Origin of the sequence: Exiguobacterium sp. H66, from assembly GCF_018618705.1 — a bacterium.
GTDB lineage: Bacteria > Bacillota > Bacilli > Exiguobacteriales > Exiguobacteriaceae > Exiguobacterium_A > Exiguobacterium_A oxidotolerans.
In genome coordinates this window covers 1-44,818 of the sequence record NZ_JACSMQ010000012.1, presented here as the reverse complement: position 1 = coordinate 44,818, position 44,818 = coordinate 1, and the positions used below count along the sequence as shown (strand labels likewise).

Below are 44,818 nucleotides of genomic sequence, written 5' to 3'. Positions count from 1 at the left end.
CATTCGATTTTATAATGAGCTGCGGTATCAAAAACGATTAAACGGCTTAAGTCCGCTGGAATTCAGGGCTCAAGCCGTTTAAAAAATTTATATTATTTGACCTGTCTACTTGACGGGGAGCAGTTCACATCAATCACACGCATGACTTCTTCTTCTTCCGCACCGTCCGCTTCAATCCATGGTCGTTTTTTGACATCAAAGACGCTAGGCAGGCTCTTGACGCAGTGACCGGAATGAATGCACACTTCTGAATCAAAGTAGACAGTCACGTCTTTTCCCTCATAGGCTTTCTTCATATGGAACGCCTCCTTAGTATATTTTTCTATTCCCTAAATAAGTGCATGCACCTTTCGAAAATCAAAAAATTAATAAAATCACAAAAATGTAAGCATCCATCAATTTGAATTCTCACAAAAAACGCCCGAAATAAATTCAGACGTTCTCAGGCTGTAGATAAACTCTAATGAAAGGTTTATACCGATATGCTTGCGTGTTGCACTTTCCTGTCTCGTCTCATCTTCAAAACGGCTGCACGACGGTCTAAAAAGCATCTCTCTTCCGTTGACTCCTACGGGAAAAAGTGCGTTTTTAACGCACTGTCAGAGGCAGGCAACGGAAAAGGGAGATGCTTTTATCACTTTATGTTGCTTTGTCCACACGCTAAAAAACGCCCGAAATAAATTCGGACGTTTCCAGTAGACTTAGAACAAGACCATGTACTGATCGCGTTCCCATTCCGTGACTTGTGTCCGGAACATATCCCACTCGATTTCTTTGAGCTCAACGAAGTGTTCCGCGATGTGATCACCGAGTGCGTGCATGACGACGTCATCTGCTTTGAGTACTTCGAGTGCATGGCTGAGTGTTGATGGTAAATCATCGATGCCGTTCGCAACACGTTCTGGTTTGTCCATGACGTAGATGTTACGGTCGATTGGTGCAGGTGCTTGCAAGTTGTTTTTGATTCCGTCAAGACCTGACGCAAGCAATGTCGCAAGTGCAAGGTACGGGTTAGCCGCCGGGTCAACTGAACGAACTTCGATTCGAGTTGAAAGACCACGTGCAGCAGGAACTCGGACGAGCGGTGAACGGTTACGGGCTGACCATGCGACGTAGCAAGGTGCTTCATAACCAGGAACAAGACGTTTGTACGAGTTGACTGTCGGGTTACAGACAGCTGTGAAGGCACGAGCGTGTTTGAGGATACCCGCCGTGAAAGCACGTGCATCGTCAGAGAGTTGCATGTTGCTGTTCTCTTCGTCGAAGAAGACGTTTTCGTTTCCTTTGAAGAGGGACATGTTCGCATGCATCCCTGAACCGTTGACACCGAAGAGCGGTTTCGGCATGAATGTCGCGTGCAAGTTATGTTTCGCAGCAATCGTCTTAACGACGAGTTTAAACGTTTGGATGTTATCGGCAGTCGTAATCGCATCCGCATATTTAAAGTCGATTTCGTGTTGACCCGGTGCGACTTCGTGGTGTGATGCTTCGATTTCAAAGCCCATGTTTTCGAGCTCGATGACGATTTCTTTACGGCAGTTCTCACCGAGATCGACAGGTGCGAGGTCGAAGTATCCACCTTGGTCGTTTAATTCAAGTGTCGGGCGACCGTTTTCATCCTTTTTGAAGAGGAAGAATTCCGGTTCTGGTCCGACGTTGAATGAAGAGAAACCAAGCTCTTCCATTTCTTTAAGTACGCGTTTCAATTGACCACGTGGATCACCTGAGAACGATGTGCCATCTGGATTGTGAATGTCACAAATGAGACGTGCGACTTTACCTGTTCCATCTTCAGTCCATGGGAAGACAACCCATGTGTTTAAGTCTGGGAAGAGATACATATCTGATTCTTCGATCCGGACGAATCCTTCAATCGACGAACCATCGAACATCATCTTATTATCAAGTGCCTTCTCCAATTGACTTACTGGAATTTCAACGTTCTTGATTGTACCGAGGATATCTGTGAATTGTAGACGAATAAACCGTACGTCCTCAGCTTTAGCGATTTTCATAATGTCTTCTCGTGTAATGTTGCGGCGTGTCATGTAACAGTTCCCCTCTCCGATTCTGTTTTTCATATATGGTAACAGGTACTTACTTGAAGAAACGCCCGAGCTCACCTTGGATGAGCGACGTTTTTCCAGGTTGACCTGCTTCCTTCAGTTGATTTTTCAGGAGTTTATACAACTCTCCATCGGATAGTTCCGGACGTGTCTTGACGACCGTCTCCGCAACGCGTTCCCGTTTGACGAGATCATTGTCAAAAATCATTTTAATCCCTGCGATATTCAGTCCCTGATCCAAATATTCCTTGATCGACAGTAAACGATCCACATCGTTGAACGAGTAGAGGCGGCGTTTCGTCTCCGTCCGTTCCGGTTTGATCAGTCCCTGTTCTTCATAGTAACGGATCTGCCGGGCAGATAACGCGGTCAACTCTTGAACGACTCCGATCGGAAACAGTGGCTTGGACTGTCGTGTTACGTCTGCCATGTCGTTCCTCCTTTTTCCTTACTCCATGAGAATAAACCTCTGTGAGGCAAGTTGTCAAGCTATGTCAGGAAAGTTAACACAACTTTCTTACAAGTCAGACAACCTGTCATCAAAGGTCTTTTCACAGTTTGTAATTATTTTAAACCCGCGTTTGCGGAAGCAATTGTTTTTCCATCAAATGGTCGACGGCAGAAACGATGGCGATTTTGACGTGACTAAATGTCAACCCGCCTTGGACGTAAGCCGTATAGGGCGCACGAATCGGTCCGTCTGCCGACAATTCGATTGACGACCCTTGGATGAACGTCCCTGCTGCCATGATGACATCATCCGCATATCCCGGCATATAATCGGGAATCGGTAAGGCATGAGCATTGACCGGTGACGCCGCTTGAATCGCCTGACAAAAAGCAATCATCGGTTCCGGGGCATGGAACGAGACCGATTGAATCAAATCCGTCCGCTCTGCTGCGTAATGCGGTGCCGTGTCGAAACCGAACTGCTCCATCATGCTCGATGTGAACATCGCCCCCATCAATGCCTGACTGACCGTGTGCGGCGCCATGTAGAAGCCTTGATACATGTCTTGGAGCGAGTAGAGCGACGGGCCCGCTTCCGCGCCGATGCCCGGAGTCGTCATCCGGAACGATGCCCGTTCGATCAAGTCTGTCCGTCCGACGAGGTAGCCGCCTGTTTTCGCGAGACCCCCACCCGGATTTTTAATCAGTGAGCCTGCCATCAAGTCAGCCCCGACATGGGTCGGTTCCATCGTCTCGACGAACTCGCCGTAACAGTTGTCAACAAAGACGATGACGTCCGGATGCGCGGCTTTAATCGTCGCAATCGCGTGACCGATTTCTTCGACCGGAAGACTGCGCCGTGTCGCGTAGCCTTTTGACCGCTGAATCCCGATGACTTTCGTCTTGCTTGTGATCCGGGCGAGGACGGCATCGATATCAATCGTCTCCGCCTGTTTCATCTCGACGACATCATAGGTGACACCGAGTTCTTTTAACGAGCCCCGCCCGTCACCCCGGATACCGACGATTTCCTCTAACGTGTCGTACGGTTTACCCGTGATATAAAGCAATTCGTCGCCCGGCAAGAGTAACCCGAACAACGCGATTCCAATCGCATGGGTCCCACTGATGATTTGCGCGCGACAAAGTCCGGCTTCTGCACCGAAGACGTCGGCATAAATCCGTTCGAGCGTATCGCGCCCTTCATCGTTATAGCCGTAACCTGTCGACGGCATGAAGTGAAAATCGCTGACTTTGTGTTTCCGGAACGCGTTCAAGACGCGAAACTGATTGTATTCCGCAATCTCTTGCGTTCGTTTGATCCCGGGAGCGATTCGCGTTTCCGCCGTCTCGACGAAGGGGCGAATCGCTTCATAATGCGTTAACTCTGTAAACATGCTTACACCTCGTATTGTTTCAATGTCGAGTAGAGACGCGTGTCTTTACGCAAGTACCCTTTGAGCGTGACCGATCCATCCTCTTCATATTGTTCTTTTAAATTCATCATGACTTCTTTTGCCGGGTTGTAGTGGGCAAACGCCTCGACCGGAATCCGGATTTCGAGATATTCCAAAATCTCACTGATCGACTTTTCGATTTCGAGCGTTAACCGTTCGATATCAGTCGGATCGAGTGCTGAAATCAGCAATTTTCCGCCGGTGAACAAGTCTGTCAACTGGTCTTTTTTATTGAAGACTTCGAGTTGCGGAATATCACCCGCTCCGAGCTCATCGAGGACATCGTTCGTCGTCTGCATCTGATTGAGATAGTGTTCACTCGAAGCATCGATGACATGGATGATTAAATCGGCTTCAAGCACTTCTTCAAGCGTCGAACGGAAGGCAGCAATCAGTTTCGTCGGAAGGTCCTGGATGAAACCAACCGTATCCGTCAACAGGATTTGACCACCTTCCGGTAAATCGAACTGACGTGTCAATGGATCGAGCGTCGCGAACAATTCATTTTTTTCATACGTGTCAGCATGCGTCAAGCGATTGAAAATCGTCGACTTCCCGGCATTCGTATACCCAACGAGCGCGATTTGAAACGTCTGATTTTCTTTGCGGCGTTCCCGGTAACGGGCCCGGTGTGCGACCGACGTCTCAAGCTGTTTCTTGATTTCATCAACACGGCGACGGATATGGCGACGGTCGGTCTCAAGTTTCGATTCACCCGGACCACGTGTCCCGATCCCACCACCAAGACGTGACAGTTGCGTTCCTTGTCCACTGAGACGCGGTAACAAATAACTCATTTGCGCGAGCTCGACTTGAAGTTTCCCTTCCCGTGACTGGGCACGTCCGGCGAAGATATCGAGAATCAACTGTGTCCGGTCAATCAATTTGATTGATTCCGGGTCTTCAAGTGCAATCCGGATGTTCTTCATCTGACCGGGAGTGACTTCTGCATTAAAAATAATTAAATCCGGTTCGAGTTCTTCCGCTAGCGCGACCAGTTCCTCGACCTTCCCTTTTCCGATAAACGTACGCCGATCGACTGCTTGCCGTTTTTGATCAAGTCGTCCAACGACGACCCCGTGCGCAGTCGTGACGAGTGCTTCAAGCTCCGCGACCGATTCTGCATAAATATGGTCTGCCACATCGGGGAGCTGACAACCGACGACAATAACGCGTTCTGACATAAAATCATTCCTTTCAAGATAAAGACATTCTGCGTCCCTAATCATACCACACGCCGCTACACGTCTGAACTTTTTTGGACAGGAAACATTCGTTCGGTTTATGATAATAAAAACGAGGTTGAAGGAGGCGGAACATGGCACGCGAACGACTGGATTATACGTTACCCGAGTTCATCGAACGGTATCTACTGTATTTAACGGTCAGCGGTCGACAAGACTCGACCGTCCGGCGCTACCGTTATGACTTAATCGAGGTTCACCGGTACATGACGGAAGTCGACCAACCGCTCGAGACGATTGATGATTTCAAAGCAATTTCGCTTGATGCCTGGAAGACATTCATCAACGAATACTTGATCGAAGAAAAACTCTATAAACAAGCGACGGTCGCCCGGATCGTCACCGTCATCAATCAACTGAACTATCAAATCCGACAATCAAAAGCAAAACTGATTGAGTATGCCCAACCGACCCATGAGCTCGGTCCACACCATGTCGCATCGCAGGAAGAATATGACCAGTTGATCCGGACGAATCAGTCCGACCGCGGTTTGACCGATCACCAGCTCGTCGCCCGCCCGTACTTGATTGACCGCAATGAATTGATTTTACGGTTGTTCTACCGCTACGGACTACGCGTCCACCACATCATCGGGCTGAAGATGCAAGACCTCAATTTTGCCCAACAAGAGATGCTCGTCCACGACCGGCTCGGGAACACGTACAAACTGCATATCGAGCGCGAGGATCAGGACGTCATGCTCCGTTACTTGAAGACCGTTCCGGAACCCGTCCGTCCACGTTATCATACAACGGACCCGTTTTTCGTCGCCTTCGACTTCGCCCGGATGACGTTCCGCTGGCTCTATAGTAAAAATGCGCCGAAGCAGCTCTCGATCGTCATGATCACGAAAATGATGCGGCAACTCAATGAACGGTCGGATAACAAACGATTGATCACCCCGTCGATGCTCCGTAACAGCTTCATCTTGAAAACGTATTTCGACGAGATGACGACAGAAGACCGCCTGACGAAGACCTGTCTCTATAAAGACGTCTCGTTAAGACGATACGCCGAAGCATTTGACGAATTAAAAGAGTTATTATGACGCGTCGCGACAAAAAGCCAGCCTCTTTTCATCTACCATTCGTCATTCTCCATAAAAAAAGATGAAACGTCACTTCGCAGTGACGTTTCATCTAAATGGATTGCATTTCTTGCAAGACGGCCCCCGCGGCCGTCTTGTTTAACGCGATACTTCTTCCGTTTCCTCTTGTTCGTACAACGTCACGTTACGTGCCGGCGCGAACGTCGAGATGGCATGCTTATAAATCAGTTGTTGTTTTCCTTCTGATTCTAAGATGACCGTGAAGTTATCAAATGATTTGATTAATCCCCGTAATTGATACCCACTGATTAAGAAGACGGTTGTTGGAACCGCATCTTTTCGTAATTGATTTAAAAAATAGTCTTGAATGTTGTATGTCGCTTTCATAAGACCCCGTGCCCCCTCTATTTTATCTGTTTCTGTCTTCAGGCCAGTCCGAGTTAACCGCTTTCAGAAACCCTACTGTTCTATCATAGATAATTTTGAAGTTTTGTTCAAATGAAATCGTTCCCATTTCTACCCAAACGCCATCAAATTGATGACGGAACCAGGTTAACTGCCGTTTTGCGAAGCGTCGCGTGTTACGTTTGAGCTGTTCGACCGCCGGTTCAAGTGGCGCGCCACTCAAAACAGGGACGATTTCCTTGTAGCCGATCGCTTGCATCGCTTTCGTATCGGCGAAGCCGGCGTCAACAAGCTGCCGGACTTCCTCGACGAGTCCCTGCCCCACCATCAAATCGACCCGCTCATTGATTCGGTCATATAAGCGATCCCGGTCGTCCATATGTAAGACGAACAGCAAGCTCTCATATAAGCTCGGTTCACTACCGGACGTTTGTGTCTGTCCACTCTCGGCGACTTCAATCGCCCGGACGACCCGTTGCACATTGTTCGGATGAATTTCCTCTGCCCGATTCGGATCGAGTTGACGCAAACGTTCATGGAGTGCGACTGCGCCTTGCTCCGCTGCAAACTGTTCCAATTCTTGCCGCAATTCTTTATTTTCCGCTTGTGCTGTAAATTGATAGTCATACAAAATCGCCCGGATGTATAAGCCGGTCCCGCCGACGATGATTGGCAATTTCCCTCGCTCTGCAATATCCGCAATCGCCTGACGTGCCAGCGTCTGAAAACGAGCAACGCTCATCTCATCATCCGGATTGACAAGGTCGAGCATATGATGCGCTACACCGTCCATTTCTTCTTCTGTCACTTTCGCTGAACCGATGTCCATTCCTTGATAGACTTGAACGGAGTCACCGGAGATGATTTCACCATTCAAGCGCTTCGCTAATTCTATACCTGTCTTCGTTTTTCCGACCGCAGTCGGACCGACGATGACGATGACTGGTTGTTTCACTATGCATCACCATTCCTACACTGATCATTTTTGATGTCAGTGTACCATAATTCACAATTCTGCCGTAGCCGTTTTAAGACAAAAAAAAGAGCACCTATCCTGAAGAAAAAGGACATGTACCCTACTTGTTACGAAAAAAATATTAGACACGACGAATGAAGTCGTCATAAATTGCGCTGAATACACACCATCCGCAAATCACTAACCCTGTCAACATAATACCCCAATCTGCCATCATAGCCCCTCCTCTTTTATCTGTTATCTACCTTTTTACAATTTGCGACAACTGTAAACCCATTCGAGCATGTTTGACACCAATTAATGGAATCGCTATGATTAAGATACGATTGGTACGTAGCGCGAAAGTTGACCTGCATCGGCTTTCCATTAGAGGCTCTGCCTCTCGATTCCAAGTGACGGGCTTGCCCGTTGCGAAAACCCCCTGTTCCGAATTCGGGACAGGGGTTTTTTTATTAATACATATCTTTTTGCGTAAAGTTCCAAAAGGCGATTCCAAGTGTCGCGACTGTCCAACAGCCAAGGACGGCAAGCGAGAATGGCAACGTCATGCCTTCAATCGGTGGTGCTTGACCATCCAGATAATTGATTAGTCCAAAGTTGACGTTAACGAGGTATTTCGAACTTGTCCAGCTCGAACCGAGTGTCGTCAACAATGTTCCGGAAATCAAGACTGCCATCATGATGCCAATCCCGGTCGCCGTATTCTTGACGAGGACAGAGACCATCAACGCAATCGTTCCGACGACAGCTGTGACAATCCAGGCGAGACCGATTGCCATCAGGAGGTATTCCCACATCGGAATCGTATGCACGAATTCGGTCGAGAACGTCCCGCTCGGCGATGCTTGGAACCCGGTCAAAATCGGGGCGGTCCAGCCATCATACCCGAGGACGATGCCGGAAATCGCGTAACAGACGAACGCGGTCAATGCCATCAGCATGGAGGTATAGAGTAAAACCGTGATCCATTTCGCCATCAAAATTTTCCAGCGCCGGACCGGCCGCGACAGAAGCGTCTTGATCGTTCCGTCGTTTTGCTCCCCGCTGACGATGTCCGCCATGATGACGATGATGAAGAGCGGTAAGATTAACGTTAATCCTTGTGAGAAGAAAATGCGGATGAACGTCGGCGCACCCGGATAGTTCGGATTGATATCATTATCGAGGTAGTATTGATTCTGTTTTAAATCAAATTCTAAAAACTGGCGGAACTCATCTTGAATACTGCTCGAAGCCAGTCGATTCTGTGTATCGACGATATCTTGTTGCAGTTCGACACGCCAATCGAGCGTACCTTGTTTCTTAATTTGTTCTTGAATGTCACGATACTGTGCATACGTAAACATCGACACAAGAACGACTAAAATGATTGCGACGACGGCGAAGCGCTTTTTCGAAGCAATTTTCGTCACTTCGTTGCGGACGAGACCAAGCATGTTCGGATTACGCAATATGATCTCCCCCCGTCAATGTGATGAAGAGATCTTCGAGCGTCTGGACTTTTCGTTCAATCGTCCAGACTTCGACGCCGGCTTCAAACAGCTGTTTGTTGAGTGCCGGTGTCTTACTTGAATCCATCAATGTATGGACGGTATTCGCGTCAACGACTTCAGAGACCTGGACGTCTTCAGACGCGGATAAAATTTCATTCGCTTTGAAGGCATCATCGACCCGCCAGTCGACACCTGGAGCAAGCGACTCGACGAGCTCCTTGACCGTCCCGACTTGAACGATTTTGCCGTAACTCATGATGGCGACCCGGTCAGCGAGCATCTCAATCTCAGCCAGGATGTGGCTCGAGACTAAAACTGATAATCCTGTCTCATCAACGAGCTTCCGAATGAATTGCCGTAAATCACGAATCCCCATCGGATCGAGTCCGTTTGTTGGTTCATCGAGTATCAAAACACTTGGACGACCGAGCAAGGCTTGGGCGATTCCAAGGCGTTGACGCATCCCGAGGGAATACGTCCGGACTTGATCGTCGACCCGCGCCGTCAAGTCGACCAAGTCAATCACTTCTTGAATCCGAGCTTCATCGACATTCGGTAACATCCGGGCGAAGACACGCAAGTTTTCGCGCCCACTCAAGTATTTGTAAAGCTCTGGGTTTTCGACGATCGAGCCGATCCGCTCCATCGCTTGAACAAATTGTTTGCGGACATCAAAATCACAGACCGTGATTTTACCCGACGTCGGTTTAATCAATCCGACGAGCATCCGGATCGTCGTTGTTTTCCCTGCCCCGTTCGGACCGAGAAATCCAAAGACTTCACCTGGGAAGATTTCGAACGAAATGTTATCGATAATCGTTTTCTTTCCAATCACCTTCGTGACCGATTCTAATTTTACAGTTGGATTCACGTTTCTCACCTCTTATGGTCTATTCTAGCGGAATAATGAATGATTTGACTCGTCTAAGCACTTCAAAACCGCACATTTTCTAAAGTTTTGCTACAATCATCGTAACAGTAAAAGGAGGAACGATTCATGAAACGATATGCTTGGCCTTTATTTTTAAGCGTTTCGCTCATCTTGACCGCACTTTTCGGGTACGGATTTGCAAGCGCCTATAACGACGTCGTTAATCCACCAAAACGGGCGGTCTTGACACCAACGAAAGAAGAACCCGTTGCAAAAGGCGGGACTTACGTCGCTTTAGGTGACTCGTTGACACGCGGCGTCGGTGCTTCGAACGGAAACAGTTATGCAGCAATCGTCGGTCAAGAACTTACAAAAGACAACACCGTCGAACGTTTCCAAAATCTCGCCGTCAGCGGAGCCCGGACGGAAGATCTACTGAAGCAACTTGAACAAAAAGAAGTCCTTCGCTCCCTTAGCCAGGCAAAAGTCATTTCGGTGACGATTGGCGGGAATGATTTGTTCAACCGTGGTGAAGGTGTCGCAAACTTTGATGCAAAAAAGACTGCTGATACGATTAAATCAGCTCAAACCAACTTGGAGAAGACCTTTAAAATCCTCCGAGATGAAAATCCGGATGCCGTCATCTTCTACGTCGGACTGTATAATCCTTTCCGTGCCAGTGAAAATGGGGAGGCATTTGACGCAATCGTCCAAAATTGGAATGCCGAGTCGCGTCAACTCGGACTCGAATATGATATTGAAGTCATCGATACGTTTAACCTCGTCCGTGACGTCAAACGCGATCTCTCAAGTGATCAGTTCCACCCGAATGATTCAACGTACGAACAAATTGCGAAAACTTCCCTGCTCGCTGTAAATAAACGTTTTTAATCCAAAGAAAGCCGCCGAATCACATCGACTCGGCGGCTTCATTTCATTTCAGACGTTTGGCTAAGGCGATTAAGACCCATTGCAGCGGCAAACGTGTCCATAACGCCCAGGCCGGCAATTTTTTACCGTTGATGGGTTGTGGATTGACGGCCATGTTGACGTTCGCCGGTAAGACGGCATATAAAAAGCCAGGTAGTGTCTTGCGAACGATATCGACACCTTTACCTGTCAACAACATGAAGCCGTACAAAACTTCGATGATACCCGTCACTTGAACGAAAAACCGCTTAAACGGAATAAAGGACGGCATGATGCTGACAAATCCTTTTTCGTTTCGAAAATGACCGACCCCAGCAAATAATAATCCTCCACCGTACAACAAACGTAAAACATACTTCATGACTTCCATCTCCCCGTTGATATAAGTAAGAACCAAACTCAGTGTAACGGACGAACCCTTTTCGCTCAACTATAAGAAACTGTCGATCAATTGTGGGGAATGATGAGTCATTTTGGAAAAACGTCCGCAATTTCATTTTCAGTTTGGTTATCTGATACAGTAAAAATAGAAATTGATACGGAAGGAATGGTCGATATGGCAGGAAAAACAAAACAACTTTTACCCGGACTGACAGGAGGCATCATCGGTGCCGTTTTGACGGCAACGATCGCCTTTCCACTTTTGATGGATCAAGAACAACAAGTTGCCGATACACCTCTTTCAAACGGGATGCCGAAACAAGTTTCAACGACGTCAAATGACCCTGTGACGAACGCCGTCGCATCCGCCCAAAAATCGGTCGTGACCGTCACGAACTACCAAACCGGTAACAGCATGACGCAAGAAGAAGCGGCGAGCGGATCTGGTTCCGGTGTCATCTATAAAAAAGCAGACGGAAAGGCCTACATCATTACGAACCACCACGTCGTCGACGGTGCCTCGAAACTCGAAGTGACATTAAACGACGGTAACACTTTGAGTGCGAAGTTACTCGGTAGCGACGCAACATACGATCTTGCCGTCCTCGAGGTCGACGCAAAAGACGTTCCCGCTGTCATCACGGTCGGAAAATCGGCTGACTTAAAAGCCGGTCAAACCGTGCTCGCCATCGGAAACCCGCTCGGTGAATTCCAAAACTCCGTCACACGTGGAATCGTCAGTTCAAATGATCGGACGGTCCCTGTCGATACGAACAGCGATGGGCAAGATGACTTCAATACGACCGTCATTCAGACCGATGCAGCCATCAACCCCGGTAACTCTGGTGGTGCCTTAATCAACGAACAAGGTCAGCTCGTTGGAATCAACTCGATGAAGATTGCTGAAACGGGTGTCGAAGGCGTTGGTTTCAGTATCCCAATCGACGATGCACTGCCCATCTTAAAACAGCTTGAAACGACCGGTGAAGTCAAACATCCGACGCTTGGTGTCGCCTTGCAGGACGTTTCCGCCTTCCCGGCCGGTTATTTGCTTGATCAAGTCAAGTTGCCTGAATCCCAAAAAACCGGTGTCGTCATCATGTCAGTTGAACCGAACAGTCCGGCTGCCTCCGCGAAGCTGAAAACAGGTGACGTCATCACGAAAATTAACGGATCGGCGATTGAAAGTTTTGTCGACATCAAAACGGCACTGATTAAATCGGACGGTGACATCACGTTGACGATCATCCGCGATGGTAAAACATCAACCGTTAAAACAACGACGACGACAACCGATCAGTTATAATCTTCCACATCAAGACGTTTCAATTGCCTCCCATATCGGGTATTGTTTTAGAACAATATCTTTGGGGGGCTCTCTTTATGTATGATTTGATCGGCATCGGGATTGGACCGATGAATTTAGGGTTGAGCGCACTCGCTCATCCGACACCATTACGGACACTTTTTTTTGATGAAAGCGAACAATTTTCGTGGCATCCCGGGATGATGATTAAAGACTCGATGATGCAAACGAGTTTCATCTCTGACTTAGTCACACTTGCTGATCCGACGTCTTCTTTTACTTATTTAAACTACTTGCGTTCCATCAATCGTTTGCATACATTTTATTTTTATGAAAAATTATTGATTTCGCGCCAAGAATACAATTCGTATTTGAAATGGGTCGCGACCCAACTCGATGACTTATGCTTTTCGACCCGCGTCATTGATGTTCAGGACACAGGTGATAGCTATGAGGTGCTTGTCGAAGACGTCAAGACGGGTGAACGGAAGACATATGAAACACGTAACGTCGTCATCGGAACAGGGGCTAAACCTTCAATTCCCGATACGTTTGATTCAAGCGTCATTCACAACACACAATATGTCATGGAAAAAGAACAGCTCCTGTCGAAAAATAAAATTTCCATCGTCGGATCGGGTCAAAGTGCAGCAGAAATTTTCCTTGATCTATTGACGAGCGACCGCTCGCCGGATCTCGAACTCGAGTGGATTTCACGTTCGACGATTTTTGAAACGCTTGAGACCGGAAAACTCGGCGAAGAAATCTTTTCACCGAGTTATGTCACGTATTTTAATCAATTACCACTTGAAACACGACAAGAGGCCGTTTCGAAATTCACGCGGTCGCAAAACGGGATCAGTCCGGAAACCTTACAGGCCATTTACGAACACCTCTATGATTTGACGACCGATCAAAAAGACCGCGTCCAGATTCGCGCAAATCTTGAGGTCGAACAAATTACGCACGATACGTCATTTGCAATTAAAATGCATCATACGGAACTCAACCAAGTCCGGACATCGAACACGGATGCCGTTGTCGCAGCAACCGGTTTTGTCCCGGCATTACCGAGCTTCATTGACCGATTGAACATCGAGTTCGAAGGTGATCAGGCTTGGAAAGTCGATGCGAATTACCGTATCGTTCGTTCCATCGCAACAAATCATCAGTTGTACGCGACGACGAACTTAGAGCTTTCGCACGGTCCTGCCGCCGACAATCTAGGGATGTCGGTCTCACGAAATCAATTGATTTTAAATGATGTCGCCGGGAAAGAGTTGTATCCTGTCGAACAGCATGCAACGTTTACGACGTTCGACTGACAAAAAAGTAGCTCGCCATGTATTTGGCGAGCTACTTTTTAGCGTTTTTTCGTCAATTCAAGCGTTTCGAGTACAAGTAAGGTTGATTGCAACCGACTATGCCCCGCCTTAGCCAGTAATAGGTGAAACGCAAGCAACCAGTTGACTTCTTCGGAAAACCGATTCCGCGACCGTTCCCGGTCGACGACCCGTGTCACGTATATCAAGTCGACACGATCAGTCGAACGCACAAGGGCGAGTAGCGGGAAGAGACGTTCAAACATGCGAACTTCCCGTTTTTCAAGCATGTCCACCCAATTTTCAATCCGTTGTTTTTGTTCTGCTTGATTGTTTGACGCAGCAAGGATTTGAGCGGCAATCAATCGTTCGCTTGACGGTCCCATCCATTTACTGAGCCATTCTTCACTCGTCTTCACATCCTCGACGAAGGATGCGAGCAATTGTTTTTGGTCCATCAATGCTGCCGTAACGACGTATTGTTTCGTCACATTCAACCCCGGGCGTTCTGCTCGAAAGTGTTCGACGACCGGCAAAGCGTCCGTACCGCGCTGTCGATTCAAGAGCTCTCCAAGGGCAAAAAACGGGCGGACGGCTTTGTCTTTGATGAAGCGTCGCTTAATGTGCTTTTCAGCTTCAATCACTTGCTCGACTAACTGTTCCGGTCGGTCGCTATAAAGTTGAAGTTGCGAAATCAGCAGTGGCGTATAGCGACTTTGCAGTGCTGAAAAGCGTGTTGTCTTTCGTTTAATGGCATGCGCTAAGCGATCGTAGGCCGCCCGGTCGAACACGACGTCTTGAATCGTATACGATAAGGCAAAAAAGCGGCGGAAGTCGTGGGACGTTTCCTCGCGGAGAATGGCATAGGTCTTATTATAGTTTTCACAAAATAATCCATACATCAAAGCGCCCTCCCTTCGGTTCTGTTTTCCCCTTTTCCTGACAAATCATTCCCGAATCTGACTATACGCGTCGAAGTTCCTCAAAAGAAAAAACCGGGTTCACCTCGTCTTTCAAATGAAAAGACAGCCGGCACCCGGTTTTTAAAGGCATGTCAGACCCGTTGTTTTTCAAGTAACCGGGAGAAATAACCACCATTTTTAATCAATTCGTCATGTGTACCGTCTTCAATGATGCCCTCTTTCGTGACGACGAGAATCCGGTCCGCATTTCGAATCGTCCCGAGACGATGGGCAATGATTAAAGTCGTCCGGTTTTTCGAGAGTTCCGCGAGCGATTCTTGAATAATCGCTTCCGTCTCCGTATCAAGAGCAGATGTCGCTTCATCTAGAATCAATAGCGGCGGATTCTTCAAGAACATCCGGGCAATCGCCAGCCGTTGCTTTTGTCCCCCGGATAATTTCAAGCCCCGCTCCCCAATCTGTGTATCATACCCCTCCGGTAAATCAGCGATCATCTGTCCGAGATGGGCGCGCTCGGCAGCTGCGATGACATCCGTCCGATTCGCCGTTAAATCTCCGTAAGCAATGTTCTCAGCGATCGTCCCTGAAAAGAGAAAGACATCTTGTTGAACGATACCGATTTGTTGGCGGAGCGAAGCTTTTGTCATCTGCCGGACATCGATGCCATCAATCGTAATCGCCCCTTCTAAAACATCGTAAAAGCGAGGGATTAAGGAACAAATCGTCGTTTTCCCGGCACCCGACGTTCCGACGAAGGCAATTGTCTGACCGGGTTCAACGGACAGGTTGATATTTTTTAAAATCAATCGATCGGCTTCGTAGCCGAAACTAACATCTTCGAACTCGATTGCACCATGCAGACGATCGACCGTGATTGCGTCTGGCGCATCCTTCAGCTCATCATCCTGATCAATCATTTCAGCGAATCGCTTAAAACCTGCCATCCCTTTCGGATAAAGTTCGAGAAGTGCCGTGATTTTATCAATCGGTTTCAGCAAAATGTTCATGTAGAGAATGAACCCGACAAGTTCGCCGTAACTAAGGCGGCCGTTGTAACTTAAATAGGCACCGTAGACAAGAACGGCGAGCGTCATCAGCCGCGTCGTCAAGTAAATACCGGACAGACTCGTACTCATGACTTTATAGGCATTGATCTTCGATTGACGGAACGTTGCATTGTCTTGCTCGAACCGTGCAACTTCATGGGCTTCGTTCGTAAACGACTGGACGACACGAATGCCTGAGACGCTATCTTCGACACGGGAGTTGACTTCGGCGATATTGCCGTACATCTTGTCCCACGAACGATTCATCCGGACGTTGGCATAACTAATCAACCAAATCAGGAACGGAACAGCAATGACGGTAACGAGCGCAAGCGGCGCATTAATCGTCAGCATGATTGAGAAGGCACCAAGTAACGTCATCACGGCAATGAAGGCATCTTCCGGTCCGTGGTGAGCCAGTTCCCCGATATCGAACAAGTCATTTGTGATTCGGCTCATGATGTGCCCTGTTTTCGTGTTATCAAAAAAGCGGAACGACTGTTTTTGAACGTGTCCGAATAATTGGCGCCGCATGTCGGTCTCGATGTTGATACCGAGCTTATGTCCGAAGTAATTGACGACGAACTGCATCATCGTACTGATGACATAAAGCAACAGTAGACCGACACTGACTAAGATGATCCAGTTCAGCTCGCCTTCTGGCAACAAAGAATCGATGAACCACTGGACGGCAAGCGGAAACGCGAGCTCGAGTATACCGACGAATAAGGCTGACGAAAAATCGAGCCAAAACAAGCGTTTATGCGGTATGTAGTATTGATAAAATCGTTTTAACATTTGTAAATTCCCCTCCTAGCTAATTCTAGTGTACAAGAAGACTCTAGATTAATCGCGCCTCAAAACACAGATCATTATTTTTGAAAATCAAAGTAAGTTTTTTCATAAAAAATATATTTTAAAAACAGGGGAATTAACATCTCATATGACAAAATGGTAACAACGATTCTATTCGAACCATTTTGGAAGGGAGTTACGCAACTTGAAAAAGACACTTCTCGCTTTGACGACGCTCGCGTTGGTCAGTTCAGCGAGCGCGGTCGAAGCCGCCTCCACAAAGTTAACGTTAACCGAAAATGTCAACATCCGAACTGCTGCCACTACTTCCGCACCCATCATCACGACCTTAAAAAAGGGTACAACGGTAACCGCTGTTAAAAAGTCAGGTTCTTGGTACGAAATTCGTTATCAATCGAAAAAAGCATTCATCACTTCGAGTTATGTGAAAGCAGCTACTGCTGCAAAAACGACGACAGCTAAAACGACGACAACAACGACTTACATAACGAATACAGCTGGTGTCAATGTTCGTGAGAAAGCGAGTACGGCTTCTAAAAAAGTCGGACAACTTACTAAAAATGCAGTCGTGTCCGTCAAAAAGAAAACCGGTTCTTGGTACCAAATCGTCTACAAGAAAAAGACGGCATACGTCCATGCCAGTCTCATCACTGCGAAAAAATCAACCGTCAAAACGACATCGAAACCACCAGTGACGACACCTGTCGCAACAGCCGTTAAAGCCGTCGATACGACCAAACAATATACAGTCAACGCAAGTGGCGGACTGAATGCCCGCTTAGCAGCATCGGCGTCGGCACAAATCTACAAAACGATTCCAAATAAAACGCTCTTGACGGTCACGGGTACGATTGACGCCTGGTATCAAATTAAGCTCGACGGAAAAGTCCTCTACGTCGCCGCGAGTTATGTTGCTGCATCAGCAAAAGAAACACCGCCTGCAACGAATGGCGTCTCGATCAATCCGGTCGACCAAGCCAAAACGTATACCGTCAATGCGCCGTCAGGTTTGAATGTCCGGACGGCACCAACAACCTCCTCACAAGTCTTCACCCAAGTTGCCCACGGTTCGACCGTCCAGGTGATGGGTGAAACGACGGGTTCCGCTGCCGGATGGTACCAAATCAAAATCGGGACAGGTTACTATTATGTCGCGAAAAGCTACATCACGACCGGGACTGTCGCGACGACTCCACCCGTAACACCGCCTCCTGCCTCGACTGTCCCTGCTTCCGGTGTCATGGAACGGGCGATTTCAATCGGTCAACAGTATCTCGGGACACCGTACGTCTGGGGGTCGAGTAGTCCGATCAACGGCGGATTCGATTGCTCGGGTTTTATCAACTACACGTTGAATACGGCCGGTTATAAAGTCGGGCGGACGAACGTCAATGGCTACTGGAACAACGACCTGTACCTCGGTCAGAAGCTGTCGAAATTACGTCAGCCGGTCCGCGGAGATATCATCTTCTTCGAGAATACGTATGCCGCAGGTCCGACCCACATCGGAATCATGTTGAACAATGACCAATTCATCCATGCCAATACACCGTCACTCGGCATCAGTCGCCTGTCGGAAAAGTACTGGACTCAAAAATTACTGGGCTTTAAAGCCCTCTAATGCAACAGGATTGACTAAAAAAGTACTTTCTACCCCTTTTTTCCAGGGGAGACACAATACCCGATTTCCTGCCCTTAGTGAACAGGAGGTCGGGTCTTTTTTGTCTCTGACAGCGTAAGTTTTGCGTTTTTTTCTGCAGGCGTCGCGTGAAGCAAACGCCTCCTTTTTTTCTTTTCGATAGGTATCTTAGATGTGCCGAGTGTTCATCCTCGACTCCTATGGGAAAAGGGAGCGCAATCCTCTCTTCCTGCCGGGTCTTCCCGCCCATGGAAAGCGCGGACGCAAAAATCGTCTGGAGCGACTTTTGCGTCAGCCCTGTTTTTTACGATAATTCCGCTAAGATTTGCTCGATTTCTTGTTTGAATCGTCCCGGTGACAGTTGTTTCGTCATTTCTTCCACTTCTGCCCGACGGTCCACCCCTACCCCGGCGCGCATCGCTAATGCGAGCGCATATAACATCATCGCGTGATCGTATTCACCGCCAACTTGCCATAAATGTGCACCGCGCCAAATGTTAGCGACACCGCTTTCGAGGTCAAACGGGAGTGTCTCTTTTGAGTCCTTCCACAAACACAGATTGACTTCGAAGTATCCGATGTAATGAATGCACGCTTCAATATTGACTTCAACAAGTCGTTCCCGCGCATACCGGACGCCTTCATAATCCTCTCGGTGAACCGCAATCGACCCTTTCGTCAACTCGACAAGAATCCGCTCGAATGCTGTTGCTTCCGTGAACAAAAAGAAATGTTCCAGTAATTCCAGTTCGTGGTCGGCTGCCTCAAAGTCTCCGTCTAGACTTAAGAATAACGCCAGCAACCGGTGATAGTTACTGACGTCACTGTAGACGCCTTTTTCCCGCATATAACGGATGCCTTCCCGTAAAAAGTCAATCGACTGGCTCCAGTTGTCTTCGTTCACACTGACGCGGAGAGCCTGTAACATTTGGTAGTCAAGAAACGTTTCAGGTGCAAGTGGGACGTCCTGATGAATCATCATCGCATCCACCTTTCGGTACGCCTCTTCATAACGGCGCAGGAAAAATAAGAAATAGACTTTCGAGATTTGTACATTCATCTGTTCATCCCGTAATTCAAGCCGCTTGTAAATTTCCTCCGCTAAATCGAAATAATGTAAGCCCTGTTCCGTGTTCGAAAAACGTAATGCGTTTCCATACATCTCATAGATTCGACCTTGCCAGTAAGAATCCATCGCGGGTTCTAAATAGGGTGCAAGCATATCGGCGATCTGTTCTTCCGCATAATAGTCGTTTGTTCGTGCATTGATTTTTTCAATCAGCTGCTTCATTTCGATCGCCCGGGGATCAATCAACAACTCATCGATCGAGACATGCAGACGATATGCGATTGCTTGTAACGCCGGTAAAGACGGCGTCGCCTTACCGTTCTCAATCATACTGAGCATCGATTTCGTCATGATGCCGTCTGCGACATCCGACTGCGTCATTTTTTTCGCTTTCCGTAAACTTTTAATTCGTTGTCCAAGCATGGCCGGCACCTCATTCTACTGATTAAGTTAAATTAAATTTAACTTTTATATTTACAAATATCTCCTGTTCCTCTAGTATAAAGGAAAGTTCAATTTAATTGAACAAAAAAGGAGGAATCATGATGTCGAAAAATTTACAACGGCTCCTGTTCGGTAAGTTTTGTTCGTTGTTCGCAGCGAGTCTCTTTACGTTCGTCGCGGGTTTGACCGTATTACGGGAAACGTCATCCGGGCTGCAATTCGCACTCGTCTTACTCGCCGGGACACTGCCACGGATTCTGTTATCGCCCGTTGCCGGTGTGCTGTCCGACCGCTGGAACCGGAAAAAAATCATCGTCACGACCGAGGCGACGAGCGCCTTCATACTCGCCGGTTTTGCCGGGTACGCCACCCTGTTCCCGGTCCATACGATTCATTACATGATCGTCAGTGCCCTTTTAACGGCTCTTTCGACATTCCTCTCCGTTACCTTGATGAGTTCCTTGCCCCGCTTGCTTGACGATACGGAATTACAGAGTGGTAATTCCCTGATTTCAAGTATCAGTTCCCTTTCGTCGATCGTTGCTCCGATGCTGGCCGGTTTCCTGTTAGCCTTTGCACCGATCCATCTTTTCACCCTCTTACCGCTCAGCTTGTTTTCTCTCGCTGCGCTGTGGAACATGCGCCTGACATTCCGCGTCATCCCCGCCGTAAATGAAGAAAGCCCGCCTTCGTTTTGGGCAGACTTTCAGTCCGGCTACCGTTATTTATTCAAACAACGGGTCCTGACGACACTCATCTTGATGGCACTTGTCTTGAATTTCTTCTTCATCGCCTTAGAAGTCATCTATCCCATCATTTTGCTCGATCGTCTCAACGTTACATCATTTCAGTTCGGAACGATTGAAGCCGCTTTAGGTGTGGGTCTTTTGCTTAGTTCGCTGTTGCTTGCGCTCCCCCGCTTTACGATCAAGCGTCCATTGATGACGTTGTTCCAGTCGGTTGCTTTAGTCGGGTTTCTATTCCTTTCCCCTTTATTACCGTTACTCGGTATCGTTCCGCCGAACTGGACATTTGTTTATTTTCTCATCTTCTCCTTCACGGTAGGGTTCATCATTCTCCGGTCAAATATTCCGATTCAACTGCTCGTCCAACGGCAAACCGATCCGGCTTACTTAGGGCGTGTCATCGGTGTCCTCGAATCACTCGCAATGGGCATTACGCCAATCGGGATGCTGTTATTCGGCCTGTTAAGTGATTACGTCTCGCTCAACCTGATCCTCGCAATCAGTTCATCCGGCTTACTCGTGACGGTCGGGATCGGCTTTTTCCACTTACGCCGTGACGTCCGGGCAGAACGTCTTGCAAAAGATCAGATTCCCGAAACTGAAAAAACGTCCACCTCAGCAAGCTGAGATGAACGTCCTGATTGATTTAAACCGTTGCTTTGACCGCGTCCATAATGAGACGGAGTGATTGTTGTTTCGCTTCTTTGTCGGCAATCATCGAAGCAATCATGACTTCGTCCGTTCCATATGAATCAGCGAGGTCTTGTAATTGACGGGCGACGTCTTCCGGATTTCCGACGATCATCCGTTTCCGGTTTTCGGCAATCCGGAATTGATCCTGGAACGAATACTGGTATGCCGCTGCTTCTTCCGGTGTCGGTGTTCCGGTTGATGAAACCCCTTTTTCGAGTAAGAGCAATGACAGATCAAGACTGGACGCCAACCGTTCTGCTTCTTCCGTCGTTTCGGCACACGTCACGAAAATCGAGACGAGTGTCTGCGGTGTCTCGTTGAATGATGTCGCCATAAAGTTATGACGGTAATAATCTATCACATCTTGTCCGCCCTGTCCGTTGATGAAGTGGGCGAAGGCGAAACCGAATCCGCGTTGTGCTGCATTTAACGCACTGCCACCGCTTGATCCGAGCAACCAGGCTTCCGGTGTCGTGTCGACTTCCGGTGTTGCGACGAGTCCTGCGAAACGGTGATCGGCCGGTGCTCCGTCTGTTAGATAATCAACGAGATCGTCAAGCTGTGCGCCATAGTCCGCGCCGCCGAAGCGAGGCGACGAACCTTCCTGTAAGGCACGTGTCGCTAGCGGCATGCCGCCCGGTGCCCGGCCAAGCCCAAGGTCGATCCGGTTCGGGGCAAGCCCTTCGAGGACACGGAAGTTTTCCGCAACTTTGTAAGGACTATAATGAGGTAACATGACGCCGCCTGAACCAAGACGGATTTGTTTCGTCACCGCTGCCATGTAGGCAATCAAGACTTCCGGGCTCGACCCAGCCAGTGTCTTCGCGAAGTGGTGTTCCGAAACCCACAGGCGTGTGTAGCCAAGTTCATCTGCTGTTTTCGCAAGATCGACTGTTTCTTGTAATGCCTCGGATGGGGTTTGCCCTTTTGAGACAGGAGATTGATCCAATATACTTAATTTCATCGTGTAAAACGCTCCTTTGAAGTGAAATTCATACTTAGACTGTACGCCTCGGAAACGACGGAATGCAATAAAACTGCTTCTTGATTCATTGATGACGTTTTCAATTTTAAATTCAGGGAACATTCTTAAAGTGATCAAAAAAAATGAACAGATGGGGTGTTGTACATGTCAACGAATCAAGAAGCAGTCGAAACGGTCAAAAAATTAGTCGATAAAATCGAAACGGCGATGCTGACGACAGTGTCAGATGAAGGTCTTGTCTCGCGTCCGATGCAAACACAGGATATCGAGTTCGATGGCGATCTCTGGTTCCTCACTTCAAAAGAAACCGGGAAATACAATGAAATCTTAAAAAATCCGAGTGTCAACGTCGCCTATGTCGACAAATCATACGTCTCGATTCGCGGGAAAGCAGAAATCGTCGAAGATGTCGCCCGTAAAAAAGAACTATGGAGTCCCCGTTACGAAGCGTATCTCGGGACAAGCTACGAAGATCCGAAAGTCGTCTTAATCAAGATTGATACAGAAGCTGCCGAGTACTGGGAAACGGGAAACACGACTAAGTCTGTCAAACAAGTCCTGAAGAAAGTCACAGGAAATGATGACTCGAATGAGATTAACAAAACAGTTGATTTGACGTAATAGCTCGATATCCAGCCGTTCCGCCTCGTGCGGAGCGGTTTTTTGTAGTCTCTCCTATCAATTTAGTGTAGACTACTACTATTACTATAGTTTGTTAACAAAAGGAGCACACTCATGGGAGAATTCATTACGTTATTACGACGAGGAAATCGTTCGGCATTAACAGCCGGAATCGTCAACTCCATCATTGCCATCATCAAGACCATTGCCTACACCTTAACCGGAAACGTTGCGATGTTCGCCGAAATGATGCACTCACTTGGCGACGCCGCGAACCAGTTCTTCGTCTTCATCGGTTCAGCGCTCAGTAAAAAAGCACCGACAAAACGCTTTCCGAATGGCTTCGGTCGACTCGTCAACCTCGTTCTGCTCGGCGCAATTTTATTCGTCGGCATCATGGCTTACGAAACGATTCATGAAGGGATTGGACACATTATCGACCCATCGGAGTCAACGGGCTTCTGGATCACCCTATCTGTCTTATTTGCCGGTGTCGTCCTTGAAAGTGCTGTCTTCTTTAAGGCGATGAAAGAAATTGCCCACGATGCCAAACTGACAGCAAGAGGACCACGTCTCATTCTCGAAAGTTTTCGTTCATTAAAACAAGCGAAGCCTGCGACACGACTCGTCTTCTTAGAAGATTTAGTCGCGACGGCTGGTGGCATCGTCGCGATGATCGCCGTCGTCATCTCACATGTGACGCCTTATCATCAAGCGGAAGGCATCGCCTCTGTCCTCATCGGTCTGATGATGTTTTATGTCGTCGGTAACGTTTTCTTGCAAAACGCCGCCGGAGCACTCGGTGAAGCCGATGAAACGATGGCGGCACGGCTCGGTGGTTTAATCATGCAAGATCCTGACGTCCGTGATATCAGTAAACTTGAAGTCATCAAAGAAGGCGATCACTTCCACGTCGAAGTCGAGATTGAAATCGATCCAGCGATGACCGTAGCGCAAGCGGATGATATTAAAGACCGACTCGAACTGCAGCTTCGGATCCAACAAGACATCACGGATGTCACGATCGGTTTCGATGAGGACGATCAAGTCCAGCAATACATCGTCTCGACAAACGAAGAACGATGACCCCCTTCACGCAGGACGTCGTGGCGCTCATCCGTGCGATTCCCGCAGGACGTGTCGCAACATACGGTCAGATTGCACGTCTTGCCGGAAATCCCCGGGCCGCTCGCCAAGTCGTCCGGATTCTGCATAGTATGAGTCAGGCGGAACGTTTACCATGGCATCGCGTCGTCAACGCCAAAGGTGAGATTTCGCAAGGGATTGAACAGCAATTGGCCCTCGAAGCGGAAGGAATCGTCTTTCAATCGGACGGCAAGCTCGTGCTGCCGGATTATCAAATGTAAGCTGATTGTAGAGAACGGATATTTACTCACTTTCAAAAAAATAACCACTTCCCTGACTAAGCGGAAGTGGTTATTTTAGACTCTAGACAAAGTGCTATCGGGAGATAGAGCGTCTTTTTTCGTTGCTTTCCTCGGGTGAGGCGCAAGCCGTTGCTCCTTGATCCTCACGGACAACGAGCAGGGTCTTGCCTGCCTCTGAAAGTGCGTTAAAAACGCACTTTTCCCGTAGGAGTCAACGAAACGTGACGCTTTTTAGGTAATACCGTGACCAAAAAGCCACGCATGGAGACGGTTTAGAGCGCAATCCGTCTCGAATCGCTTAGAACCGCGAAAAGCAGTCGGTCGCGACCCTGCAGCTTTGCTTTAGCGGCGCGGAAGATTGTCGCTTTGAAGACGAGGCGAGACAGGGACGCGTGAACGGATTGCATCTCGATAGCGCATGCTTACGCTTCCTAATAGTTTGTCTATATGCTGAAAGAACCACTTCCCTGACTAAGCGGAAGTGGTTCTTTTTGTTCGATCGAAGTCCATCCTTATGCTTTTTCATCCATCTGCCGTAACACTTCGGCCTCGAGTTGCGGTTCCGGTGGCAACCAACCGTCCGGTTTCATGACTTTTTGATCGGATTCTCGGAAGATCGGTTGACCGTCTGGCCCGAGTTTCGCCATGTTCGCGCGTTGAACGATTTCAAAGAGAGGTCCCGGTTCGAGCCCTGCTTCGACAAAGCTACCCATGATGAAGTAAAGTGCGTCCGTCAATGCATCACCTTGACCTACGAGGCGTTCGACGGAAGTCGTCGGATAAGTTTCTTTTAATGATTTTTCAACAGCCCGGTCAATCCCTGCTTTGAGGGAATCGATTGCTGCTAAAAATTCCGCTTCATCCCGAGACGATTGATGCAGAAACTCGACTGCTGCTTCTTCTGTCGTCCAAGTTGCCCGTTTGATGCCACGCTCGAGTTCGAGCGGGGTTGGTCGTTCCGCTCCCGGGTGATTAAATGTTTGATGGAACTGTTTCACGTCTTGAAAATAATTTGGTTGTTTCACACTGTCCACTCCCCTATGTTTACGTTTCATCCATGAACCGTATTCATTTTAACAGGTTTGGACAGATTTCTCGAACGTCCACTTCATGCATGAACGAGATCAAGCATCTTGATGCCACGCGTGATCAACTCGTCGCGTTCCGGTGATGTCTGCTTCAGGCGCTCGAGGTCGTCAAGGAGACGCGGTTGGTCGACTTCATCTGCCAGTTCAAGCAGTTCAAGCCGGAGTAACCAAGCATCCGGTAACTGGACAAGTGTCTGATCAATCAGCTGTGACAGACGCGACTGACTCGCCTGACCTTCACGAATGGACCGGACGGCTTCGAAAATCGGATCAGCTGCCGTCAATGGACGTTCGATCCGTTCAAATTCAACGGTTTCCGGAATCGGTTTTAAAGCTTCGACTTCTGTTCCCGGGAAAGTTGACGTAATCGCACCGATCACGAGATCCAGTTGGTCGAATTGCTCCGTCACACCGTCTTTCGTTAGTCGAACGTCTTTCAGGACAGCGATGGCACGTTTTCCATTCACTTGCTCGATTGCTGCGATATGCCCCGTCAATTGTAACGTCCCTTCCATCCACTCGAGTTGCTCGCCGACTTCGACTTGCTCGAGAACCGCGTTCAATTCTTCTCCGTGCAAGAGTGTAAATCCGTTCGGGTGCTCCGTCTGGGATTGGCCGTCTAACACTTCGCCATTCGCAGCGAGTGCCGTCGGCCCAGTAAATCGAACGAGATCAAGTGTTTCGAATGTTTCTTGTGCTGCCGGAACACCGACGAGCGAAAGACCGGATGCAAAGACGAGCGTCGACAGGTTACCGGACTCGACCGCCTTGATGAGACCGTGGCGTCCACCACGGACGTAAGACATCGTCTGTGCAAACTCTTCTAACGCGTCACGCAGTTGTTCAAAGGACTCACAGACGAACAATTCTTTTTGCATGCTCGTGACGTCATGTTTTGTTGCGAGTGCCTTCGCAAGTGAAAATGGATGTTTCTTGACGGCATCCGTCAAGCAGTGGCGGCTTTCCCCGACTGAGGACAGAAGACCTGCCCCGTAAATTTGCGGGTTGTCAAGATCACCGATTAAACCAAACTCGACCGTCCACCAAAAGAGGCGTGAAATTTCATTGGCTTCCGAAATCCCTGTGACATGGGTCCGTGTTTCCGCGAGTGCGATTTCAGCTTGCTCGATGTCTTCCGGTGTTGAAAATGGACTTTCTTTGACAATCGTTAATTTTTTCAGCGCCTTAAAGACATCATGTTCTGCTTTATGATTGAAGGCATGTGCTCCGATTTCACCGAACCGGCGGACAAATTCAGCGTACGTCGGATTCATCAAAATTGGTGCGTGTCCTGCCGCTTCATGCAGAATGTCCGGTGCCGGCGTGTAAAGAATGTTATCGACCTTCCGAATGTCGGTTGCGATCGGCAGGAGACCGTGTCCTTGGAAGTCGAAGAAGGCGACACCCGGAATCAAACCGTCGACGGCGACCGTTCCCCAACCACCGCGACTGAGGTTCGCCGTCATTTCGCGGACATCAGGAATACGTTCCGGGCTGATTCCTGAAGCAGCAAGCCCTTCGAGGTACGCCGGGTGTGCCGTATGTTGCAATGTATTTAAATTCAAGCGCATGACGTAGCGCCAGACCGCATGATCCGTTGGTGTGTAATCTTCGTAATGCTGTGGTGCGACGTGTGGTTGTAAGTGACTTGGAATGATTGGTGTAGACATATGAAGTTCCCCCTTGGATTAAATTAAACAACAAAAAGTCCCTGTCGGACATCAAGTCCGACAGGGACGACGAAAGCCGCGGTACCACCCTGATAATCCATGCGAGGCATGAATCACTTCATTACGGGATAACGGTTTTCTCCGCTTGCTTCGCAAGAGACTCAGAAACTGTAATTCGATTCAATCTGTGTACACGTTCGCAGCGCCACGTGCTCTCTGAAACAGGGAGATTGTTTCTACTTCGGTTTCGTCCTCGTCTACGTCTTTCGTTCTGTTATGCTGTTACGCTTTTAGCAACTAAAGTGCTGTTAAGAAGGACTATACGCTTACTTTTGGCTTTCGTCAATGGCTTTTTTACGTTTAAACCGATTAAATGTTTTGTCCCGGACTGATTTCTGTTCAATCGATAATGACGTCGCATGCCGTTTTAACGCGCCATGAAGGCGTTTTTCAAAAGCTTCAAGTTCTTGAATCCATTCATTCATCGCGACGACAATCGGTAAAATTTCCATGATTTCTTCTTCTTCGAGCTCATCACGATCGAGAAAAGAATGTTTAACGAAGGCGATATTTTCTTTCACTAAGTCTTCCATCGCGAGCGGTTCTTCCGTCAACAATAAATCATACGTCAACAGGACTTTCTCCTGCCGCTGGGCGATATGCATGACGTGGTAGAACAATTCACTGCGTAAGTCATCGGCGATGTTCGACAGGGCCTGTTCCCGCTCACGGAAACGTTCCGCTGTCGCGACACTCCGTTCCAAGCACGACTGCATGTGTTGTAAGATGATGATGTTACGAAGCAACGGGACATGTTTTTGGCGTGTCCCTCGTACTTCCTCCCGGTGCAAGTTAAATAATTGTTGTGTCTCGCGTAGGGATTTACTCATTTTATCGATTGCCGGGCGATACGGAGCGACCTTCCCTTCAAAAGCGATTGCCCGCGTGACGACGAGCAGCTTCTCAAATAGTTTTGAGGCTTTTTGATAATAAACGTTCCCGTACCGTGGCGGGAAAATCAATGCATTGACACCGAGGGCACACGCAATCCCGAGCATCACGAGTAAATACCGTATCAAAACGATTTGCCATAACGGCTCTGTCGCCCCTTCGACACTCTCCAAGATAACGATGATCATCAAGACGACGTGAGGAATCGTCCGACCGAATCCGAATGCCAGCAGGATGGAAATGGCTGCCATGATGACAATACCGATCGCAAGTGGGTTCGCAGGATTCGCTCCGAGAATCCATAAGGCGAGTAACGTTAAAAAGGCACCGATCAAGTTGGCCTCCGCCTCTTCTAAAAATTGTTTCCATGTTTGATAAACAGAAGGCAACAATGTCGTTGCTGCCGAAATCCCTGGTAAAATCGGGCTTAAGTTAAAGAGATTGCTAATAACTAATGCCAAAATAACGGCTAGTCCTGTTTTGATGGTACGTGGTCCAATTTGTAAGGATTGACCCCCCATAGTTGATCCCTCCTTCATAATGTAAGTATGCCCTCTATTCTTCCTTTAATATCATGAAAACGCAATAAAAAAATCACCCCCAGCGGACTGAGGGTGATTTCGTTTTGATTACGATGCTTTTGTAGCTGTTCCAGATGTCATTTCTTTTTTCGCGAGTTCTTGATCGACGAGCGGTTTCTTCCAAAGTGAGAGAATTGCCGCTCCGACAAGTGCACCGATTAAGATAGCACCTGCGTAGCTGAGTGCTGCCATCAATGTGCCTGAAGGGCCGTCGAGTAACGGGAAGACGAATACGCCGCCGTGTGGTGCCGGAAGTAAGACGCCGAAGACGATTGTAAGTGCACCAGCGATTGCTGAACCAATGACACTTGACGGGATGACACGAAGTGGATCTGCTGCCGCGAATGGAATCGCACCTTCCGTGACGAATGATGCACCCATTGCGTAAGCTGCGATACCCGCTTCACGTTCCTGCGGTGTAAATTTCTTACGTGCAAACAATGTTGATGAGAACGCGACGAGAAGTGGTGGCACCATACCGCCTGCCATGACCGCAGCCATGACTTCCGTGTTCCCTGCTGTAAGTGCTGCCGTACCGAAGACGTATGCTGTTTTGTTGATTGGACCACCCATATCGATTGCCATCATCGCTGCGACGAGCATACCGAGGAGGATTGCGTTACCGCCACTAAGTCCGTTAAGTGAATCTGTCAACCATGTCATGAACGCTGCAACCGGTTCGTTGATGACGAGCAACATGATCATACCGGTAATGAATGAACCGAACAATGGATAAAGCAAGACTGGTTTAATTCCTTCAAGAGCTTTCGGAAGACCTTTCAAAGCTTTAACAAGAACTAGAACTACGTAACCTGCAAGGAAACCGGCAATCAGACCACCGAGGAAACCTGCATTCCCTTGGCTTGCGAGGAAACCGGCAATCAAACCTGGTGCGAGACCTGGTTTATCAGCGATTGACATCGCGATGAATCCAGCAAGGACAGGAATTAAAAGACCGAATGCGGCTTGACCAATCGACATCAATTGACCTGCAAATTGGTTATACGTCGGGTCATCCGGGTTTGACGAGTTGATTCCCCAGAAGAAGCTGATTGCGATTAAGAGTCCACCTGCGACGACGAGCGGTAACATTGCTGAAACCCCACTCATTAAGTGTTTGTAGAATCCACCACGTGCTGGTGTACCGCTGTTTCCTGACCCGCTGCCTTTATAGACAGGAGCGTCCTGTTTGACGGCGCGATCAATCAGTTCCTTTGGTTTACGGATTCCTTGTGCGACTGGTACTTCAACGACGTGCTTGCCATTGAAGCGGTCCATTTCGACTGCTTTATCTGCAGCGACGATGATTGCTGTCGCTTCTTGAATGTCAGCATCCGTCAGACCGTTTTTAACACCTGTCGAACCGTTCGTTTCCACTTTAATCCGGACACCCATCTCTTCCGCTTTTTGACGGAGGGCATCTGCTGCCATGTACGTATGGGCGATTCCTGTCGGACAAGCTGTTACAGCAAGGATGTAAGGTGCGTTTTGATCGACCGTTTCCGGTGTCACATCAACAGGACCTTCTTCTTCCCGTTCCTTCGCTTCAATGGCCGCGATGACTTCATCTTCCGAACGAGCCGAGAGGATCGTGTCCCGGAAGTTGTTGTCCATCAAGTAGACTGAAAGCTTCGAGAGTGTTTCAAGATGGGCGTTGTCCGCATTTTCTCCAGCTGCAATCATGAAGAACAAGCGACTTGGTTGTCCGTCCAGTGCTTCATAATCAAGTCCTGTTGAACGACCGAACGCGATTGCCGGTGATTTAACGGCAGCCGTTTTTGCGTGAGGAATCGCAATCCCTTCACCAAGCCCTGTCGTACTTTGTGCTTCACGTGCTAAAATCGCCTCACGGTAAGCATCACGGTCGTTTAGTTTACCAGCACGGTCGAGTACTTCAACAAGCTCATCGATGACGCTTGCTTTTGTATCAGAACGTAAATCCAGTTTAATCGTATCGCGTGTTAACAGATCTGTAATTTTCATGAGTAGTCACACTCCTTTATTATGATTGAATGAGTTCAACGACTTCGACATCGGTCAATAACCGTTCGATGTCTGCTTTTGTACATAATCCGAACGAATACGCGGAAGCACTTCCTGTCGTCACGGCGTACCGGAATGCTTCTTCCGGCGGACGTCCGAGTGCATGACTCGCAACGAACCCTGCGACGAGTGAATCCCCTGCTCCGACCGAGTTGACGAGTTTTCCTTTTGGCGTATTCGCCGTGTAAGCCCCTTGCTTGTTGACGAGCAATGCCCCGTCACCTGCAAAGGAAATAATGACGTTTTCCGCTCCTCGTTCGACAAGCTGTTGGGCGTACGGGACGGCCATTTCTTTTGATGTGATATCGACATCAAAGATTTCTCCGAGTTCGTGATGATTCGGTTTAATCATGAATGGACCGAGCGGCAGCACTTCGAGCATTGCTTCTTTAGTTGTATCGACGGCAAATTTAACACCGCGTTCATTTAATAAGAGTGCAATTTTTTTGTATAAATCATGTGGAAGACTGCTTGGGATACTTCCGGCGAAGACGACGATGTCACCTGACTGCATTGTTTCGAATGTCGCGAGCAGCGTCTCTAGTTCTGCATCCTGAATAACTGGACCTGCTGCATTTAGTTCCGATTCTTGATCGGCACGAATTTTAACGTTAATCCGGGTTTCGTCAGCAATCGGTGTGAAAGCTGTCAATACGCCTTGTTTTTCAAGTTCACTTCGAATGAACTGTCCTGTACTTCCGCCTAAAAAACCGAGCGCTTCTGTCTCGACGTCATAATTTTTTAAGACGAGTGAGACGTTGATTCCTTTTCCACCTGCTACTTTTTCTGCTTGTTCGACACGATTGACTTGTCCTGCCTCAAATACCGGTAACGATACGTAATAATCGATTGATGGGTTGAGTGTCAGTGTATAAATCATTTCGCGTTCACCACCTCTGTATATTGACTGTATTTCGCTGTTTGTTCGTTCGATGCCATCGTGATAATCGTCGCCGCACGAAGTGGTGCAACGCGACTAAAACTGATTTCATCCAACTTGGTTTCGTCGACCAACACATACGATTTTTTCGCTAACTCAATCGCTGTCTTCTTTACGAGTGCCTCTTCCGGATCTGGTGTCGTAAACCCTTGCGTCGGATGAACGCCGTTCATCCCAAGAAATGCGACATCAAAGTGGTAAATCAACATTCCTTCACGTGCATTGTAGCCGACCAGTGCTTGCGTCGAATGCTTGAGTTGCCCTCCGACGACGAACGTCGGGATACGGTGGTAGAGTAACGTATTCGCAAGAGGAAGACTGTTCGTCACGACCGTAATCGCCTTCTGTTCGAGATAAGGAACGATGGCAAGCGTCGTCGTTCCAGCATCGAGATAGACATACATGCCGTCTTCGATTAAATCAGCCGCCGCTCGGGCAATTTGATTTTTCTCATCGACGAAACGATCTGTTTTCTCGACATAACTCGGCTCATCAATCTGCAGATGGTTTGCCGTCGCTCCCCCGTGAACACGGCGTAAGTGACCAGCAGTTTCCAGTTGTGATAAATCGCGACGGATGGTCGATTCACTAGCTCCCGTCCGTTCGACGATCGTCTGCATTTTGACGACTTCTTCTCGAGCGAGTAGCTCAAGAATCAGCTGATGGCGTTTTTTCGTTAACATTGGTTTCCCTCCGCATCTTTAATATAAAGCGTTTACATTTAAAAATCAACCAAAAACGTTCATTTTTTTATTTATTTCTCTAAAAAACATTCATTTTACGACTTTATTCGACAATAATGTCGATTTCATATTAATTATACATCAAAAACGGTCACAATATGACGGTTTACACAAAAAAACCGTTCAACGAGTGAACGGTTTATAAAGACAGGTAAATCAGCCTTTCAATTTTAGTTAGGTTTTTTCATTATGCCTTGACTTCATTGCGAAGGTGACCGATTCCTTCAATCGAAACATCGACAATATCTCCTGTCTGTAAGTATACTGGGGGTTTCATCCCATGACCGACGCCAGCCGGTGTCCCTGTCGCAATGATATCTCCTGCTTCGAGTGTCATCCCGCGCGAGACTTCCGTCAAAATCGTCACGATGTCACGAATCATCAACTTCGTCGAACCGGATTGACGCACTTGACCGTTGACACGCGTCTCGACCAGGACGTCAGTCGGATCAAACGTATCCTTCGTGACGATAACAGGACCGAATGGACAAAAACCATCAAGCGACTTCCCGCGGAAAAACTGGACGTGTTCTTTTTGAAGGTCACGCGCCGTCACATCATTGACGATGCTGTAGCCAAAAACGTGGTCCAGTGCATTTTCAGGTGTCAAATCACGCCCCGTCGTCCCGATGATGATGGCGAGTTCGCCTTCATAGTCCAGCTGATCCGTTAAATCAGCATGGCGTTCAATGGAATCGAACGGCCCGACGATTGCACTCGGCGCTTTCGTGAACAATACAAATTTCCCTGCTCCTGCCGTATCCATTTCTTTAATATGGTCGGCATAGTTTTTACCGACACAAATGACGTTACGCATCGGAACGTACGGCGCGAGCAAGCGGACATCTTCTGTAATCAATGGTGCGATGTCTAAATCAACATCCATCTCAAACCCCCGTGTGATGACTTCGAGCAATGAATCCGTATAGGCTTGTGTCGTCACGTCATACCGGTGTCCGTCCGACTCCACACCAATCCGTTCCCGTCCTTCTTGTTCAAATCGAAACCATTTCATGAAAACTCCCCCTTTTTTCTTAGTATACCGTTCACCCGGTCAGGTATACAAAAAAACCGTCAAGATTTTCATCCTGACGGTCCTTCATTATGCAATCCGGTGCGCTAACCGATCGATTAATGCTTGTGATTCTTCATTTAATGCAACGAGTTCTACTTTCGTCCCTGCTGCCTGATATTTCAAGACAACCGTTTCAATTGCTTCCGTCGCGGAATCATCAAATAAATGGGCGTTCGTAAAGTCAATGACGACTTGTTTCATTTGTGCATCGGCTACGATATCAAACTGTTCAGTAAATGTCGTCGTCGAGGCAAAGAAAATCGGTCCATTGATTTGATACGTGACTTGATCGTTTTCAACACGACGTGTCATGTTGATGCGCGAAATTTTCGACGCGAAGAGAATCGCTGCAAGCAAGATTCCGACGAGTACTCCCATCGATAAATCATCCGTCAAGACCGTCACGATGACTGTCGCGAGCATGACAGCAGAGTCACTTTTCGGTGAGTTCTTCAACATTTTGAATGAACCCCAATCAAAGGTCGCATACGATACAAAGAACATGACACCGACGAGTGCCCCCATCGGAATCGTCATTAATAAGTCATTCATCGTGACCATCAGCAGCATCAAGAATGCTCCTGCTGTGAAGGTAGATAGACGACCACGTCCACCTGATGTGACATTGATGACCGATTGACCGATCATCGCACAGCCCGGCATCCCGCCAAAGAATCCAGCAACAATGTTTGCGATTCCTTGTCCACGTGATTCCGTCGCCTTGTTTGATGTCGTATCCGTCATCTCATCAACGATTCGTGCCGTCAAGAGTGACTCGATCAAACCAACGAAAGCGAGTGATAAGGCATACGGGAAAATGATTTGTAATGTCTCGAGTGAAAACGGAACGTTCGGTAAGAAAAAGCTTGGTAGTGACGCAGAAATTTGTCCCATATCACCGATGACGCGCGTATCAAGTGAAAAGACGACCGTCAAAATCGTCATGATCGTGATCGCGACGAGTGGTGCCGGCAATACTTTTGTAAAGCGCGGGAAAATTAAGATGATGGCGAGCGACGCTGCGACCATTGCGTACATGATCCAGTTTTGTCCTTCGAACTGCGGCAGTTGTGCCGAAAAAATTAAAATCGCTAACGCGTTAACAAAACCAACCATGACGGAACGCGGAATGAAGCGAAGTAATTTCGCAACGCCTAAAAAACCGAGCACGATTTGAATGACCCCGGCGAGAATCCCGGCAGCGAGTAAATAGTCGACGCCATGATCTTTGACGAGTTGGACGACGACGAGTGCCATCGCACCTGTCGCAGCTGAAATCATTCCCGGTCGACCACCGGCGATTGAGATGATGATCGCAATAATGACGGAAGCATACAGCCCGACCATCGGGTTAACGCCAGCAATCAAGGAAAAGGCGATCGCTTCCGGAACGAGTGCCAAGGCGACGACGATTCCGGATAGAATGTCTGTTTTAGGTTGCAGCAGCCATTCCTTTCTCCATTGTGAAAACATATAATTCCTCATTTCTTTTTTTGTCTATTTCCTATCATAGTACCTTTTTGGGACGCAAACAAGACTCATTGTGATTTTGTCCGGATCATCACGATTTCATCGACCATTTCTTTATACGTCGCCATGATGTCCTGTCCACAGAAGATTGGATCCTCGTCGAGCGTATCGAGGGCACGACGGAGGAGATGAATTTTTGGTTTTTTTCGTTCGAGCAGTTCTTCATAGACAAAATCAAGCACTTCGTTATGTGCTTCCCTTGAAGCGTCTGAAATCGCCGACAAGCCAATCAACCGTTTCATGTGTTCATTTGTTTTTACGAACAGTTCTTTCCGGATGACGACCTCATCTTGCGGACGATCGAGCCAAACGGAGAGGAAACGTGGTGGAATCAATTGTTCTTCCGTTCGACTGACGTCGTCGACGAAATGTGTCAACCGATTAAAGACGTAACGGACGACCCGCTCCGGTTGTGTATTTTTTTCCGATTGACGGAAAAAATACATCGCGTATTGGAGCATCCCTGTATAAAGGACGGCGAAGTCAAGCAAGTATGGTGCTTTTTCCTCGCCAAACAAATCACGCATCCGGTGATAGGTCCATTCGATTTCAAGTAATCGGTTCTTTTCCATGAACGCCTTCAGTTCTTTTTCGTTCGAAGCGACAGCTTCTTCAAACAAGGTATAGAGCTTATATTTTTGCATCAGTTCAAGGTAACAGTTACCTTGTTGGATGAATGTCTCATAATCCGACACGTCGCGTCCGACCAAAATGTCTTTTCGAACATTACGCATTTTTTCAAAGACGACGTTAAATACGTCGATGAACAATTCGTTTTTCGATGAAAAGTAGTTATAGAACGTCCCTTTCGAGACATTACTGTGCTCGAGAATATCTTGAATCGATGTGGACTGGTATCCCTTTTCGACGAACAGACGATATGCAGCATCCAGGAGTTGTTTCTTTTTTGGGTTCATTTTCTAATCCCTCTTCTAGTAAAAGATCTTTTTGAGTACATTCGATTTTACCTCAATCTTTTTTATTTTAGTGTATAAAGCAAATAATTTGTAATGTTTTGCTTCAGGCGGTAAGATAGCTAAGTTGTAGAATTGAAGTATAACAAATTAGACACGTAGTATAAAAGGAGCATAACGAAATGCAATCAACCAAGCAATCATCTCGACTTTATCTTATTTTAGCTGTCCTCATGGCAGGCGCGTTCGTTGCCGTCCTCAACTCGACGCTATTAAATATCGCCTTACCTTCCATTATGGTTTCGCTCGATATTCAAACCAGTACGGCCCAGTGGCTGACAACGGGCTATATGCTCGTCAACGGCATCATGATTCCGACGTCTGCCTTTCTCGTCCAAAAGTTCTCAACCCGCCAGCTGTTTCTAACGGCGATGAGCTTATTTACGATCGGAACCATCGTCGCGGGTCAAACGGAGCTCTTCCCCGTCTTACTCGGTTCACGGATGTTACAAGCATCTGGTTCTGCTATCATGATGCCTTTATTAATGAACGTCTTGATCACCGGCTTCCCAATCGAGAAACGCGGACAAGCGATGGGGATTTTCGGACTCGTCATCACATTTGCACCGGCAATCGGTCCGACTCTGTCCGGTTGGGTGCTTGAGCATTACGAATGGCCGATGCTGTTCCACATCGTGACACCGATTGCTGCACTTGTTCTTGTTCTTGGTTTCTTCTTACTCAAAAAAGAAGTCGTCACAAGCAGTTTACGCATCGATCGCCTGTCACTCGTGTTGTCCAGTTTTGGATTCGGTGGGTTGTTGTATGGATTCAGTTCAGCCGGTTCAGCCGGTTGGGGATCATTCGCTGTCATCGGCTCCTTAACAATCGGCGTCATCAGTCTCGTCTCATTCATTATACGACAATTACGTCTCGACGAACCGATGCTTGAATTCCGGATTTTTAAATATCCGATGTTTGCTTTATCACAAGGGATTTCGATGGTCCTTAACATGTCGATGTTCTCGGCGATGATCTTGATGCCGATTTATGTCCAAACGATTCGCGGGATTTCCCCGTTCCACTCTGGACTCTTGATGTTACCCGGTGCACTCGTCATGGCGTTTATGTCTCCGATCACAGGTCGTTTGTTTGACCGGTTCGGTGCCCGGGTGCTTGCCATCATCGGATTGTCGTTGACAGTCTTAACAACGTTCTTCTTCAGTCGTTTGACGGCAGATACAGCGTATTCGTTCCTCGTCATCATGTACACATTACGTTTCCTCGGAATCTCAATGGTGATGATGCCCGTCATGACGAACGGTCTCAATCATATTCCACAACATTTGACACCACATGGTACGGCACTCAACAATACGTTATCGCAAGTATCAGGAGCAATCGGTTCCGGCTTACTCATTTCCGTCATGACATCACGGACAGCGAGTTACGCAACGGATCTTGCTGCGAACGCAACATCGGCGACAGCACCGAAAACGATCATGACGCAAGCGATGGTCGAAGGAATCAATGATACGTTTTTCATCGCGACATTGCTCGCCTTGTTCGCCTTAATCCTTTCGTTCTTCATTAAAAAGCGTCCATCGGAAACATTAACGGTCGTCGAAACGGTCGCTGAAAAAAAATATGCGTAACGGTAGCTTTCGCTTCCTTCCGTTATGAATGAAAAGAATAGACATGAAAACGCCGATGACTCCGGATGAAAGTGGGAGCATCGGCGTTTTTTTGTTGTCTGCAATCCGTCCGCTATCTGTTCTTGATATACTCCTCAATCTGTTTGGCGGAGAGAATCCGCTGGTTCGTACTGCCACGGATGGCAAGGCTCGTATCATGGAGCTGCTCCATGTAGGGTCCGTCAATCAGACAATCCAGTTGCCGTAAGATTCGACACGCGCGTTCATCTTTAACTAGGTCTTCAATCCGATACCCGGTGAACAAATAAATCTCATAGTCCGGTCGCAATACCAGGACGAGCTGTTCGAGTGCCTCGCGTTGCACGAATGGTTCACCCCCCGACAGCGTAATCCGTTTTGATCCGATTTCCTCGACCCGCTTGATGACGTCAGGAGTCGAGTAGGTTGTACCTGCTGCAAGCGACCACGACGATGGATTATGACAGCCTCGGCACCGATGTGGACATCCGGCGAAAAAGATGACCGTCCGTAAGCCGGGACCATCGACGACCGAATCAGCGACGATCGATAGCAGTCGTACCATGGTAGACCCGGTCCTGTTCTTCCGCCCGTTTGGCTTCATTCCAGCGTGCCATCGTCCCGACGAGATATCCCGTAATCCGCCGAATCCGTTCAATGTCTTCTCCGCCACAGACCGGACACGTCTGCTCGATTGTCTGTTCCGTCCGACAGGTCAAACAACGATCGATTGGATGATTGATTGAGCCATAGCCAATGCCTTCTGCCACCATCATCCGGACGATATCCTCGACGGCTTGCGGATTTTCTGCGAGCGCCCCATCCGTCTCGACATAGGTGATATGTCCTCCGTTACAAAGGGCATGAAACGGCGCTTCGAGGCGAATCTTTTGACGCATCGTTACAGCTGCCGTCACTGGAAGATGGAACGAGTTCGTATAGTAGGTTTTATCCGTCACACCGGCAATCAAACCAAACTTTGCGACATCATGCGCCGTGAATTTTCCGGACAATCCTTCCGCCGGTGTCGCAATCAGTGAAAAATTCAATCCCGTCTCATCCCCGAATTGATCGACAACGTTACGCATCGTCTGAATCAACGCCCGACCGATGTTATGGGCAATCGCTGAATCGCCGTGATCATGTCCCGTCAAAACGACGAGCGCTTCCGCGAGACCAATGAATCCGACCGAAAGCGTCCCGTGACGCAGGACCGGCTCAACGCGATCGGTCGGTTGAAGCGTCTCCCCGTCGCGCCAGACGTGTTGATAAAGAAACTGAAATTCTTCCGCCCGTCGATTCGCTTGGTACTGATAACGCTCGAGCAGCTGTTCGCAAGCAAGTTTCGTATAATCTGTCAATGTCGCAAACATATGATCGACCGTTTGACTCGTCAAGGCGAGACGAACGAGGTTCACACTCGTAAACGACAGATTTCCCCGCCCCGTCACGGAAGCTTCTCCTTGACGATTTTCGAAAACACGCGTCCGGCAACCCATGTAGGCAACTTCTTCTGCAGTCTTGCTGACGTTGAACGGGGCATCTAAAAATGCAAAGTTCGGAAACAACCGTTTTCCCGTGACTTTTGTCGCGAGCTGAAATAAATCGTAATTCGGATCACCCGGATTTAACGTCACGCCTGCTTTGACTTTAAAAATCTGAATCGGAAAGATGGGCGTCTCTCCTTTTCCGAGACCTGCCAGTGTGGCCTCAAGTAAGGCTTTCGTTAGCATCCGACCGTAAACTGAAGTATCCGTCCCGTAATTAATCGAGATGAATGGGACTTGTCCGCCACCGCGTGAATGCATTGAATTCGTATTATGAATAAAGGCTTCACATGCTTGATAGGTAATCTCGTATGCTTCTTGGCGCGCATATCTCGCGCGACGTGCCTTCGACCAGCTCGGAGCAATCTGATTAATTTTCTTCATTTGACGTGCGTATGTCTTCTCGACGAAGGGAGCTAAATCGGTATCAAAATTCGGAAAGGCTTGCCCACCATGCTGCATGTTTTGATTCGCTTGCATAATGATCGCAGCGAGCGCCATCGCAGAACGGATATCTTGTGCCGGACGAATCGACCCGTGACTCATCTGGAATCCGTTCGTCAGTAAGCGGCCTAACGGAATTTGAGAACAGGTCGTCGTTCCCGTGACATAGTAGTCAGCGTCATGGATATAGAGGATATTGTCCGCTAACGCTTGTTTAACGCGAGGCGTCACGAGCAAGTCTTCCATCATCGCCCGCGCCGCCGCACTCGCGATCCGGTTTAACTTCGCGAGCGGTGCTTTGCCATCGATGTTGGCATTTTCTTGGACATGGTTAGTCGTTGGTTCCTCAATCACTTGTCGGTACAAGGTGTTCACTTCCATCACTATCACTCCCTAGATATCGCTTTAGTTCTGTCTGTACGACTACTATATCTAGGAAGATTCGGCAGCAGCAATCCCTGCATACTTTTGATTTTTTGCAAGTAAACGTGCTAATTTTTCACGAAATGGTTGTAGAATTCAGGTGTTCTTCAGCTCCAGGCACGCTTTTCGAACTTTCAGAGCGCTATGAGGATTCTCACGACCGTCGAGCCACTCCATCAAAAACAGAACATCTTCCGGATACATGTGTTCAATTGTTCCGAGTTGCGCACGCGACATCCACGCCACCTGTTCAATCGTTTCGTCCGGGGCGTTGATCCCTTGACTGTCACCGATTCGGATAGCTTCAAAATAGGTCGTTTCGACTTGAATCGTTTGGATGACGGTCTGTTTTGTAAATAAGTTCTGTTTAATCTTTACGGGATACCCGGTCTCTTCCATGACTTCTCGCACACAGCATTCGGCTGCTGTTTCCCCTGGCTCAATCCCACCGGACGGGACTGCCCACGCCTCGGAACCATAACTCTTGATCATCAACACTTCATTTTTCTCATTGACGCAAACTGTTGCTGCACCATACCATTCTCGCATCGTCTAGCCCCCTTTCAGCTACTCGTTTCTGTTTAATCATTCGCGGTGCCCTTAAACATCCCCTACAAAAAAACTGTCTCTCCAACAAAATAAATTGTTGAAAAGACAGGTAGGTTGCTTACTTTTTAGTTGCGTTCGGTAACATGACTTTAAAGAGTGCCCCGTCTCCTAAGACAGACTCCACTTCAATCGTTCCGTCATGCTCGCGGACGATTTCTTTACAGATCGACAATCCGAGTCCCGTTCCGCCGATTTTACGACTATCCGAGTTGTCGACGCGATAAAACTTACTAAACAGGTGCGGCGTCGAACTGACAGGAATCCCGACACCAAAATCACGGACACTCAGTTCGATGTTTGCATCATGCTCGAGTAAACCAATGATGATATCACCGCCGTCCGGCGAGTACTTCACGGCATTGTTCAGTAAATTGCCAAGCAACTGCCTCATGCTGTTGCGATCGGCTTCTACTAGGAATGTCTGCCCTTGATCCGCATCGAGTTGAAGGGTATGCCGTTCCGTCGTCGCCTGATGAAATTGAATTTGCTCTTTGACGACATCGAGGAGATTAAATACCTCTTTCTCGTATGACTGCTTGCCTGATTCCATTCGTTGTACATTCAAGAAATCACTGACGAGATCAGTCAGACGTTTTGATTCGTCATGAATTGTCTGTAAATACCGTTTACTCCGATCCGGACCTAAATCCCGTTTTAACATCAACTCGGTAAAACCATAGATTGATGATAATGGTGTCCGTAGTTCATGCGAGACCGTTGAAACGAGTTCGGACTTCATTCGGTCGACTTCTGTTTCAGGCGTTACATCCCGAAAGACGAGGATCGTCCCGATTGGTTGTCCCTCATGAACGATTTCTTCAGCATAGACTTGAATAAAGTATGTGCCGTCGTCAATCGATAAGGAAAACATGTCTGTCGGAATCTGACCAGCGAGGACCTCCTCGAAATACATTGCGAATGCCTCTCGTTGATCCATCTGTTCGAACATCGTCTCGGGATTTACTTCAAGAAACGTCGTCATATCTGTTTCTTCCTCAATCTGAAGCGACTGGAAGATTTCAAACAATGCTCGGTTCCCGAGTATCACTCGTTCTTCATGTTTGACGTATAATATCGCTTCGCGGACAGAATTTAACAGTTGCGCCGTTTCCGCCCGCTCATAGTCCATCTGTTCATATAACGTCATCCGCATCCGTGAAATCGCAATCTGTTTTGCGAACGATGCCAGTTCGGTGATGTCATGTTCCGTGAACGCTTCATCAAATCGTGCTAAATAAAGGCAAGCGATCAATTCATCTTTTGCCGGGTCCATGATTGGAATGACCGCTTCATGAATGTAGTACGGGTAACCTAGCAACCGATCTTCGGTCACTTGCTTCGTCGATTGTGCACTTTCTTTTGAGACCATGACCCGTTTCAACAGTAACGATTCCGTTTTTAAGCTCTCTTGCTGCTCATCGGTCATCTCTTTTGGTACAACAGACGTAATCTCATTATTTTTGATGAACAGTAATGCCCCGAACTCCGTTTTCGTCAAACGGACAATCGTACTGATGACGGAAGAAAAATCAAATAAACTTTCTTTGGAAGCCAATGTCTCAATCAATTCATTCCGATCTTTCAGGTGCAATTCATTCGATCGTGTTGCCGTCAAAGACTGTTCGAGTTCTCTTTGCTTACCGGTCAAATCATCTTGTTTTTGTTCGAGCTCCTGATTTTGTCGTGATAGATCGGTATGTTGGGACGAAATTGAATCGGCCATTTCGTAAAAGGAGTCAGTTAATTGACCGACTTCGTTATTCGATTGGCGGTCATATTCTAAGGAAATCGACTTCCCTTCTGCAAGACGGTGACTTTTCTTCGTCAGCTCTTGCAGCTGTTCCGTCAACCGATTGATGATCGGTCTGACGATGAACACAAGACACAAAATGAAAATCAGTAAGTTCAAAAACCAGAACCATTGTGTTTTCTCTAATTGGTCGAGTACTTGACGTTTCGTCTGACTTGCTGCGCCGTCGATATATAGGTAGCTCGCAAATGACGTCAATGCCCCAATCGCGAATACCCCATAAAAAATCGACATCAGTTGTCTTCCTATCTTTTCGGTCATCCAGTTTCTCATAAAAAAATCCCCCTACTTATCTTCAAAAAATACAGGGATGTCTTTAATCCATCTCGTATCTCCCTGTTAATTCCCTGAATTCGGGTGAATCAATCATCAAAAGAGACGTTTACGACATGGCGGTGCTATATGCAGGTCACAACTCAGGGCAATCGCATCAACTACCCCTTGCTTCGTCAGTCGATCTGTCTGGATATGTTGATTGAAAAGCGGATCAGTCAATGCTTGAATGCGGGCATCTGCTTGCTGGCCTCCCCAGGAATCCGGTCGTTCAAATCGCCGAAGTAAACGTCGTTTGACCGTAGTCGTAGAAGCCATCAATGAAACATGATGGACGAGATACCCCCGTCGTCTTAATTCACCTACGATTTCATCAAAATAGATCGGGTTCGTCACCGTCATCGGTACAATGATCGTCCGATTGCCGGATTGATTGCTTCGTTCGAGAATCACCCGCGTCAGTTCCCGCCACAACGGTTCATCTTGAAAATCGCCATACGTGCGTGTCGACGGTAATTGTTCTCTCAACAACTGACCGACTGATTCCGGATCGAAGATATCAGATCCCGGTATTCTTTTTTGTAATCCCTTAGCCGCCGTCGTTTTTCCTACTCCAAATGTTCCATTAATCCAGATAATCATGATTTCCCCGTCTCCCTTGTCACTAGCATGGTAGACATACGAAAAAGCCGTCCCGCCGGTTTCAACCGTCGGACAGCTTTTTGCCTGTTAATAAATGAAGCGAATGATGTAGGGTGCCAGGACACTCGCAAAAATCGCCGTCAAGACCATCGTCAGCAATCCGACCGCACCCTCCCGTTGGTCGAGCGTCATCGATTTGGTTGCACCCATGACATGGGCAATCGAAGCCAGTCCGACACCCCGACTGACGAAGTGACGAATCTTTAATCCCGTCATCAAGCGTGGACCGACGAGTGAACCGACGAGCCCTGTCATCAGGACGAACGTCGCGGTTAAGGTCGCCGTTCCACCCGAACGCTCTGAAATCGACAGGGCGACGGGCAACGTGACGGATTTCGGGAGCAGTGCCAGATTCGTCGTCCGTCCGAGATGTAACAGGAGACCAAAGACGATATCTGACGTCAAGGCGATGCTCGTCCCGATGACGACACCTAAACCGATTTCCGGTAAAAAACGCCGGACATGGTGACGGACCGTATAGAGCGGAATCGCGAAGGCGGTGATGGCAGGACCGAGCATTTTCGTCAAATACTGTCCGCCAGTCATATAGGTCGCGTGGGATACACCCGTCAACGATAAAATCAAAATCATTGTTGCCGTCACGGTCAAAATCGGTAACGTCCAGACACGCGGATACCGCCGATACCCGGCAAAACCAATTAAAAAGAGGATGATCGTCAAAACGAGCCAAAAGAGTGCTTTAATCACGTGGCGTCACCCCATCTTTTCGATGAGCAAGCCGATCGACGATGTAGGCAGAACCGACGAGCGTCAACAAGCTACTCATGATGACAATCAATACGACCTGTAAGCCGTACTGGCGTAAGAATGCCGTATAGTCCATGATTCCCGACAATGCCGGAACGAAGAACAACGGCATGATGAGCAGCAACAGCCGGCCGCCCCGTTCGACATGTTTGACTTGGACGATTTTCGCCTTAAGCGCTAAATAGAGCAACAAAAGTCCGACGATATTCCCCGGTAACGCTAAGTCCAAGCTTTTACTGATCAGTTCACCGATTGTCGCAAAACAAGTGATCAGTATCACTTGCCCAATCAATGAAAGAAGTGCGCGCATTTTTGTAGACATAATTCCTTTTCCCCTTGTATGAACCGAATTCACTGTTCATTATCCGCTTCTGTTTGTGAACAATCAATGAAATGAGTCAAATTAGTTGATGTAATCGTTCTCACATGAATTGAAGGGACACTTCTTGATACACGACAGCTTTAAGGATGAAAAACTGTTCTTGAACAGAAAAACGTGTATGACTGGCTTACCGTCATAGTGTTACCTAAAAAGCGTCACGTTTCGTTGACTCCTACGGGGAAAAGTGCGTGTTTAACGCACGTTCTGATATGCTCCCCAAAAAGTAGACAGTTGAAATAAGAAAAACTGTTTACTTTTGAAAGGAGCTTTTTTCTATGTCCAAATTCAAGCGTTCCGCTAGTGAAAAACTATATGCCATCCAAACTTATGAA

The 44,818-nt window shown here is 47.9% G+C and carries 40 protein-coding genes and 1 other annotated feature; of the genes, 10 read left to right on the top strand and 30 right to left on the bottom strand.

Translation table 11 applies throughout. The features are described from left to right. Positions 1 to 92: 92 nt before the first annotated feature. The 5 genes from KNP88_RS14875 to hflX form a co-directional block, all read right to left on the bottom strand. Entirely contained in the window at positions 93 to 296 is a 204-nt protein-coding gene (locus KNP88_RS14875; protein WP_214894479.1) for a (4Fe-4S)-binding protein, read from the bottom strand. A gap of 405 nt (positions 297 to 701) precedes the next feature. Next, positions 702 to 2,048 carry a type I glutamate--ammonia ligase gene (glnA, locus tag KNP88_RS14870; protein ID WP_088836751.1) on the bottom strand — a complete coding sequence of 449 codons (1,347 nt, stop codon included), beginning with the start codon at positions 2,046 to 2,048 and terminating at the stop codon, positions 702 to 704. Positions 2,049 to 2,097: 49 nt separating this feature from the next. Continuing rightward, entirely contained in the window at positions 2,098 to 2,496 is a 399-nt protein-coding gene (locus KNP88_RS14865; RefSeq protein ID WP_214845406.1) for a MerR family transcriptional regulator, read from the bottom strand. A 139-nt stretch (positions 2,497 to 2,635) separates the two neighbouring features. Continuing rightward, a complete protein-coding gene (locus KNP88_RS14860; RefSeq protein WP_214845404.1) occupies positions 2,636 to 3,913 on the bottom strand; it encodes a methionine gamma-lyase family protein in 1,278 nt (425 codons plus the stop codon). A gap of 2 nt (positions 3,914 to 3,915) precedes the next feature. Continuing rightward, positions 3,916 to 5,157, bottom strand: a complete 1,242-nt coding sequence (gene hflX, locus KNP88_RS14855) for a GTPase HflX (protein WP_214845402.1) — start codon at positions 5,155 to 5,157, stop codon at positions 3,916 to 3,918. A 134-nt stretch (positions 5,158 to 5,291) separates the two neighbouring features. On the opposite strand from hflX, the gene KNP88_RS14850 reads away from it, so the two are divergent. Next, positions 5,292 to 6,266, top strand: coding sequence for a tyrosine-type recombinase/integrase (locus KNP88_RS14850; protein ID WP_214845400.1), 975 nt, complete (start codon positions 5,292 to 5,294; stop codon positions 6,264 to 6,266). A gap of 138 nt (positions 6,267 to 6,404) precedes the next feature. On the opposite strand, the gene hfq is transcribed toward KNP88_RS14850, so the two are convergent. The 4 genes from hfq to KNP88_RS14830 form a co-directional block, all read right to left on the bottom strand. Next, complete coding sequence (gene hfq, locus KNP88_RS14845) at positions 6,405 to 6,653, bottom strand: RNA chaperone Hfq (RefSeq protein ID WP_029333264.1); 249 nt, start codon at positions 6,651 to 6,653, stop codon at positions 6,405 to 6,407. A 22-nt stretch (positions 6,654 to 6,675) separates the two neighbouring features. Then, positions 6,676 to 7,629, bottom strand: coding sequence for a tRNA (adenosine(37)-N6)-dimethylallyltransferase MiaA (miaA, locus tag KNP88_RS14840; RefSeq protein WP_214845771.1), 954 nt, complete (start codon positions 7,627 to 7,629; stop codon positions 6,676 to 6,678). A gap of 470 nt (positions 7,630 to 8,099) precedes the next feature. Further along, complete coding sequence (locus KNP88_RS14835) at positions 8,100 to 9,098, bottom strand: ABC transporter permease (protein WP_034801277.1); 999 nt, start codon at positions 9,096 to 9,098, stop codon at positions 8,100 to 8,102. Further along, a complete protein-coding gene (locus tag KNP88_RS14830) occupies positions 9,091 to 10,011 on the bottom strand; it encodes an ABC transporter ATP-binding protein (protein WP_029333260.1) in 921 nt (306 codons plus the stop codon). The genes KNP88_RS14835 and KNP88_RS14830 overlap by 8 nt, the downstream gene beginning before the upstream one ends. 126 nt (positions 10,012 to 10,137) lie before the next feature. Here KNP88_RS14830 and KNP88_RS14825 point away from each other — a divergent pair, with 126 nt between their 5' ends. Beyond that, a complete protein-coding gene (locus tag KNP88_RS14825; RefSeq protein WP_214845397.1) occupies positions 10,138 to 10,902 on the top strand; it encodes an SGNH/GDSL hydrolase family protein in 765 nt (254 codons plus the stop codon). Positions 10,903 to 10,945: 43 nt separating this feature from the next. Here KNP88_RS14825 and KNP88_RS14820 read toward each other — a convergent pair whose 3' ends face one another. After that, on the bottom strand, positions 10,946 to 11,302 hold the full coding sequence (locus KNP88_RS14820; RefSeq protein ID WP_214801127.1) for a DoxX family protein: 357 nt from the start codon (positions 11,300 to 11,302) through the stop codon (positions 10,946 to 10,948). A gap of 195 nt (positions 11,303 to 11,497) precedes the next feature. Here KNP88_RS14820 and KNP88_RS14815 point away from each other — a divergent pair, with 195 nt between their 5' ends. Next, positions 11,498 to 12,628, top strand: coding sequence for a S1C family serine protease (locus tag KNP88_RS14815; protein ID WP_029333256.1), 1,131 nt, complete (start codon positions 11,498 to 11,500; stop codon positions 12,626 to 12,628). 77 nt (positions 12,629 to 12,705) lie between these two features. Next, entirely contained in the window at positions 12,706 to 13,953 is a 1,248-nt protein-coding gene (locus tag KNP88_RS14810; RefSeq protein WP_214894477.1) for a lysine N(6)-hydroxylase/L-ornithine N(5)-oxygenase family protein, read from the top strand. A 38-nt stretch (positions 13,954 to 13,991) separates the two neighbouring features. Here KNP88_RS14810 and KNP88_RS14805 read toward each other — a convergent pair whose 3' ends face one another. Beyond that, entirely contained in the window at positions 13,992 to 14,852 is an 861-nt protein-coding gene (locus KNP88_RS14805; RefSeq protein WP_214845393.1) for a DUF4003 family protein, read from the bottom strand. 152 nt (positions 14,853 to 15,004) lie between these two features. Beyond that, the gene (locus KNP88_RS14800) at positions 15,005 to 16,717 is read right to left on the bottom strand and encodes an ABC transporter ATP-binding protein (protein ID WP_214845391.1); all 1,713 of its coding nucleotides are present in this window, start codon (positions 16,715 to 16,717) and stop codon (positions 15,005 to 15,007) included. A 202-nt stretch (positions 16,718 to 16,919) separates the two neighbouring features. On the opposite strand from KNP88_RS14800, the gene KNP88_RS14795 reads away from it, so the two are divergent. Further along, positions 16,920 to 18,356 carry a C40 family peptidase gene (locus tag KNP88_RS14795; protein WP_214894475.1) on the top strand — a complete coding sequence of 479 codons (1,437 nt, stop codon included), beginning with the start codon at positions 16,920 to 16,922 and terminating at the stop codon, positions 18,354 to 18,356. 322 nt (positions 18,357 to 18,678) lie between these two features. On the opposite strand, the gene KNP88_RS14790 is transcribed toward KNP88_RS14795, so the two are convergent. Next, positions 18,679 to 19,866 carry a helix-turn-helix domain-containing protein gene (locus KNP88_RS14790; RefSeq protein ID WP_214894473.1) on the bottom strand — a complete coding sequence of 396 codons (1,188 nt, stop codon included), beginning with the start codon at positions 19,864 to 19,866 and terminating at the stop codon, positions 18,679 to 18,681. Positions 19,867 to 19,988: 122 nt separating this feature from the next. Here KNP88_RS14790 and KNP88_RS14785 point away from each other — a divergent pair, with 122 nt between their 5' ends. Further along, positions 19,989 to 21,260 (top strand): MFS transporter, encoded by a 1,272-nt coding sequence (locus KNP88_RS14785; RefSeq protein ID WP_214894471.1) that lies wholly within the window; start codon positions 19,989 to 19,991, stop codon positions 21,258 to 21,260. 19 nt (positions 21,261 to 21,279) lie between these two features. Here KNP88_RS14785 and KNP88_RS14780 read toward each other — a convergent pair whose 3' ends face one another. Then, positions 21,280 to 22,290 carry an LLM class flavin-dependent oxidoreductase gene (locus KNP88_RS14780; RefSeq protein ID WP_214894469.1) on the bottom strand — a complete coding sequence of 337 codons (1,011 nt, stop codon included), beginning with the start codon at positions 22,288 to 22,290 and terminating at the stop codon, positions 21,280 to 21,282. 165 nt (positions 22,291 to 22,455) lie between these two features. On the opposite strand from KNP88_RS14780, the gene KNP88_RS14775 reads away from it, so the two are divergent. The 3 genes from KNP88_RS14775 (at position 22,456) to KNP88_RS14765 (ending at position 24,299) form a co-directional block, all read left to right on the top strand. Next, positions 22,456 to 22,932 (top strand): pyridoxamine 5'-phosphate oxidase family protein, encoded by a 477-nt coding sequence (locus tag KNP88_RS14775; protein WP_088836736.1) that lies wholly within the window; start codon positions 22,456 to 22,458, stop codon positions 22,930 to 22,932. A 114-nt stretch (positions 22,933 to 23,046) separates the two neighbouring features. Further along, complete coding sequence (locus tag KNP88_RS14770) at positions 23,047 to 24,018, top strand: cation diffusion facilitator family transporter (RefSeq protein ID WP_214894467.1); 972 nt, start codon at positions 23,047 to 23,049, stop codon at positions 24,016 to 24,018. Further along, entirely contained in the window at positions 24,015 to 24,299 is a 285-nt protein-coding gene (locus KNP88_RS14765; RefSeq protein ID WP_214845385.1) for an MGMT family protein, read from the top strand. Before KNP88_RS14770 ends, KNP88_RS14765 begins: the two co-directional genes overlap by 4 nt. Before the next feature lie 533 nt (positions 24,300 to 24,832). On the opposite strand, the gene KNP88_RS14760 is transcribed toward KNP88_RS14765, so the two are convergent. The 9 genes from KNP88_RS14760 to KNP88_RS14720 all read right to left on the bottom strand — a co-directional run bounded on the left by KNP88_RS14760 (position 24,833) and on the right by KNP88_RS14720 (position 35,858). Beyond that, complete coding sequence (locus KNP88_RS14760; protein WP_353048375.1) at positions 24,833 to 25,345, bottom strand: pyrophosphohydrolase domain-containing protein; 513 nt, start codon at positions 25,343 to 25,345, stop codon at positions 24,833 to 24,835. Positions 25,346 to 25,428: 83 nt separating this feature from the next. After that, complete coding sequence (locus KNP88_RS14755) at positions 25,429 to 27,078, bottom strand: aromatic amino acid hydroxylase (protein WP_214894465.1); 1,650 nt, start codon at positions 27,076 to 27,078, stop codon at positions 25,429 to 25,431. Positions 27,079 to 27,137: 59 nt separating this feature from the next. Then, positions 27,138 to 27,341: a binding site (T-box leader), on the bottom strand. Positions 27,342 to 27,404: 63 nt separating this feature from the next. Beyond that, the gene (locus KNP88_RS14750) at positions 27,405 to 28,550 is read right to left on the bottom strand and encodes an FUSC family protein (protein WP_088836731.1); all 1,146 of its coding nucleotides are present in this window, start codon (positions 28,548 to 28,550) and stop codon (positions 27,405 to 27,407) included. A 108-nt stretch (positions 28,551 to 28,658) separates the two neighbouring features. Continuing rightward, entirely contained in the window at positions 28,659 to 30,593 is a 1,935-nt protein-coding gene (locus KNP88_RS14745) for a PTS fructose transporter subunit IIABC (protein ID WP_029333226.1), read from the bottom strand. 19 nt (positions 30,594 to 30,612) lie between these two features. Continuing rightward, positions 30,613 to 31,533 (bottom strand): 1-phosphofructokinase, encoded by a 921-nt coding sequence (pfkB, locus tag KNP88_RS14740; RefSeq protein ID WP_088836729.1) that lies wholly within the window; start codon positions 31,531 to 31,533, stop codon positions 30,613 to 30,615. Continuing rightward, the gene (locus KNP88_RS14735) at positions 31,530 to 32,276 is read right to left on the bottom strand and encodes a DeoR/GlpR family DNA-binding transcription regulator (RefSeq protein ID WP_029333224.1); all 747 of its coding nucleotides are present in this window, start codon (positions 32,274 to 32,276) and stop codon (positions 31,530 to 31,532) included. Before KNP88_RS14735 ends, pfkB begins: the two co-directional genes overlap by 4 nt. Positions 32,277 to 32,523: 247 nt before the next feature. After that, on the bottom strand, positions 32,524 to 33,351 hold the full coding sequence (locus KNP88_RS14730; RefSeq protein WP_088836728.1) for a fumarylacetoacetate hydrolase family protein: 828 nt from the start codon (positions 33,349 to 33,351) through the stop codon (positions 32,524 to 32,526). An 87-nt stretch (positions 33,352 to 33,438) separates the two neighbouring features. Then, positions 33,439 to 34,884 carry a SulP family inorganic anion transporter gene (locus KNP88_RS14725; RefSeq protein ID WP_029333221.1) on the bottom strand — a complete coding sequence of 482 codons (1,446 nt, stop codon included), beginning with the start codon at positions 34,882 to 34,884 and terminating at the stop codon, positions 33,439 to 33,441. A 65-nt stretch (positions 34,885 to 34,949) separates the two neighbouring features. Continuing rightward, entirely contained in the window at positions 34,950 to 35,858 is a 909-nt protein-coding gene (locus KNP88_RS14720) for a TetR/AcrR family transcriptional regulator (protein WP_088836727.1), read from the bottom strand. A 179-nt stretch (positions 35,859 to 36,037) separates the two neighbouring features. Here KNP88_RS14720 and KNP88_RS14715 point away from each other — a divergent pair, with 179 nt between their 5' ends. After that, positions 36,038 to 37,510, top strand: a complete 1,473-nt coding sequence (locus tag KNP88_RS14715; RefSeq protein WP_214894464.1) for a DHA2 family efflux MFS transporter permease subunit — start codon at positions 36,038 to 36,040, stop codon at positions 37,508 to 37,510. Positions 37,511 to 37,622: 112 nt separating this feature from the next. Here the strand turns inward: KNP88_RS14715 and nrdG are convergent, their stop codons facing one another. The 7 genes from nrdG to KNP88_RS14680 all read right to left on the bottom strand — a co-directional run bounded on the left by nrdG (position 37,623) and on the right by KNP88_RS14680 (position 44,426). Then, a complete protein-coding gene (gene nrdG, locus KNP88_RS14710) occupies positions 37,623 to 38,093 on the bottom strand; it encodes an anaerobic ribonucleoside-triphosphate reductase activating protein (protein WP_214801108.1) in 471 nt (156 codons plus the stop codon). Then, on the bottom strand, positions 38,065 to 39,900 hold the full coding sequence (locus KNP88_RS14705; RefSeq protein ID WP_214894463.1) for an anaerobic ribonucleoside triphosphate reductase: 1,836 nt from the start codon (positions 39,898 to 39,900) through the stop codon (positions 38,065 to 38,067). Before KNP88_RS14705 ends, nrdG begins: the two co-directional genes overlap by 29 nt. Positions 39,901 to 40,038: 138 nt before the next feature. After that, positions 40,039 to 40,491, bottom strand: a complete 453-nt coding sequence (locus KNP88_RS14700; protein WP_214894462.1) for an NUDIX hydrolase — start codon at positions 40,489 to 40,491, stop codon at positions 40,039 to 40,041. A 118-nt stretch (positions 40,492 to 40,609) separates the two neighbouring features. After that, positions 40,610 to 42,634: a HAMP domain-containing sensor histidine kinase gene (locus KNP88_RS14695; protein WP_214894461.1), complete on the bottom strand. Its 2,025-nt coding sequence runs from the start codon at positions 42,632 to 42,634 to the stop codon at positions 40,610 to 40,612. A 96-nt stretch (positions 42,635 to 42,730) separates the two neighbouring features. Then, positions 42,731 to 43,276, bottom strand: coding sequence for an AAA family ATPase (locus KNP88_RS14690; protein ID WP_214894460.1), 546 nt, complete (start codon positions 43,274 to 43,276; stop codon positions 42,731 to 42,733). A gap of 87 nt (positions 43,277 to 43,363) precedes the next feature. Next, positions 43,364 to 44,044, bottom strand: a complete 681-nt coding sequence (locus KNP88_RS14685; protein WP_214845371.1) for an LrgB family protein — start codon at positions 44,042 to 44,044, stop codon at positions 43,364 to 43,366. Further along, positions 44,037 to 44,426: a CidA/LrgA family protein gene (locus tag KNP88_RS14680; protein WP_214894458.1), complete on the bottom strand. Its 390-nt coding sequence runs from the start codon at positions 44,424 to 44,426 to the stop codon at positions 44,037 to 44,039. Before KNP88_RS14680 ends, KNP88_RS14685 begins: the two co-directional genes overlap by 8 nt. Positions 44,427 to 44,818: the final 392 nt, after the last annotated feature.

What these genes read in the sequence shown, in the direction of transcription:
- KNP88_RS14875 (WP_214894479.1), bottom strand. Translation starts at nt 296, where the DNA reads ATGAAGAAAGCCTATGAGGGAAAAGACGTGACTGTCTACTTTGATTCA.
- glnA (WP_088836751.1), bottom strand. Translation starts at nt 2,048, where the DNA reads ATGACACGCCGCAACATTACACGAGAAGACATTATGAAAATCGCTAAA.
- KNP88_RS14865 (WP_214845406.1), bottom strand. Translation starts at nt 2,496, where the DNA reads ATGGCAGACGTAACACGACAGTCCAAGCCACTGTTTCCGATCGGAGTC.
- KNP88_RS14860 (WP_214845404.1), bottom strand. Translation starts at nt 3,913, where the DNA reads ATGTTTACAGAGTTAACGCATTATGAAGCGATTCGCCCCTTCGTCGAG.
- hflX (WP_214845402.1), bottom strand. Translation starts at nt 5,157, where the DNA reads ATGTCAGAACGCGTTATTGTCGTCGGTTGTCAGCTCCCCGATGTGGCA.
- KNP88_RS14850 (WP_214845400.1), top strand. Translation starts at nt 5,292, where the DNA reads ATGGCACGCGAACGACTGGATTATACGTTACCCGAGTTCATCGAACGG.
- hfq (WP_029333264.1), bottom strand. Translation starts at nt 6,653, where the DNA reads ATGAAAGCGACATACAACATTCAAGACTATTTTTTAAATCAATTACGA.
- KNP88_RS14825 (WP_214845397.1), top strand. Translation starts at nt 10,138, where the DNA reads ATGAAACGATATGCTTGGCCTTTATTTTTAAGCGTTTCGCTCATCTTG.
- KNP88_RS14820 (WP_214801127.1), bottom strand. Translation starts at nt 11,302, where the DNA reads ATGAAGTATGTTTTACGTTTGTTGTACGGTGGAGGATTATTATTTGCT.
- KNP88_RS14815 (WP_029333256.1), top strand. Translation starts at nt 11,498, where the DNA reads ATGGCAGGAAAAACAAAACAACTTTTACCCGGACTGACAGGAGGCATC.
- KNP88_RS14810 (WP_214894477.1), top strand. Translation starts at nt 12,706, where the DNA reads ATGTATGATTTGATCGGCATCGGGATTGGACCGATGAATTTAGGGTTG.
- KNP88_RS14805 (WP_214845393.1), bottom strand. Translation starts at nt 14,852, where the DNA reads ATGTATGGATTATTTTGTGAAAACTATAATAAGACCTATGCCATTCTC.
- KNP88_RS14800 (WP_214845391.1), bottom strand. Translation starts at nt 16,717, where the DNA reads ATGTTAAAACGATTTTATCAATACTACATACCGCATAAACGCTTGTTT.
- KNP88_RS14790 (WP_214894473.1), bottom strand. Translation starts at nt 19,866, where the DNA reads ATGCTTGGACAACGAATTAAAAGTTTACGGAAAGCGAAAAAAATGACG.
- KNP88_RS14785 (WP_214894471.1), top strand. Translation starts at nt 19,989, where the DNA reads ATGTCGAAAAATTTACAACGGCTCCTGTTCGGTAAGTTTTGTTCGTTG.
- KNP88_RS14780 (WP_214894469.1), bottom strand. Translation starts at nt 22,290, where the DNA reads ATGAAATTAAGTATATTGGATCAATCTCCTGTCTCAAAAGGGCAAACC.
- KNP88_RS14775 (WP_088836736.1), top strand. Translation starts at nt 22,456, where the DNA reads ATGTCAACGAATCAAGAAGCAGTCGAAACGGTCAAAAAATTAGTCGAT.
- KNP88_RS14770 (WP_214894467.1), top strand. Translation starts at nt 23,047, where the DNA reads ATGGGAGAATTCATTACGTTATTACGACGAGGAAATCGTTCGGCATTA.
- KNP88_RS14765 (WP_214845385.1), top strand. Translation starts at nt 24,015, where the DNA reads ATGACCCCCTTCACGCAGGACGTCGTGGCGCTCATCCGTGCGATTCCC.
- KNP88_RS14755 (WP_214894465.1), bottom strand. Translation starts at nt 27,078, where the DNA reads ATGTCTACACCAATCATTCCAAGTCACTTACAACCACACGTCGCACCA.
- KNP88_RS14750 (WP_088836731.1), bottom strand. Translation starts at nt 28,550, where the DNA reads ATGGGGGGTCAATCCTTACAAATTGGACCACGTACCATCAAAACAGGA.
- KNP88_RS14745 (WP_029333226.1), bottom strand. Translation starts at nt 30,593, where the DNA reads ATGAAAATTACAGATCTGTTAACACGCGATACGATTAAACTGGATTTA.
- pfkB (WP_088836729.1), bottom strand. Translation starts at nt 31,533, where the DNA reads ATGATTTATACACTGACACTCAACCCATCAATCGATTATTACGTATCG.
- KNP88_RS14735 (WP_029333224.1), bottom strand. Translation starts at nt 32,276, where the DNA reads ATGTTAACGAAAAAACGCCATCAGCTGATTCTTGAGCTACTCGCTCGA.
- KNP88_RS14730 (WP_088836728.1), bottom strand. Translation starts at nt 33,351, where the DNA reads ATGAAATGGTTTCGATTTGAACAAGAAGGACGGGAACGGATTGGTGTG.
- KNP88_RS14725 (WP_029333221.1), bottom strand. Translation starts at nt 34,884, where the DNA reads ATGTTTTCACAATGGAGAAAGGAATGGCTGCTGCAACCTAAAACAGAC.
- KNP88_RS14720 (WP_088836727.1), bottom strand. Translation starts at nt 35,858, where the DNA reads ATGAACCCAAAAAAGAAACAACTCCTGGATGCTGCATATCGTCTGTTC.
- KNP88_RS14715 (WP_214894464.1), top strand. Translation starts at nt 36,038, where the DNA reads ATGCAATCAACCAAGCAATCATCTCGACTTTATCTTATTTTAGCTGTC.
- nrdG (WP_214801108.1), bottom strand. Translation starts at nt 38,093, where the DNA reads ATGGTACGACTGCTATCGATCGTCGCTGATTCGGTCGTCGATGGTCCC.
- KNP88_RS14705 (WP_214894463.1), bottom strand. Translation starts at nt 39,900, where the DNA reads ATGGAAGTGAACACCTTGTACCGACAAGTGATTGAGGAACCAACGACT.
- KNP88_RS14700 (WP_214894462.1), bottom strand. Translation starts at nt 40,491, where the DNA reads ATGCGAGAATGGTATGGTGCAGCAACAGTTTGCGTCAATGAGAAAAAT.
- KNP88_RS14695 (WP_214894461.1), bottom strand. Translation starts at nt 42,634, where the DNA reads ATGAGAAACTGGATGACCGAAAAGATAGGAAGACAACTGATGTCGATT.
- KNP88_RS14690 (WP_214894460.1), bottom strand. Translation starts at nt 43,276, where the DNA reads ATGATTATCTGGATTAATGGAACATTTGGAGTAGGAAAAACGACGGCG.
- KNP88_RS14680 (WP_214894458.1), bottom strand. Translation starts at nt 44,426, where the DNA reads ATGTCTACAAAAATGCGCGCACTTCTTTCATTGATTGGGCAAGTGATA.